At 72.7% G+C, this 57,671-nt stretch carries 50 protein-coding genes and 1 pseudogene (1 of these 51 running past the window's edge); 16 read left to right on the top strand and 35 right to left on the bottom strand.

Going from position 1 to position 57,671, the window contains the following annotated elements:
* The 10 genes from AB0M79_RS31760 to AB0M79_RS31805 all read right to left on the bottom strand — a co-directional run.
* Positions 1 to 749 (bottom strand): Clp protease N-terminal domain-containing protein (locus AB0M79_RS31760; protein ID WP_364220984.1); only part of this gene is annotated, 749 nt, incomplete at its 3' end.
* Between the two features lie 388 nt (positions 750 to 1,137).
* Positions 1,138 to 1,488 carry an Lsr2 family protein gene (locus AB0M79_RS31765; RefSeq protein WP_357535343.1) on the bottom strand — a complete coding sequence of 117 codons (351 nt, stop codon included), beginning with the start codon at positions 1,486 to 1,488 and terminating at the stop codon, positions 1,138 to 1,140.
* A 97-nt stretch (positions 1,489 to 1,585) separates the two neighbouring features.
* Positions 1,586 to 3,094 (bottom strand): lysine--tRNA ligase, encoded by a 1,509-nt coding sequence (gene lysS, locus AB0M79_RS31770; protein ID WP_357535342.1) that lies wholly within the window; start codon positions 3,092 to 3,094, stop codon positions 1,586 to 1,588.
* A gap of 95 nt (positions 3,095 to 3,189) precedes the next feature.
* The gene (locus tag AB0M79_RS31775) at positions 3,190 to 3,948 is read right to left on the bottom strand and encodes a type III pantothenate kinase (RefSeq protein WP_212825796.1); all 759 of its coding nucleotides are present in this window, start codon (positions 3,946 to 3,948) and stop codon (positions 3,190 to 3,192) included.
* Positions 3,949 to 3,950: 2 nt separating this feature from the next.
* Positions 3,951 to 4,835, bottom strand: a complete 885-nt coding sequence (gene nadC / locus AB0M79_RS31780; RefSeq protein ID WP_364221162.1) for a carboxylating nicotinate-nucleotide diphosphorylase — start codon at positions 4,833 to 4,835, stop codon at positions 3,951 to 3,953.
* Entirely contained in the window at positions 4,832 to 6,499 is a 1,668-nt protein-coding gene (locus tag AB0M79_RS31785) for an L-aspartate oxidase (RefSeq protein ID WP_364220989.1), read from the bottom strand. Before AB0M79_RS31785 ends, nadC begins: the two co-directional genes overlap by 4 nt.
* A 76-nt stretch (positions 6,500 to 6,575) precedes the next feature.
* Positions 6,576 to 7,475, bottom strand: a complete 900-nt coding sequence (locus tag AB0M79_RS31790) for a septum formation family protein (protein WP_364220992.1) — start codon at positions 7,473 to 7,475, stop codon at positions 6,576 to 6,578.
* A gap of 91 nt (positions 7,476 to 7,566) precedes the next feature.
* Complete coding sequence (panD, locus tag AB0M79_RS31795) at positions 7,567 to 7,995, bottom strand: aspartate 1-decarboxylase (protein ID WP_364220995.1); 429 nt, start codon at positions 7,993 to 7,995, stop codon at positions 7,567 to 7,569.
* A gap of 27 nt (positions 7,996 to 8,022) precedes the next feature.
* Positions 8,023 to 8,889, bottom strand: a complete 867-nt coding sequence (gene panC / locus AB0M79_RS31800) for a pantoate--beta-alanine ligase (protein ID WP_364220998.1) — start codon at positions 8,887 to 8,889, stop codon at positions 8,023 to 8,025.
* Positions 8,886 to 9,881, bottom strand: a complete 996-nt coding sequence (locus AB0M79_RS31805) for a DUF2520 domain-containing protein (RefSeq protein WP_364221001.1) — start codon at positions 9,879 to 9,881, stop codon at positions 8,886 to 8,888. The genes panC and AB0M79_RS31805 overlap by 4 nt, the downstream gene beginning before the upstream one ends.
* 257 nt (positions 9,882 to 10,138) lie before the next feature.
* On the opposite strand from AB0M79_RS31805, the gene AB0M79_RS31810 reads away from it, so the two are divergent.
* Complete coding sequence (locus AB0M79_RS31810) at positions 10,139 to 11,098, top strand: SAM-dependent methyltransferase (protein ID WP_364221165.1); 960 nt, start codon at positions 10,139 to 10,141, stop codon at positions 11,096 to 11,098.
* Between the two features lie 41 nt (positions 11,099 to 11,139).
* The gene (locus AB0M79_RS31815) at positions 11,140 to 12,297 is read left to right on the top strand and encodes an NADH-quinone oxidoreductase subunit D (protein ID WP_364221004.1); all 1,158 of its coding nucleotides are present in this window, start codon (positions 11,140 to 11,142) and stop codon (positions 12,295 to 12,297) included.
* 3 nt (positions 12,298 to 12,300) lie between these two features.
* On the opposite strand, the gene AB0M79_RS31820 is transcribed toward AB0M79_RS31815, so the two are convergent.
* The 4 genes from AB0M79_RS31820 to AB0M79_RS31835 all read right to left on the bottom strand — a co-directional run bounded on the left by AB0M79_RS31820 (position 12,301) and on the right by AB0M79_RS31835 (position 16,308).
* Entirely contained in the window at positions 12,301 to 13,518 is a 1,218-nt protein-coding gene (locus AB0M79_RS31820) for a hypothetical protein (RefSeq protein ID WP_364221007.1), read from the bottom strand.
* 151 nt (positions 13,519 to 13,669) lie between these two features.
* Complete coding sequence (locus tag AB0M79_RS31825) at positions 13,670 to 14,671, bottom strand: glycine betaine ABC transporter substrate-binding protein (protein WP_357535330.1); 1,002 nt, start codon at positions 14,669 to 14,671, stop codon at positions 13,670 to 13,672.
* A 195-nt stretch (positions 14,672 to 14,866) separates the two neighbouring features.
* On the bottom strand, positions 14,867 to 15,589 hold the full coding sequence (locus AB0M79_RS31830; RefSeq protein ID WP_357535328.1) for an ABC transporter permease: 723 nt from the start codon (positions 15,587 to 15,589) through the stop codon (positions 14,867 to 14,869).
* Positions 15,586 to 16,308, bottom strand: coding sequence for an ABC transporter permease subunit (locus tag AB0M79_RS31835; RefSeq protein WP_357535326.1), 723 nt, complete (start codon positions 16,306 to 16,308; stop codon positions 15,586 to 15,588). The genes AB0M79_RS31830 and AB0M79_RS31835 overlap by 4 nt, the downstream gene beginning before the upstream one ends.
* 2 nt (positions 16,309 to 16,310) lie before the next feature.
* Here AB0M79_RS31835 and AB0M79_RS31840 point away from each other — a divergent pair, with 2 nt between their 5' ends.
* The gene (locus AB0M79_RS31840) at positions 16,311 to 17,339 is read left to right on the top strand and encodes an ATP-binding cassette domain-containing protein (RefSeq protein WP_364221012.1); all 1,029 of its coding nucleotides are present in this window, start codon (positions 16,311 to 16,313) and stop codon (positions 17,337 to 17,339) included.
* Between the two features lie 281 nt (positions 17,340 to 17,620).
* On the opposite strand, the gene AB0M79_RS31845 is transcribed toward AB0M79_RS31840, so the two are convergent.
* From AB0M79_RS31845 to folP, 6 genes and pseudogenes are all read right to left on the bottom strand, one after another.
* Entirely contained in the window at positions 17,621 to 17,926 is a 306-nt protein-coding gene (locus AB0M79_RS31845; protein WP_364221015.1) for a hypothetical protein, read from the bottom strand.
* A gap of 100 nt (positions 17,927 to 18,026) precedes the next feature.
* Positions 18,027 to 19,436, bottom strand: coding sequence for an ABC transporter permease (locus AB0M79_RS31850; RefSeq protein ID WP_364221018.1), 1,410 nt, complete (start codon positions 19,434 to 19,436; stop codon positions 18,027 to 18,029).
* A 191-nt stretch (positions 19,437 to 19,627) separates the two neighbouring features.
* Positions 19,628 to 20,098, bottom strand: coding sequence for a DUF3180 domain-containing protein (locus AB0M79_RS31855; protein WP_364221168.1), 471 nt, complete (start codon positions 20,096 to 20,098; stop codon positions 19,628 to 19,630).
* 47 nt (positions 20,099 to 20,145) lie between these two features.
* On the bottom strand, positions 20,146 to 20,709 hold the full coding sequence (gene folK, locus AB0M79_RS31860; protein ID WP_364221021.1) for a 2-amino-4-hydroxy-6-hydroxymethyldihydropteridine diphosphokinase: 564 nt from the start codon (positions 20,707 to 20,709) through the stop codon (positions 20,146 to 20,148).
* A complete protein-coding gene (gene folB / locus AB0M79_RS31865) occupies positions 20,706 to 21,074 on the bottom strand; it encodes a dihydroneopterin aldolase (protein ID WP_357535317.1) in 369 nt (122 codons plus the stop codon). Before folB ends, folK begins: the two co-directional genes overlap by 4 nt.
* A gap of 164 nt (positions 21,075 to 21,238) precedes the next feature.
* Positions 21,239 to 22,078 (bottom strand): annotated as a pseudogene (gene folP, locus AB0M79_RS31870) (dihydropteroate synthase); the annotation flags it as partial.
* Positions 22,079 to 22,404: 326 nt separating this feature from the next.
* Here folP and AB0M79_RS31875 point away from each other — a divergent pair.
* The 7 genes from AB0M79_RS31875 to AB0M79_RS31905 are packed head-to-tail and all read left to right on the top strand — an operon-like array spanning position 22,405 to position 30,711.
* Entirely contained in the window at positions 22,405 to 22,719 is a 315-nt protein-coding gene (locus AB0M79_RS31875; RefSeq protein ID WP_357535314.1) for a hypothetical protein, read from the top strand.
* 15 nt (positions 22,720 to 22,734) lie between these two features.
* On the top strand, positions 22,735 to 23,097 hold the full coding sequence (locus AB0M79_RS31880; protein WP_212825763.1) for a hypothetical protein: 363 nt from the start codon (positions 22,735 to 22,737) through the stop codon (positions 23,095 to 23,097).
* A gap of 55 nt (positions 23,098 to 23,152) precedes the next feature.
* The gene (locus AB0M79_RS31885) at positions 23,153 to 26,491 is read left to right on the top strand and encodes an ATP-binding protein (protein ID WP_364221026.1); all 3,339 of its coding nucleotides are present in this window, start codon (positions 23,153 to 23,155) and stop codon (positions 26,489 to 26,491) included.
* A gap of 1 nt (position 26,492) precedes the next feature.
* Complete coding sequence (locus tag AB0M79_RS31890; RefSeq protein ID WP_364221029.1) at positions 26,493 to 28,412, top strand: MFS transporter; 1,920 nt, start codon at positions 26,493 to 26,495, stop codon at positions 28,410 to 28,412.
* Between the two features lie 4 nt (positions 28,413 to 28,416).
* A complete protein-coding gene (locus tag AB0M79_RS31895) occupies positions 28,417 to 28,968 on the top strand; it encodes a hypothetical protein (protein ID WP_364221032.1) in 552 nt (183 codons plus the stop codon).
* On the top strand, positions 28,965 to 30,092 hold the full coding sequence (locus tag AB0M79_RS31900; RefSeq protein ID WP_364221035.1) for a M23 family metallopeptidase: 1,128 nt from the start codon (positions 28,965 to 28,967) through the stop codon (positions 30,090 to 30,092). The genes AB0M79_RS31895 and AB0M79_RS31900 overlap by 4 nt, the downstream gene beginning before the upstream one ends.
* Positions 30,093 to 30,105: 13 nt before the next feature.
* Complete coding sequence (locus AB0M79_RS31905) at positions 30,106 to 30,711, top strand: hypothetical protein (protein ID WP_364221038.1); 606 nt, start codon at positions 30,106 to 30,108, stop codon at positions 30,709 to 30,711.
* 2 nt (positions 30,712 to 30,713) lie between these two features.
* Here the strand turns inward: AB0M79_RS31905 and AB0M79_RS31910 are convergent, their stop codons facing one another.
* The gene (locus AB0M79_RS31910) at positions 30,714 to 31,241 is read right to left on the bottom strand and encodes a hypothetical protein (RefSeq protein WP_364221041.1); all 528 of its coding nucleotides are present in this window, start codon (positions 31,239 to 31,241) and stop codon (positions 30,714 to 30,716) included.
* A 202-nt stretch (positions 31,242 to 31,443) separates the two neighbouring features.
* Here AB0M79_RS31910 and AB0M79_RS31915 point away from each other — a divergent pair, with 202 nt between their 5' ends.
* Entirely contained in the window at positions 31,444 to 34,023 is a 2,580-nt protein-coding gene (locus AB0M79_RS31915) for an FtsK/SpoIIIE domain-containing protein (protein WP_364221044.1), read from the top strand.
* Complete coding sequence (locus tag AB0M79_RS31920; protein ID WP_364221047.1) at positions 34,020 to 34,676, top strand: hypothetical protein; 657 nt, start codon at positions 34,020 to 34,022, stop codon at positions 34,674 to 34,676. The genes AB0M79_RS31915 and AB0M79_RS31920 overlap by 4 nt, the downstream gene beginning before the upstream one ends.
* A 12-nt stretch (positions 34,677 to 34,688) precedes the next feature.
* On the opposite strand, the gene folE is transcribed toward AB0M79_RS31920, so the two are convergent.
* The 4 genes from folE to AB0M79_RS31940 all read right to left on the bottom strand — a co-directional run bounded on the left by folE (position 34,689) and on the right by AB0M79_RS31940 (position 38,685).
* Positions 34,689 to 35,306, bottom strand: a complete 618-nt coding sequence (folE, locus tag AB0M79_RS31925) for a GTP cyclohydrolase I FolE (protein WP_357535659.1) — start codon at positions 35,304 to 35,306, stop codon at positions 34,689 to 34,691.
* 104 nt (positions 35,307 to 35,410) lie between these two features.
* Entirely contained in the window at positions 35,411 to 37,426 is a 2,016-nt protein-coding gene (ftsH, locus tag AB0M79_RS31930; protein WP_364221050.1) for an ATP-dependent zinc metalloprotease FtsH, read from the bottom strand.
* 445 nt (positions 37,427 to 37,871) lie between these two features.
* Entirely contained in the window at positions 37,872 to 38,447 is a 576-nt protein-coding gene (gene hpt / locus AB0M79_RS31935) for a hypoxanthine phosphoribosyltransferase (RefSeq protein ID WP_212825745.1), read from the bottom strand.
* 103 nt (positions 38,448 to 38,550) lie between these two features.
* Positions 38,551 to 38,685, bottom strand: a complete 135-nt coding sequence (locus AB0M79_RS31940) for a hypothetical protein (RefSeq protein ID WP_357535298.1) — start codon at positions 38,683 to 38,685, stop codon at positions 38,551 to 38,553.
* A 154-nt stretch (positions 38,686 to 38,839) separates the two neighbouring features.
* On the opposite strand from AB0M79_RS31940, the gene AB0M79_RS31945 reads away from it, so the two are divergent.
* Entirely contained in the window at positions 38,840 to 39,793 is a 954-nt protein-coding gene (locus tag AB0M79_RS31945) for a helix-turn-helix domain-containing protein (protein WP_364221055.1), read from the top strand.
* A gap of 90 nt (positions 39,794 to 39,883) precedes the next feature.
* Here the strand turns inward: AB0M79_RS31945 and AB0M79_RS31950 are convergent, their stop codons facing one another.
* The 4 genes from AB0M79_RS31950 to dacB form a co-directional block, all read right to left on the bottom strand.
* Complete coding sequence (locus tag AB0M79_RS31950; protein ID WP_364221058.1) at positions 39,884 to 41,512, bottom strand: gamma-glutamyltransferase family protein; 1,629 nt, start codon at positions 41,510 to 41,512, stop codon at positions 39,884 to 39,886.
* Positions 41,513 to 41,522: 10 nt separating this feature from the next.
* Positions 41,523 to 42,557: a tRNA lysidine(34) synthetase TilS gene (gene tilS / locus AB0M79_RS31955; RefSeq protein ID WP_364221061.1), complete on the bottom strand. Its 1,035-nt coding sequence runs from the start codon at positions 42,555 to 42,557 to the stop codon at positions 41,523 to 41,525.
* Positions 42,558 to 42,574: 17 nt separating this feature from the next.
* Positions 42,575 to 43,645 carry a zinc-dependent metalloprotease gene (locus AB0M79_RS31960; RefSeq protein WP_364221064.1) on the bottom strand — a complete coding sequence of 357 codons (1,071 nt, stop codon included), beginning with the start codon at positions 43,643 to 43,645 and terminating at the stop codon, positions 42,575 to 42,577.
* A 69-nt stretch (positions 43,646 to 43,714) separates the two neighbouring features.
* Positions 43,715 to 45,202, bottom strand: a complete 1,488-nt coding sequence (gene dacB, locus AB0M79_RS31965; protein ID WP_364221172.1) for a D-alanyl-D-alanine carboxypeptidase/D-alanyl-D-alanine-endopeptidase — start codon at positions 45,200 to 45,202, stop codon at positions 43,715 to 43,717.
* Positions 45,203 to 46,060: 858 nt separating this feature from the next.
* Here dacB and AB0M79_RS31970 point away from each other — a divergent pair.
* Positions 46,061 to 46,567: an inorganic diphosphatase gene (locus AB0M79_RS31970; protein WP_357535288.1), complete on the top strand. Its 507-nt coding sequence runs from the start codon at positions 46,061 to 46,063 to the stop codon at positions 46,565 to 46,567.
* A 134-nt stretch (positions 46,568 to 46,701) separates the two neighbouring features.
* On the opposite strand, the gene eccD is transcribed toward AB0M79_RS31970, so the two are convergent.
* A complete protein-coding gene (gene eccD / locus AB0M79_RS31975) occupies positions 46,702 to 48,162 on the bottom strand; it encodes a type VII secretion integral membrane protein EccD (RefSeq protein ID WP_364221067.1) in 1,461 nt (486 codons plus the stop codon).
* A gap of 222 nt (positions 48,163 to 48,384) precedes the next feature.
* Here eccD and eccCa point away from each other — a divergent pair, with 222 nt between their 5' ends.
* Positions 48,385 to 52,332, top strand: coding sequence for a type VII secretion protein EccCa (gene eccCa, locus AB0M79_RS31980; RefSeq protein ID WP_364221070.1), 3,948 nt, complete (start codon positions 48,385 to 48,387; stop codon positions 52,330 to 52,332).
* Between the two features lie 100 nt (positions 52,333 to 52,432).
* Positions 52,433 to 53,812: a type VII secretion-associated serine protease mycosin gene (mycP, locus tag AB0M79_RS31985; RefSeq protein WP_364221073.1), complete on the top strand. Its 1,380-nt coding sequence runs from the start codon at positions 52,433 to 52,435 to the stop codon at positions 53,810 to 53,812.
* Between the two features lie 23 nt (positions 53,813 to 53,835).
* Here the strand turns inward: mycP and AB0M79_RS31990 are convergent, their stop codons facing one another.
* The 5 genes from AB0M79_RS31990 to AB0M79_RS32010 all read right to left on the bottom strand — a co-directional run.
* The gene (locus AB0M79_RS31990; RefSeq protein ID WP_364221076.1) at positions 53,836 to 55,014 is read right to left on the bottom strand and encodes a MarP family serine protease; all 1,179 of its coding nucleotides are present in this window, start codon (positions 55,012 to 55,014) and stop codon (positions 53,836 to 53,838) included.
* A gap of 68 nt (positions 55,015 to 55,082) precedes the next feature.
* On the bottom strand, positions 55,083 to 55,778 hold the full coding sequence (locus AB0M79_RS31995; protein ID WP_364221079.1) for a CoA pyrophosphatase: 696 nt from the start codon (positions 55,776 to 55,778) through the stop codon (positions 55,083 to 55,085).
* Positions 55,775 to 56,440, bottom strand: coding sequence for a TlpA disulfide reductase family protein (locus AB0M79_RS32000; RefSeq protein WP_364221082.1), 666 nt, complete (start codon positions 56,438 to 56,440; stop codon positions 55,775 to 55,777). The genes AB0M79_RS31995 and AB0M79_RS32000 overlap by 4 nt, the downstream gene beginning before the upstream one ends.
* The gene (gene nth, locus AB0M79_RS32005) at positions 56,437 to 57,186 is read right to left on the bottom strand and encodes an endonuclease III (protein ID WP_364221175.1); all 750 of its coding nucleotides are present in this window, start codon (positions 57,184 to 57,186) and stop codon (positions 56,437 to 56,439) included. Before nth ends, AB0M79_RS32000 begins: the two co-directional genes overlap by 4 nt.
* Positions 57,187 to 57,312: 126 nt before the next feature.
* Positions 57,313 to 57,671: the 3' portion of a CapA family protein gene (locus tag AB0M79_RS32010; RefSeq protein ID WP_364221178.1), read on the bottom strand. 742 nt of this gene lie beyond the right edge of the window; 359 of the gene's 1,101 nt are visible here — the last part of the coding sequence; its start codon lies off the right edge, out of view — the gene reads right to left on this strand; the stop codon is at positions 57,313 to 57,315.

Consider the following 57,671-nt stretch of genomic DNA (forward strand, 5'->3'; position numbering starts at 1 on the left):
AGATCAAGCGTGTAAAGCTGCTTGTCCTTCAGCGTCTCCGGCACCTCACCCTTGATGATCTTCTGGGACAAACCCTCGACCACCGCGGTCTTGCCGACGCCGGGCTCACCGATCAGCACCGGGTTGTTCTTGGTGCGGCGGGATAGCACCTGCATGACCCGCTCGATTTCCTTCTCGCGCTCGATGACCGGGTCGAGCTTGCCCTCACGGGCCGCCTGGGTCAGGTTACGACCGAACTGGTCCAGCACGAGGCTCGTCGACGGGGCGGCCTCGCCGGTGGTGGCGCCGGCCGCGGCGGGCTCCTTGCCGCCCTGGTAGCCGGACAGGAGCTGGATCACCTGCTGGCGGACCCGGTTGAGGTCGGCGCCGAGCTTGACCAGCACCTGGGCGGCCACGCCCTCGCCCTCACGGATCAGCCCGAGCAGGATGTGCTCCGTACCGATGTAGTTGTGCCCGAGCTGCAGCGCCTCACGCAGCGACAGCTCCAGGACCTTCTTCGCCCGCGGCGTGAACGGGATGTGCCCGCTCGGCGCCTGCTGGCCTTGGCCGATGATCTCCTCGACCTGCTGGCGAACGCCCTCCAGGGAGATACCGAGACTCTCCAGGGCCTTCGCAGCCACGCCCTCACCCTCGTGGATGAGGCCGAGCAGGATGTGCTCCGTGCCGATGTAGTTGTGGTTGAGCATCCGGGCTTCTTCCTGAGCCAGGACGACAACCCGTCGCGCTCGGTCGGTGAACCGCTCGAACATGCCCTCGTGCTCCTCACGTGCCGTGCGCCAGTGGTCGTGGCGGGGCCAGCGCCCGGAACGTCCAGGCGGACGCCCGTGGCATTACTCTATCGTCGCGAGCCGACTCTGCTGTGGTCGTGCGTGCCGGACCGGGTCGGGTACGCGATGATTTATCCAACTCTGCACGCTCACCGGGTGTTCCCGGGGGCCGTGCTGTACGCGCAGAGCGAAATTGGCACCTCGCGGAGCGACGGGAAACCTCGGCCGACGTTCTCCACAGGATGTGGACAACGTCTTCCACCGACTGTGGAGAACTTCCGGCATACGTCTCAAGCAGGCACAAAACACGCCCGGGTCCGAGGTGTGACACCTCGGACCCGGGCGAAGGACCGGAGAACCCGCGGCCGGCTCAGCGCCCGGCCTTCTGGTGGTACTCGTCCACGATCTCCTGGGGAATCCGCCCCCGGTCGGAGATCTCCTTGCCTTCCTTCTTGGCCCAGGACCGGATCGCCTTGTTCTGCTCCCGGTCGGCGGCCGCCCCGCCCCGGCCACGGGCGGCCCGCCCGCCGACCACGACTCCGCCCCGTCCGATCTTCGAGCCGGCGGTGACGTACGGGGCGAAAAGATCCCGCAATTTACCGGCGTTCTTGTTGGAGAGGTCGATCTCGTACTGAACGCCGTCGAGCGAGAACTTGACGGTCTCGTCCGCGTCGCCGCCGTCCAGGTCATCGACCAGCTTGTGAATGATGTGCTTCGCCACGTGCCACAATCCTTTCGCGCAGGTTCACCCGCAAACAAGAGAACAATAGCCCGATAGGCGCACGGCACGTCAATAGGACACGGAAACTGTGTCGAATCTACTGGGCCCGGGTGAGCGGGAAGAGGATGGTTTCCCGAATTCCCAAGCCGGTCAGCGCCATCAGGAGCCGGTCGATTCCGAATCCCATGCCCCCGGACGGCGGCATTCCGTACTCGATCGCACGCAGGAAGTCCTCGTCGAGCGGCATGGCCTCGCTGTCGCCACGGGCCGCCAGCCGGGCCTGGGCGATCAGCCGTTCCCGCTGCACGACCGGGTCCACCAGCTCCGAGTAGGCCGTACCGAGCTCGAAGCCGAGCACGTAGGCGTCCCACTTCTCGGTCAGGCCCGGCTCGCTGCGGTGTGCCCGGGTCAGTGGGCTGGTCTCCTCCGGATAGTCGCGCACGAAAGTGGGCTCACGCAGCCCCGGCACGACCAACTCCTCGAACAGCTCCTCGGCGAGCTTGCCCGGCCCCCACTTCGGGTCGACCGCGAGATCGTGCTTCTCCGCGTAACGGACCAGGTGCGCCATGTCGGTGCGGACCGTGACCTCTTCGCCGAGCGCTTCGGAAAGCGATCCGTAGAGCGTGATCGACCGCCACTCACCGCCGAGGTCGAACTCCTGCCCATCGGCGTGGGTGACTACGTGCGAACCGCTGACGGCCATAGCCGCCTCTTGGACGAGTTCCCGCAGGAGGACGGCCATCGTGTCGTAGTCGCCGTAGGCCTCGTAAACCTCGAGCATCGCGAACTCCGGCGAGTGGGACGAGTCCACGCCCTCATTGCGGAAGTTGCGGTTGATCTCGAAGACCCGCTCGATCCCGCCCACCACGGAGCGCTTCAGAAACAACTCCGGAGCGATTCGGAGATACAGATCGGTGTCCAGCGCATTGCTGTGCGTCACGAATGGCCGAGCCGCGGCGCCGCCATGGACCAACTGAAGCATCGGGGTCTCGACTTCGATGAAGTCCCGCCGGTGCAACGAATCCCGCAGGCTGCGCACGACCGCGGACCGGGTGCGGACGGTCTGCCGCGCCTGGGGGCGGACGACGAGGTCGACGTAACGCTGCCGGACCCGGGCCTCCTCGCTCAGCGGCTTGTGCGCGACCGGGAGCGGGCGGAGCGCCTTCGCGGTGACCGCCCACGAGTCGGCGAGCACCGACAGTTCGCCGCGCCGGCTGGTGATGACCTCGCCGGTGACCCCGACGTGGTCGCCGAGGTCGATCAGCCGCTTCCAGTCCTCCAACCGGTCGGCACCGACCCGGTCGAGGGAGAACATCGCCTGCAACTCCGTGCCGTCACCCTCACGCAACGTGGCGAACGCCAGCTTCCCGGTGTTGCGGATGAAGATGACCCGCCCGGCCACGGACACCTTGTCGCCGGTGGCCGTGTCGGTCGGCAGATCGGCGTAACGTGCCCGGATCTCCGCCAGTGTCGCGGTCCGCGCGAACCCCACCGGGTACGGCTCGATCCCCTCGGCCAGCATCCGGTCCCGCTTGGCCCGGCGGACCCGCATCTGCTCCGGAAGGTCGTCGTCGGGCTCGACGGGGGCGGGGTTCTGCTCGGTCACGAAAGGCGTCCTCGGGTAGTCCTGGGCATGGTTTCGGCCCCGAGCGTACTCAAGGCGTCCGGCGGCGGTTACCGGGTTATGGCCGGCAGAGCGGGTCACACGTTGCGTTCGAAGACCATCCGCAGCCCGATGAGAGTGATCATGGGTTCGTGGTGGGTGATCGTGCGGCATTCGTCGATCACCACCGGGGCGAGCCCACCGGTCGCGATCACCGCGCGCAACTCCCCCAACTCCTCGGCCATCCGCTCGACGATCCGGTCGACCTGGCCGGCGAACCCGAAGTACATCCCGGCCTGGAGGCACTCGACGGTGTTCTTACCGATCACGGAACGGGGACTGGTCGGCTCGACCTTGCGCAACTGGGCGGCCCGGGCCGCGAGGGCGTCCAGCGAGATCTCGATGCCCGGTGCGAACGCCCCGCCGAGGAACTCCCCCCGCGCGCTGATCACGTCGAAGTTGGTGGTCGTGCCGAAGTCGACCACGATCGACGGTCCGCCGAAGAGGGCGTGTGCCGCGAGGGTGTTGACCACCCGGTCCGCGCCCACCTCCTTGGGGTTGTCGATCGCCAACTGCACGCCGGTGCGGATCCCCGGCTCGACCACCACACTCGGGATTCCGCCGTAGTAGCGGGCCAGCATCGTCCGCAGCGAGCGCAGCGCGGCCGGCACCGTCGAGCAGGCCGCGACGCCGGTGATCTCGACCGCGTCGCCGGCCAGCAGGCCCCGGAACATCAGGCCCAGCTCGTCGGCGGTCGACCTGGCATCGGTCTTGATCCGCCAGGAGTGCACGAGCTTGTCACCGTCGAAGGTGGCCAGGACGGTGTTGGTGTTACCGATGTCGATGCAGAGCAGCATGGTCAGCTCCGGAGCCGCAGATCGAGGGCGATGTCCAAGATAGGTGACGAGTGGGTGAGCGCCCCCACCGACAGGTAGTCGACGCCGGTGGCGGCGTACTCCGGTGCCACGTCGAGGGTCAGCCCGCCGGTGGCCTCCAGCTCGGCCCGGTCGCCGACCGCTGCCACCACCTCGCGCAGCAGCATCGGGGTCATGTTGTCGCAGAGCAGGAAGTCCGCCCCGGCGTCGACCGCCTCGACCGCCTCGTCGACCGTGGTCACCTCCACCTGCACCGGCACCCGCGGGAACATCTCCCGGACCCGCCGGTAGGCCGCGGTGATCCCGCCGGCGGCGAGCTTGTGGTTGTCCTTGATCATCGCGACGTCGTACAGGCCCATGCGCTTGTTGGTGCCGCCACCGGCGCGCACGGCGTACTTCTCCAGCACCCGCAGGCCCGGGGTGGTCTTGCGGGTGTCGAGCACCATCGCCTTGCTGCCGTCGAGGGCGTCGGCCCAGGCCCGGGTGTGGGTCGCCACCCCGGACATCCGGCTGAGCAGGTTGAGCGCGGTCCGCTCGGCGGTCAGCAGCGAACGGGTCGGCCCGGACACCGTCGCCAGTACGTCCCCACGCGCCACCCGGGTCCCGTCGGACACCTGGGGTGACACCTGCACCGTGCTGCTGGTCGCCAGGTCGAACACCGCCGTCGCCACGGCCAGCCCGGCGACCACCCCGCCGGCCCGGGCCACCACGTCGGCGGTGTCGAACTGGTCGTCCGGGATCGTCGCGACACTGGTGACGTCGAGTCCCTCCGGGCCCAGGTCCTCTTCGAGGGCGGTCCGGACGATCCGCTCGACGAGCACCGGGTCGAGCCCGTCGGCCCGCAACGCCTCGACGGTGGACGGTTTCAGCACGATGCCTCCCAGGTGTGTCCGACGGCGCCGTCGGGTCCGATCGACGCGACCAGGTGGCCCAGCCACTCGTCGCTGGCGGCGACATGGTCGTCGCGCCAGTGGCAGCCCCGGGTCTCGCGACGCCGGTAGGCCGCACCGACCAGCACGGACGCGATGGTGAGCAGGTTGGTCGCCTCCCAGCTCGCCGTACGCGGCGTGCTCCGGCCGGCGCCGAGCCGGACCAGGTCGGCCGCGGTGCCGGCGAGGGTGTCGGCGGACCGCAGCACGCCCGCGCCACGGGTCATGGCCCGCTGCAACGGAAGCCGGATCTGCGGGTCGACCACCCAGCCGGCTTCCCGCTCGGCCGGATCGGCCGGCACCGGATCGGCCTGCGCCGGCAGGTCGCGCCGGATGTCCTCGGCGATCCGCCGGGAGAAGACCAGCCCTTCCAGCAGCGAGTTGCTGGCCAGCCGGTTGGCGCCGTGTACGCCGGTGCAGGCGACCTCGCCGCAGGCGTACAGCCCCGGGATCGAGGTACGGCCGTACAGGTCGGTCCGGACCCCGCCGGAGGCGTAGTGCGCGGCCGGTGCGACCGGGATCAGGTCGGTGACCGGGTCCACCCCGGCGGCCCGGCACGAGGCGACGATCGTCGGGAACCGGTGCTCCAGGAACTCGCGGCCGAGGTGCCGGGCGTCGAGGAAGACATGGTCGGTGCCGTCGGCCAGCATGACCCGGTGGATGCCCTTGGCCACCACGTCGCGCGGTGCCAGCTCGGCCAGTTCGTGCCGGCCGACCATGAACCGCCGGCCGGCCGCGTCGACCAGGTGGGCGCCCTCGCCCCGCAGCGCCTCGGAAACCAGCGGCTGCTGTGCCCGGGGCGCCCCGCCGGCATCGGTGATCACCAGCGAGGTCGGGTGGAACTGGACGAACTCCACATCGGTCACTGCCGCGCCGGCCCGCAGGGCGAGCGCGACACCGTCACCGGTCGACACCACGGGATTGGTGGTGGCCGCGAAGACCTGGCCCAGTCCCCCGGTCGCCAGCACCACCGCCCGGGCGAGAATCGCGCCGACGCCGTCCTCGCTACCCTCGCCGAGGACGTGCAGGGTGATGCCGCAGGCCCGCCCGTCCGCCGCCCGCAGCAGGTCGAGGACGAGGGCGTGCTCGACCAGCCGGATCCACGGGTCACGACCGACCGCGGCGTGCAGCGCCCGCTGGACCTCCGCCCCGGTCGCGTCACCCCCGGCGTGCACGATCCGGTTGGCGCGGTGACCGCCCTCGCGGGTCAGCATCAGCGAGCCGTCGGGATGCCGGTCGAACTCCGCGCCCATCCGGATCAGCTCGCGGACCCGGCTCGGTCCCTCCTCGACCAGCACCCGCACCGCGGCCGGGTCACACAGGCCGACGCCGGCGATCTCGGTGTCGGAGGCGTGCGCGGCCGGCGAGTCCAACGGGTCGAGTACGGCGGCGATGCCGCCCTGCGCCCACCGCGTAGAGCCGTCGTCGATGTTGACCTTGGTTACGACCGTGACGTGCAGCCCCGCCTCGCGCAGGTGCAGCGCTGCGGTCAGGCCGGCGATCCCCGACCCGACGACCACCACGTCGGTGTTCTCCACCCAGCCCGGGGCCGGTGCCGCCAGAGCACGGGGCAGTGCGGGCAGACCAGGTGTCGGCACGTCCATCCGGACAGTCAACCGCGCCCCGCTCGGCGGGCGGCGGGCGGGGGCCACCGGAGTGGCCCCCGCCGCCCCGGACGGGTCACTGGTACTGGATCGGCAGCCCGTTGTTGCCGGTGCCCTTCAGCGACCGGGTGAACTTCTTGTCGGCCATCCACAGGTAGCAGCGCACGCCACGGTTGCCCGCCTGCCACTCGGACTGGCCGTTGGGCAGCGCGATCACGCCGGTGCGGTAGCGCAGGTTGTTGTCCAGCGGTACGCCGACGTACCGCCCGACCAGCGTGCGGCACTCCGAGTAGAACTTGTTCCAGTCGGTGTCCTTGCTGGGGTAGTTGCCGTCCGGTGCGGTCCAGACCCCGACGAACTCGCTGTTGTGCTCCTTGGTGCACTCGACCGGGTCCATCGTGTCGACCCGCTCGCTGCTGTTCAGCTTGACCGCATAGCAGCCGAGGTTCAGCGGCGAGGTGCTCTTCAGCGCGTCACGCAGGCTCGCCGTGCGGCTCACCGTCTCACTGTCGCCGTCGTTCTCGACCGTCGACTCCTCGGTCAGGTCGCACCGGAACCAGCGCGCCCCGCCGCTCCACGCCTGCGGCGACGGCACCGCCACGCCGAGCCAGAGCCGGCCGGTCCGCCAGTCGGCGCCGACGAACTCCTTCGCCTTGGCGTCGCACTCGGTGTAGGCCGGCTTGATGTCCGTCGAGGAGACGGTTGGCGGGTTCTTCGCGTCGGCGGCCGCGCCGGTCAGGGTCCCGACGAAGATCGTCTCGACCCGGTGCGAGGCCGAGCAGTCGACCGGGTTGTACGACGACAGGTAGGCGGTCTCGGCGAAGTCGGCGCTGTGGCAGACGTCGGCCGCGGGCGTGAACGTCTTCGGCTCCGGGAACGCCGCCCAACCGTTGACCAGGTCGCCGTCGACCCCGGCCGGATTGCCGCACCCCGTCAGCAGCAGCGTGGCTGTGCCGGCGACAGCGACAGCGGTCAACCAACGGCGCATCGCGACCCTCCCCAAGGCGTACGCGGCTCGGATCGCCGAGCATACGTCAGTCCTCTGAACGGGACATCCCGGCAACCGCTCAGACGGCCGCCGCGACCTGGTCCCCCCGGACCGGGTCGCCGACCATCCCGGGCGCGGTGCCCGCCGGGTCGGCACCCAACTCGATGATCCGGTTGGCGGCGTCCACGTGCACGATCCGCGGCCGGTAGGAGCGGGCCGTCGCGTCGTCGAGTTGGGCGTACGAGATCAGGATCACCAGGTCACCGGGCTGCACCAGCCGCGCCGCGGCGCCGTTGATGCCGATCACCCCGGTGCCGCGCGGCCCCGGGATCGTGTACGTCTCCAGCCGGGCCCCATTGGTGATGTCGACGATCGTGACCTGCTCGCCGGGGAGCAGGTCGGCGGCGTCCAGCAGATCCTCGTCGACGGTCACCGAGCCGACGTAGTGCAGGTCGGCCTGGGTGACGGTGGCTCGGTGGATCTTGGACTTGAGCATGGTGCGGTACATCGGGACGACTCCTCGACTCGACAGGGTTCAGTGGGTGGCCGGCGGGGCCAGCTCGATCGCCGCGTTGTCGATCAGCCGGGTCTGGCCGACCCAGGCCGCCACCAGCAGCCGGGCCGGGCCGGTGACCGGGGCGGGCCCCAGGTCCGGATCGGTCAGCACGAGATAGTCCAGCTTCGGGGCGTCGTCACCGACGGCCGTACCCGGCTCGAAGGCGGTCCGGGCGGCGGACAGCGCGGCGGCACCACCCAGCCCGTCCGCCGCGGCGGCCGCCCCGGCGCGCAGCGCCGCCGACAGCCGCACCGCCGCCCGACGCTGCGGACCGGACAGGTAGCGGTTACGGCTCGACAGCGCCAGCCCGTCCGGCTCCCGCACGGTCGGCACGCCGACGATCTCCACCCCGAGGTCGAGGTCGCGCGCCATCCGGCGGACCAGGGTGAGCTGCTGATAGTCCTTCTCGCCGAAGAACGCGAAGTCGGGCCGGGTCAACTGGATCAGCTTGAGCACGACGGTGAGCACGCCGTTGAAGAACCCCGGCCGGCTCTGCCCCTCCAACTGCCCGCCGAGCGCGCCCGGGTCGACGCGGACCATCGGCTCGCCGCCCGGATAGATCTCGTCGCGGGTCGGGGCGAACACCACGGCCACCCCCGCCGCCCGGCAGATCTCCAGATCCACCTCCAGGGTGCGGGGATAGCGGTCGAAGTCCTCGTTCGGCCCGAACTGCAGCGGGTTGACGAAGATGGTCACCAGCACGTGGTCGGCCCGCTCGGCGGCGGCCCGCAGCAGGGTCTCGTGCCCGGCGTGCAGCGCGCCCATCGTCATCACCACGGCCACGCTGCCCGGCAGCGCCGCCCGGGCCGCGGCCAGCGCCTGCCGGTCCGATACGACGACGGTCACGCGTCCACCTCCTGACGCTGGTCGGCGAGTACGCCGAGCAGCGGTTCCGCGTCGACCGGCCGCAGCCGTCCGGCCGCGATCGCCCGGTCCGCCGTACGGCGGGCGAGCGCGAGGTAACCCGGCACCGAGTCGGGTGCCGAGACGGCCAGCGTGGCCAGGTGCCGGGCGACCGTGCCGGCGTCGCCCCTCGACACCGGACCGGTCAGGGCCGCGTCGCCGAGCCGCAGCGTGTTGTCGAGCGACGCCCGCAGCAGTGGTCCGAGCACCTTCTCCGGCCGGGCCACCCCGGCGTCCCGCAGCCGGTCCAGCGCCTCGTTGACGAGCGTGACCAGGTGGTTCGCCCCGTGCACGAGCGCCGCGTGGTAGAGGGCGCGGTCGGCCTCGGCCACCCACTCCGGCGTACCACCGAGGTCGGCGACCAGCCGGGCGGCGAACGGTCGCAGGGCGTCGGGCGTGGTCACGCCGTACGAGATCCCGGGCAGGTTCGCCAGGTCGGCGGCGGTGCCGGTGAAGGTCATGGCCGGGTGCAGCGCGAGTGGGTAGGCACCGGCGGCGGTGGCCGGCGCCAGGACGTCGAGCCCGTGTGCCCCGGACGTGTGGGCGACGACCTGACCGGAACGCAGTACGCCGGTGTCGGCGAGCCCGGCGACGACGGCCCCGATGCGGTCGTCCGGTACGGCGACGATCAGCAGGTCGGTGGCGGCGCGGGCGACCCCGTCGGCGGGCAGGTTGGCGGTGTCCGGCAGGAGTTGGCCGATGCGTGCCCGGGTGGCGGCGGAGACCCCGGACGCGGCGACGATCCGGTGGCCCGCGCGGGCGAGGGCGGCTCCGAGCACCGCGCCGACACGGCCGGCACCGACGATGCCGATGGTCAGTGGGCGGGTGGTCACGGTGGTTGGCCGGCCCGTACGGCCCGACCCGGCCCCGGCGGGTCCGCCGGTGTCGGCACGGCGGGTGGAAGCGGTCGGCCGCGGGCGCGATGGTGCGCTCATAGCGATGATCCAGTCCTCGAAAATGTGGTACCGGTCGATCGCAAGTATGCGTCGTTGTTACAGACCGGGGACAAGCATGTGTGAAAACCTTCACCGCCCTGGCGGGTGCCCCGACGCGGCAACGCCGGTCGATCGACCGGTGCACCTTTTGTCCGATTACCTGGGCGCCGGGCGGGTACCGACCGTCGCCCACCGCTAGGGTGGCCCGGTCATCGACGGAAGGTGTGGAAGTGCCCTCGATCCGCTGGCGGGAGGCCATGTCCGCGGCCCTGTACGGCCCGGACGGATTCTTCGTGACCGGACCGGGACCGGCCGGCCACTTCCGCACCAGCGTCCACGCGTCGCCCGCCTTCACCGGCGCCGTACTGCGCCTGCTCGACCGGACCGACCGGGTCCTGGGCCGGCCGGACCCGTTGCACGTGGTCGACGTCGGGGCCGGTCGGGGTGAACTCCTCACCGCCCTCGCCGGCCTCGCCCCCGCCGGGCTTCGCGAGCGGCTCCGGCTGACCGCGGTCGAACTCGCCCCCCGCCCGGCCGACCTGCCCGCCATGATCGGGTGGCGGGACCGGCTCCCGGACCGGGTGACCGGCCTGCTGCTGGCGACCGAGTGGCTCGACAACGTACCGCTCGACGTCGCCGACCGCGGGACCGCCTCGCCGCCCCGTTACGTCCTGGTCGACCCCGAAACCGGCGTGGAATCGACCGGTACGCCGCTCGACCCCGCCGACGCCGGGTGGCTGACCTCCTGGTGGCCCGGCGCCGGGCCGGCGGAGATCGGATTGTCCCGGGATCTGGCCTGGGCGGAAGCGGTCGGCACGCTCGACCGCGGGCTGGCCCTCGCCGTCGACTACGGGCACGTACGGGCCGACCGGCCGGCGACCGGCACCCTCACCGGTTTCCGCCACGGCCGCCAGGTGCTCCCCGTACCCGACGGCTCGTGCGACGTCACCGCGCACGTCGCCGTCGACTCCGTCGCCGCGGCCGGCGCGGCGGTGGCCGGTCTGCCGTACCAGCTGCTCGCCCAGCGGACCGCGCTGCGCGCGCTCGGGGTCGACGGCGGCCGGCCGCCGCTGCCCCTGGCCTCGACCGACCCGACGGGGTACGTCCGTGCCCTCGCCGCCGCCTCCGCCGCCGCCGAACTGCTGGCGCCGACCGGACTCGGGGGACACTGGTGGCTGCTCCAGCCGGTCGGCATCGACCCGATCGTCCTCGATTGACCGGCCCGGGCGGTCCCGTCCCACCGCGTCGCCATGGCACGATGACGGGCATGACCACCGGTGCGCTACGCGAGGTGACCGTCGGCACCGGCGCCGGCCTGGACACCGCCGACATGGTGCTCAACATCGGCCCGCAGCATCCGTCGACGCACGGGGTGCTGCGGCTCAAACTCGTCGTCGACGGCGAGCGGGTGGTCTCCTGCGAGCCGGTCGTCGGCTACATGCACCGGGGCGCCGAGAAGCTGTTCGAGGTACGCGACTACCGCCAGATCATGGTCCTCGCCAACCGGCACGACTGGCTGTCGGCGTTCTCCAGCGAACTCGGCGTGGCGCTCGCCGTCGAGCGGCTGATGGGGATCGAGGTGCCGGAGCGGGCCGTGTGGCTGCGCACCGCGCTCGCCGAACTCAACCGGGTGCTCAACCACCTGATGTTCCTCGGCTCCTACCCACTGGAGATCGGCGCGCTCACCCCGATGTTCTACGCCTTCCGGGAGCGGGAGACCCTCCAGGCGGTGCTGGAAGAGGTCTCCGGCGGCCGGATGCACTACATGTTCAACCGGGTCGGCGGCCTGAAGGAAGAGGTCCCGGCCGGCTGGACCCAGCGTGCCCGCGCGGCGATCGGGCAGGTCCGCGGCCGGCTGCCCGACCTCGACAACCTGATCCGACGCAACGAGATCTTCCTCGCCCGCACCGTCGGGGTCGGCGTGCTCACCGCCGCGCAGGCGGCCGCCTACGGCGCGTCCGGGCCGGTCGCCCGGGCCAGCGGGCTCGACTTCGACCTGCGTCGCGACGATCCCTACCTGGCGTACGGGTCGCTGACCGTCCCGGTCGTCACCCGCGACACCGGCGACTGTCACGCCCGGTTCGAGGTCCTGCTCGACCAGGTGTACGTCTCCCTCGACCTCGCGGAACGCTGCCTCGATGAGGTCGACCGGATCACCGGCCCGGTCAACGTCCGGCTGCCCAAGGTGGTGAAGGCCCCGGAGGGACACACGTACGCCTGGACCGAGAACCCGCTCGGCGTCAACGGCTACTACCTGGTGTCGCGGGGCGAGAAGACGCCGTGGCGGCTGAAGTTGCGCACCGCGTCGTACGCCAACGTGCAGGCCCTGTCCGCGCTGCTGCCCGGCTGCCTGATTCCCGACCTGGTGGCGATCCTCGGGTCGATGTTCTTCGTCGTCGGCGACGTCGACAAGTAGCCGTCAGCGCCAGCGGTCGTCGGTATGCCGGCTGACGTCGTACCCGGACGACAGTTCCTCATCGTCGTCCCGGCGGCGGCGCCCGCGCCGCGACGGCTGCTCGCCACGGCGCCCGGCTCCGGCTTCCCTGTCCGGCTCCCGGTCCCGCCAGCCCGGCCCGTCGGGTTCGCGGTCCCGCCAGCCCGGCTCCTGCTCGGCCCGCCCCCGGTCGGCCCGGCCCGGATCACGGCCCGGCGCGGCCCGGGACCCGACCGGCCACTCGTCGTCCGGTTCGGCCCGGCGGCGCCCCCCGGTTCGCGGCTCCTCCCGCCGTACGGTCGCCCACCGGTCCTCGACGTGCAGTTGCGCGCCGGACCCGTCGGCGTGGGCGGCCGCCCGCCGTTCACCGACCCGTAGTTCGCTGCCGTGCTCGTCGCTGCGCAGGCTGGCCCACCGGTTCGCGGAGCGGTGGGCGTACCCGGTCGGGGCCGCCTCCACGGCGCGCGGCTCCGAATCCCAGCGGTCCGGGGCGGGCGGTCCGGGATCCGGCGGTTCGGGAACCTCGGGCCGGTAGGGACGGCCGTGCAGGCCACCGGACCGCTCCTGGCCGTAGTCCGGACCGTCCTCGTCGACGATCGTGTGTCGGGTCGTGACATGGACGGTTTCGGTGTGCCGGACCACCCCCCGCGACATCGGGGCGCTGCCGGGAACCGACGCCCGCCCACCGGCCGGGGGCGGGGCCGCGCCGACGGCCGGCGGCGCACCGACGGCCGCGGTGCCGGCGTACGGCGACGCGGCGACGCCCTGGTGCGCGCCGCTGCGGCCGGGGGCGGCCGGCGCGGGTTCGGCCCACCCCGGACCGGACCGCATCGCCTCGAGCTGTCCGCGCAGGGACTGCACCTCGTCGTGGAGGCGCTGGAGCTGCTCACCGGAGACGCGGTGCGCGCCGCGCGCGGCGGTCGAGATGTCGGTGCGCAACTCCTCACGCAGGACGTCGATCTCGTCGAGCAGCCGGTCCTCCAGACCGGCGCGACCGACGCCGACGTCCCGGCCGAGGGTCACCGAGAGCCCGATCAGCACCGTGCCGAGGACGGCGAGCACGGCCGCGATCCGCAACACACCCTCGCCCCGGGCCAGCAGGATCAGCAGCGCCGCGAGCGGCGCGAGCCCGACCCCGACCCAGAACAGAGTGGGCAGCAGGGGCCGTACGGCCAACTTCAGGGGTGCCTCCTCGGCGGGCATGGCTGTGCAGCCTACCGACCGAACCTTCGACGTGGAACCGGAGCGGCCACGGCACCGGCGCCGACCGCCCGGACCGGTGGCCCCCGGTCGGGGCCGGGCACGGAACGGGCCGGCGTCCGCCCGGACGCCGGCCCGTTCACCACGGTACGGGTCAGCCGGCGAGCGCGCCGTCCGACGAGAAGACCAGCCCGACACTCACGGTGCCGCTGGTCAACGCCGACTTCGTCTGCGGTCCGCCGGCGTCGAGCGAGCTGAACGAACCGGCCCGGAAGTCGTAGACCTCGATCAGACCGGCCTGGCACTTCGGCCGCTGCGGGCACTCCGGCGGGCCGGCCAGCACCGTCGCCGAACCCGAGCACTTGCTGGCCAGGTCGGACAGCGTGGTGACGCCGTACTGGTCGGCGAACTCCTTGGTCACGGCGAAGGCGTTCTGGTTCTGCGCCTGCGACGGCTTGCCGAACGTGATGCCGACCGGCTCGCCGACGGTCTTCAGCCCGGTCACGGTCTGGTCGAGGTCGGGCGACGAGACGGCCGGCGCGTTCGCGCCGTTGACCTTGCCGTTGAGGAAGTCGGCCATGGTGGCGGCGTATTCCGGGACGACCTGGATCTCGCCCTTCTCCAGCGCCGGCTCGTAGAGTTCCCGGTTGCCGATCTGCTGCACGGTGACGTCGTAGCCGGCCGCCGTGAGCACGATGCGGTACAGCTCACCGAGGGTCTGGTTCTCACTGAAGTTGGCGGCACCGACGGTGATGGCGCCGCCCGGGCCGGCGGTGACACCGGTCGTGAGGTTGTTGGCGGTCGCGAACTCCTCGGCCGCCACCTTGGGCGTCTTGCGGTCGACGTCGACCGCCTTGTTGAGCGCGATGAGCTTGGTGGTGTCGAGCGCGTCGGAGACCTTGTCGAGCGCCGCGATCAGCTCGGGGGTCGCCGCCTCGGCGTTGACCGCCGGGATGATGTTGTCGGTGTTCTGCAGCTTCTTGTCGTCTTCGAGGACGACGAGTTGGGTGCCGGCGACCGGGGCGCACCCGGCCCCCGAGGCACCGGTGTCGGGGGCCTCGGTGCCGGAGGAACCGGCATCGCCGCAACCGGCGAGGAAGCCCGCGGCGGCGAGCATTCCCACCGCACCCAACGCCAACCGTGAACCTGCGCGCATCAGCCCGCCTTCCGTGTCCCGGCGCGACCACGATGGCCGGCCGCGTGTCCGACGGGCGGATTCGTCGATGTCGCCGCCCGTTACTTTTCACCCAACCCAATGAGCGTCGGGTGCGACAACTCGAGGGCGATGTTGTCATCAGATCGTCACGTGGCGTTGAGGAGTTACGTGTGGTGACCGGTTCTGCCTGTCCGGTCAGGCCTTGCCGACCGGTGCCGCCTGCCGCCGCGCCGCCCGTCCCCGGGTACGCCGCAACGGCCGCGGCGTCACCGCCCGCTCGACGACGGCGAGCACCCCCTCGACCAGTACGGCGAGCACCGCGACGAGCAGACCGCCGGCGAGGATCTGCCCACCGCCGACCGACATGCCCAGCCCGAACCCGGCACTGATGATCTGCCCGAGCCCGCCCCCGTTGACGAACGAGGCGAGCGCGGCCGTGGCGATCACCTGCACCGCGGCGGTACGGAACCCGGCGGCCAGGTAGGGCACCGCGAGCGGCAGCTCGACCCGGCGCAGCACCTGCCCACCGGACAGTCCCATCCCGCGTGCCGCCTCCCGGGTCTCCGGGTCGACCTGGCGCACGCCGGTGTAGGCGTTGGCGAGCAGCGGCGGGATCGCGAAGACCGCCAGCGCGATGATCACGGGCGGCTTGCCGAAGCCCAGGAAGGTCAGCGGCAGGATGGTCAGCAGGGCGATCGTCGGGATCGACAGGGTCAGGTTGGAGATGAGCACCACGGCGCCGCCGCCCCGGCCGGTGTGCCCCAGCCAGAGCCCGACCGGCCAGGCGATCAGGCAGCCGAGCGCGACCGCCGCCGCCGAGATGTAGAGGTGCTCGCCGAGCCGGTCCAGGACCCCGCCGGGATTGGTCCAGTTGAGCGGGTCGTTGAGCCAGACGATCGCCTGCTCGATCGGGTTCATCGCACGCTCCCGCGGGCCCACGGGGTGAGCAGCCGGCCGATCCCGGCCAGCAGCAGGTCGAGCACGAGGGCGAGGCCCACGCACAGGATGGTGCCGGTCAGGATCTCCGCCTTGTAGAAGTTGTTGCGGAACCCGCCCAGGATCAGGTCGCCGAGGCCGCCGAACCCGATCAGGGAACCGACGGTGACCAGCGCCACGGTCGAGACGGTCGCGAGCCGTACGCCGGTGATGATGCCCGGCAGCGCGAGCGGCAGGTCGATCCGCAGCAGTCGCCCGAGCCTGCCGTAGCCCATTCCGAGCGCGGCGTCCCGGGCCTCCTCCGGCACCTGGTTGAGTCCGGCCAGGGTGTTGCGCACCATCAACAGCAGGGCGTACAGCACGAGGGCGATCAGCACCGAGGCCGGATTGGTCGTGCCGACGTACGGGGCGACGAAGGCGAGCAGCGCCAGCGAGGGAATCGTGTAGAGGACGCCGGACAGTGCGAGAATCGGCCCGGTGAGGGGCCGGAACCAGTACGCGACCACCGCCAGCGGCAGTGCCACCACCGCCGCGATGACGACCGCCTGCGCGGTCAGGGTCGCGTGCTCGCGCAGTGCGGCGAGGATGGTCTCCGAGTTGTCCCGAACGTACCGCCAGGAGAACCAGGGATTGCCCGGGCCCTCGTAGGCGAATCGCTCGCCGGCCAGCACGGTGAGGCTGGACAATCCGCGGAAGGACATACGTGGACGTTACCCCGGAGGCGGGCTCCGCCGCGCCCGCAGCGACCGTGCCGTCCGGCGCCGCGCCGATCGCGCTCGACCGGATCCGCAAGCAGTATCCCGATGGGACGGTGGCGGTCTCGGAGCTGAGCCTGGAGGTCGAGGCGGGCGAACTGATGGTCCTCATCGGCCCGTCCGGCTGCGGCAAGTCGACCGTCCTGCGAATGATCAACCGGCTGATCGAGCCGTCCGGCGGCCGGATCCTGCTCGGTGGTGAGGACGTGACCAGCGCCGACCCGGTGACCCTGCGCCGCCGGATCGGATACGTCATCCAGAACGTCGGGCTCTTCCCGCACCAGACGATCCGCACCAACGTCGGTACCGTGCCGCGGCTGCTCGGCTGGCCGAAGGACCGGATCCGCAAGCGGGCCGACGAACTCCTCGAACTGGTCGGCCTCGACCCGGGCAAGTTCGCCCGGCGCTACCCGCACGAACTCTCCGGCGGGCAGCGACAGCGGGTTGGCGTGGCGCGTGCCCTGGCCGCCGACCCGGTCGTGCTGCTGATGGACGAACCGTTCTCGGCCGTGGACCCGATCGTGCGTACCCGGTTGCAGGAGGAGTTCCTGCGCCTCCAGGCCGAGGTACGCAAGACGATCGTCCTGGTCACCCACGACCTCGACGAGGCGGTCCGGCTCGGCGACCGGATCGCGGTGCTGTCCCAGGGCGGCCGGCTGGAGCAGTACGCCTCACCGGCGAAGCTGCTCGGCGAACCGGCCTCGGCCTTCGTACGCGAGTTCGTCGGCACCGACCGGGGTATCCGCCGGCTGGCCGTCACCCCGGTGTCCCGGGACCTGCTCGATCCGCTATCCACTGTGGATGACATCGACGAACTGCCCACGGTGGAACTCGGTTCGTCGCTCTACGACGCGCTCGCCAGGATGCTGACCACGAACGCCGACCACTGCCGGGTCGTCGAGGGGGCGGAGCCGGTCGGCCTGCTGAGCCGGCATCGCATCCTCAGCATCGACTACCCGGCCGACCCCGCACGGTAGCGCCGGGGAGTGCGCGGCCGGACCCGGGGGGACAAGCCCGGCCGCGCACCGGGGGGTGGTGCCGAATCAGGTCTGCGGTAGCCGCCGAGACCCGCGACGCCGACGGCCCGTTGGTGTACGACCGCTGGCGGGGCTCGCACCGGCGTCGGACCGCCCAGGCGCCCTGGAGCGGTCCGATAACGACCCCTGCAAGCCATGTGCCCGGTATTTCCCACAGGTCCATCGGCGAAACCGACTGTCCGGAAACCGGCGGCCTTGTCCGACCCACCAGCCGGTTCGGGTCAGTGCTTGAGCAGGTAGTCGATGAAGGCGGCGCGCAGCAACGGCTCCGACTCGGCGTAGCCGTGCCCGGTGAACTCACGCCACAGCGCGACCGCGTCGTCGATCGTCGGCCCCACCGAGTTCGGCGAACCGTCCAGCTCCGCGGCGTCGTCGGCGTGCGGAAGGTGCCGCAGGACCGACCAGAAGAAGGCCACGTCCCGGTTGTCCCGCGCCACGGCGAAGGCCCGCTCGCGCAGTTCCTCGGTGGGCAGGGCGTCCAGCTCGGCGAACTCGGGGCCGGACCCGCCGCCGGACGACTCGGTCATGCCCCACACCCGCTTCGCTCGCTCATGGGCCGAGCGTAACCGTTGATCGTCCCGCCGGCACGGCCGGTGCCCGGGAGTCGGCGCCCCCGAACACGCCGGATCAGCGGTCCTCCGAACCCCAGCGGCCGCTGCCCCACGAGTCCAGCCGCCGGTCGGCGGGCTGCGGCGGCAACCCGCTCGACCACGAGTCCGGATCCTGCGACCGCAGCTCCGACCAGCCCGAGGTACGGGTGATCGCCGGCTCGTTCAGCCAGTCCTCGTCACGTACGGTGGCCGACCTCGGCCGCCCGAACGTCTCGACCAGCCGGCTGACCACCAACCCGGCCACGATCGTCGCGGCGGCCACCGCGTACAGCGAGATGTCCCAACCACGTTCCGCCGCGTACGTGATGAACAGCGTGACGAGCACGACGGTCAGCAGGCTGCCGAAGATCCCGCCGCGCCGGCCGAACACGCTGGTCCCGCCCAGCAGGGTGGCGCCCAGCGCCAGCCCGGTCCACTCCAGTCCCGGGGTCGGCACGACCGGGCCGGTCGTGCCGCCGGCGAGGAGGACCCCGGCCACCACGGCGAACAGCATCGACGAGACGAGCACCGCCGCGGCGAGCGCACCCGCCAGTGCTCCCCGGCGGCGCGCCGGGTCGGCGACCGGCCGGAACCGCCCGACCGTCCGGCGGATCGCCCTGATGCTGCCGAGCAGGCCACCGAGCAGGGCGAGGGCGGCGAACCCGCCGAAGAAGTACAGTGCCTGCCCGGTCGGGTCGTACGTGCTCTGCACCGTCACGGGCGCCGACCGCTGCCCGATGAAGACCATGACCGCGAGCGCGGCACCGAGCGTGGCGGCCCACGCGGGTACGTGGAACCCGACGACCACGACGGCGATCACCGCGCCGAGGGCGGCGGCGGCGAGCGCGGCGACCGCGACCGTGTCAAGGACCCCCCGGTCGCTCTGCTCCGCGAAGTGCAGCGCCGCGGCGATCGCGACCGGTCCCAGGGCGAGGTTCGGCGTGCCGGCGCGCAGGGTCAGGCCGGTGGCGAGGGTGAGCAGGCCGAGCGCGGCCGCGAAGACCAGCAGCGAGTCGAGCGCGTCGACGCGTACGGCGTCGGGGTTCTCCCGGTACAGCATGAACGCCACGGCCAGCACGCCGAGCAGCAGAACGATCTCCCACGCCACGTGGATCGCCATCCGGTCGCGGCCGGGCTCGCCGTGCGCCGGGTCGTCGAAGACGTCCTCGAGAACGGCCGGCGGCACGGTGCGCTGCGTCGCGGTCGTGCCCGGATCGGCCGTACGGCGCTCGCCGGCCCCGTCCGGGCCGGTGCTGGAGCCGGTGGCCGCGGTCGTGGCGACGCCGGCGGGGCTGGTCGCGGCCGGGCCGCCAGGGGCGCGGCGCCCCGGAAGCGGATCGGGGTCGGAGTCGCGTCCGGGGTCGAGGGCCGAGTCGTTCCGCGAGCCGAACAGCGGATCGGTGCCCGCCGGGTCACGTCGGGGCAACCTCGACTCGTCGTACGACATCTCACGGGCCTCCTGTGGTCATTCAGCCGACCACTACCTGGCCCTTCGTCGCCGTCGGGACGCCGAGTCGGTCGGATGACCGGCCCGATCCGACGACGTCGGCGGGGTCGAACCAGTCGGACGCACCGTACCCGCGTGGCCGCCTGGGCGTCACCCCCCGTATCTGTTGTCGCTGCCCGGGGTTTTCCCGATCATTCCCGCGACTCGTCCGCCTGCTGCTCCTCGTCGGGCCGCTTCGGCACCCGGCAGGACCGCTCCAGCCACAGCGCGGCACCGACCAGCGCGAGCGACGCGACCAGTCCGCCGACGGCGGCGGGAAGGTCGTCGGACGCCGCCTTCGTCGGCTCGATCAGCAGCCAGGCGGCGATCCCACCGTAGAAACCGGCGAATATCGAGGCGGCCAGCGAGGACGCCTTGGCGAGCACGACGAAGCGCGCCACCGTCAGCGGTTCCACCGGTTCCCGCCCCGGCCGGCGGTCGATCCGGGCCCGGGTGTTCACGGCCGCGTAGCCCTCCAGCACGGCCAAACCGAGGATCGTCACCGTCGGTAGCCAGGGCAGGTCCGGGAACGCCCGGTAGTAGACATTGCTGATGACGAGCCAGGCCAGCGCCGCCGCGGCCAGCCCGGCGACGACCAGCGTGGCCGGTCGGGTCGGGCCCAGACGTGGCTGCTCGGGCGCCGGCCGACGCCGGGAAGAGTCCGGTTCGCTCACGAAACCGACTCTAGTGGCAGATCCGGTCGCGGGCTGAGGTCCGTGACCTCGCTCGCCAGCGGCTCCGCGTTGAGCAGGTCGGTCAGCCATCCGTGGCCGGGCAGCCGCCCGTACGGGTCGATGTCGATCCACGGCCGGAGCACGAAGGCCCGCAGGTGCGCCCGGGGGTGCGGCAGGGTCAGTTCCGGGTCGTCGCTGAGCACCGGCTCGCCGTCGGCGTCCCAGACCACGATCACGTCGACGTCGAGGGTGCGCGGCCCGAAGCGGCGGGCCGGGTCCCGCTCCCGGCCGGCCGCCACCTCGGCGGCCCGGGCCCGTTCCAGCCACTCCCGCGGCGTGGCCTCCGCGTCCTCGACCAGGATCGCCGCGTTCAGGTACGCCGGCTGGTCGGCGTCGCCCCACGGCGGCGTCTCGTACACCCCGGACGCGACCAGCAGCACGTCGTCGAACGACGCCACCGCCGCCCGTAGCCGGCCGATCCGGTCACCGAGGTTGCTGCCCAGCGACAGCACCGCCCGGGTCCCGGGTTTCCCGGTGCCCGCGCTCCGCTGCCCGGTCATGTCCCCGGCCTGGTCCGGGTCAGGGTGACCGCGACGTCGGCGAAGTCGTGCGGGATCGGCGCCTGCGGCTTGTGCACCGTGACCGTCGCCGAGTTGACCCGTACGTCGGACAGGCACACCGCCACCAGCCGGTCGGCCAGCGTCTCGATCAGGTTGACCGGCTCGCCGGTGACCACCGCGACCAGACGTTCGGCGAGTTCGCCGTAGTGGACGGTGTCGCCGACGTCGTCGGAGCCGGCCGCCGGCCGCAGGTCGACGTCGAGCACGACATCGACGACGAAGTCCTGGCCCTGCTCGCGTTCGAAGTCGAAGACCCCGTGCCGGCCGTGGGCGCGCAGCCCGGTCAGCGAGATCCGGTCGGTCATCGCGACGGTCCTCCTTCGACGTCGGTGCTCCGGGCGCCTTGCCCGGGGCCGGTCCCGGGGTCCACGGTTGGTGCTGGGTCCACGGTCGGTGCTGGGTCCACGGTTGGTGCCGGGGCCACGGTCTGGGCTGGGTTTACGGTCTGGGCTGGGTCCGCGGTCGGGGCGGTGGCCAGCCGGGGGCGCCCGCTGGCCCGCCACACCGCGAGCGCGTCGACGGTCTCGCGTACGTCGTGCACCCGTACCCCCCATGCTCCCGCCGCGACCGCGAGCACGCTGGTGGCGACGGTGGCGGCCGTACGGCCACCGGTCGGCCGTGGCGTCCCGTCCGGCCCGGCGAGCAATTGTCCCAGGTACGACTTGCGGCTGGCGGCGAACAGCAACGGATACCCCAACGACAGCAGGTCCGGCAGGCCCATGGTGAGCCGCCAGTTGTCCTGCGGGCCCTTGGCGAAGCCGAGTCCGGGGTCGATGACGATGCGGTCGGCGGCGACCCCGGCGGCGAGCGCCGCCTCGATCCGTCGGGCGAGTTCGGTCCGTACGTCGCGGACGACGTCGGAGTAGCTGGCGAGATCACGCATCCGCTTCGAGTGGCCGCGCCAGTGCATCAGCACCCAGGGGCAGCCGGCGGCGGCCACCACCCCGGCCATCGCGGGGTCGGCCAGCCCGCCGGACACGTCGTTGACGACCGTCGCGCCGGCATCGAGGGCGGCGGCCGCCACGCTGGCCCGGGTGGTGTCGACGCTCATCGGTACGCCGAGGTCGGCGAGCGCGCGGACAACCGGCAGGATGCGGGCGATCTCCGTCCTGGCGTCGACCCGGTCGGCACCCGGACGGGTCGACTCGCCGCCGACGTCGACCAGGTCGGCACCCTGCTCGCGCATCTCGACCCCGTGTCGTACGGCGGCGTCCAGATCGGTGTACCGCCCGCCGTCGGAGAACGAGTCCGGCGTGACGTTGAGTACCCCCATCACCACCGGATGGTCGGCGCGCAGCAGATCAGGCACGGCTAGACGGTACCCAGGGCCGGAGAACCCCTTGCCACCACCTCTTAGAACAGGTGTACGATTCCTCGCGCCACGCCAGCACCACCAGCCACACTCTTCGTAGCTTGTTCCTAAGCAGGGCGCACCGTACGCTTTGGAATTGCGCATCATTCAGACGTCCAAGCGCGAGGGGATGGGCCAAAGTTGCACAAAACGCCCAGAAATCACCACCATTCGCGGTGGCGGTGAGACGCAGAGTCAGCATGACCATGCTCGACTCGGCACTTCGCAAGGCTTGACAACTGCAGTGCCTCGGCTCCGCCGGCCGGGCACCGGGGAGGTTTCCGATGATCGCCACAGAGCTGGTCGACGCGGCGTGGACGAGCGCCACGCAGGTGGTCGACGCGCTCGCCCCCATACTCGCCGCCGAACCGGCCCCCTCCGACTTCAACACCGAGGGCGTCGTCACCTTCCTGGCCAGCAAGGTGGCCCCGATCCTGCTCGCCGTACTCGGCGTGATCTTCATCGGCCGGGCCAGCAAGGGCGAGATCTCGAAGGTGCTCACCAGCTCGGCGATCGCGATCGTCGGCCTCGCCTTCATCGCCGGCGCCGCCACACTGTTCTTCGTCGGGGATTACCTGATCAATCTGATGTTCGAATAGGGCGCGGGGCACGAGATGCGGCTGCGCACCGACGACGACATCTACCGGGCCCGACTGGTCTACCTCGGTCCGCCGGGCTACACGCTGCCGGTACACCTCCCGTACGCCCAGTACGGCCTGTTCATGCTGCTCGTCCCGCTGTACATGTTCATCCACTGGATGTTCACGCTCAACGTCGAACTGTTCCCCGCCTGGGAAATCGCGCTGGCGATCGTGACGACGTCGTTCATCTTCCGCTACGTCGACCCCGACCGGCCCGCACGCATGGTCATCCGGACGGCACTGACCGACTGGCGGCGCACCCGCGAACCGGCCGTCGAACGGCGCGACCCCCGGTTGATCGCCACCCGCATCCGGGTTCGGGAGGAACTGGTATGAGCGAACACATCCGGCGGAACCCGCCACCCGCCGGCGACCTGGGTGGGGCGAGAGCATGACCCGTTCCACTCCGCCGGGCCCATCCCGCTCGGCCGGCCGCCCGACCGGCAACCGCCGTGACGGTACGCGTTCACGCGACTACCACGAGCCTGATCTTGCCGAGGAGGCGGGCACCGACGGCGAGCTGGTGGCGAGCCCCGGACACGGGGCGGTCGCCGTCTTCCAGGCGCCGCAACCGCCCCGGGGTCGTCCGGCCGCACCGCCGGCGGCGGGGCGCCGCCCGACGTCGGCCGCCGAGCACGCCGACATCGACTCCCCGTTCCTCGACCTCTTCGCCGGATCGCCGCCACGGGTCGATCCACCCGCCGCCGTGGCCAACCGACCGGTCGCCTCGCCAGAGACGCCGGCCCGCCGGCCCCGACCGGAGCTGCCCGGCGGCCGCGAGCGGCCGCCGGCCTGGGAGCCGGATCCGGGCCCCACCGCCCACCGCCGGCCCGAACCGGTACGGCACGAGCTGGCGCCGTCGCCGGCGCCGGCGATGCCATCCGCTCCGGTCGTCGTGCCGCCGGACGCCGAACCGCACCACGTCACAGCACCGGTCGCCCCACCGGCCGCGGTTGCTCCGGACGAGCCGGTCACGTCCATCGACCAGTTGCTCACGAGCCCCGCCCAGCAACCGGTTCCGGTGGAGCCGTCCGCCCTGCCGGACACCATCCCACCCGACGAGGACGTGGTCCCGAGCCGACGCCGCGCCGACAAACCGGCGACCGACAAGCGCGGCCGGCCCCGGAAGCAGCCAGCAGCGAAACCGGTCCGGGTCAAACCCCCCAAGGTCAAGTTCAGCGACCGCGACCCGTCGATCGAGCTGGCCATCTCCGAGATCGCCGGCCACCTGACGTTCGCCCCCAACACCGTCACCGCGTGGTACTGGCTGCCCGAGGTGCGGTGGGCCTTCCGGCCGGACGCCGAACGGGAGGCCCTCCTTTCGGCGATCTCCGAGCAGTACGCCGGGCTCGCCGGGTTCCGGCTGCATCTGCGCCGGACCACCCGGCCGTTCCCCGCCGACGAGTGGGCCCGGACGATCGACACCTACACGGCCAACCCGCTGCCCGACGTACCCGGGGCCGCGTCGTGGTCCGACCACCTCGTCGCCGCCCAGCGGCACCTGCTGTCGGTCAACCACGCCGAGGGGCAGACCTACCTCGGGGTGACCTTCGCCCGCCGTACGATCGGCAACTCGCTCGCCGAACGGGTACTGCGGGCCTTCGGCCGCGGCGTCGGCGAGGGCGAACGCCGCAAGCTCGGCCGTACGGTCGAACAGTTCGACGAGGTGCTCGCCGCGTTCGGCATGCGCGGCCGCCGGGTGACGTCGCAGGAGCTCGAGTGGCTGCTCTACCGCTCGGTGGCGCTGTGCATGGCGCCGCCCGGCGTGCTGTCACCGGTCACCAACGGCCGGTGGGAACGCGGCGACCTGCTCGCCCTGACCGAGCAGATCGAGCGCTACCGCACCCCGTACGGCTCCACCGTGAAGCTGGTCAACCGGATGACCGGCGAGGAGCGGCACGTCGCCGTACTCGCCGTCGGCCGGATGGAGCCGCTGGAGATCCCCGAACGCCACGAGCCGTGGTTGCACTTCCACGAACGGCTGCCGTGGCCGATGGAGCTGTCGTCCCGATTCGACATCCTGGGCTCCAACGACTCGTTCCGGAACCTCGAACACCGGCTCCGGATGATCCGCTCCCAGCAACTCGACTACGCCGAGCACGGCATCGACGCGCCCCCGGAACTGGAACGGCTCGCCAAACGGGCACTGGTGATCGGCGACGAGATGACCACCGGGCTGCCGGTGGAATCGGCCCGCGCGCACGGCTGGCACCGGATCGCGGTCGGCGGAAAGACCCGCGAGGAGTGCCTCGAACGGGCCCGTCGACTGATCCAGCTCTACTCCCGCGAACTGCGGATCGCGCTCCAGCATCCGAAGAGCCAGGACTGGTTGGCCCGGGAGTTCATCCCCGGCGAGCCGATCGCCAACACCGGCTACGTCCGCCGGATGCCGGTGAAACTGCTCGCCGCCGCGCTGCCACAGGCCGCGTCCACCGTCGGCGACCGGCGCGGTGACCTGATCGGCCGGACCGCCGGCACCTGCCGCCGGCCGGTCTTCCTCGACCTGCACTTCCCGATGGAGGTCCGCGAACGCTCCGGGCTGGCCGTCTTCGTCGCCGAACCCGGCGGCGGCAAGTCCACCCTGCTCGGCGCACTGGGCTACCTCGCCGCCCGGCGGGGCGTGCAGGTGACGCTGCTCGACCCGTCCGGACCGCTCGCCCGGCTGTGCGCGATGCCCGAACTGCGGCCGTACTCGCGGGTGCTCAACCTGACCGGCTCCGAGCAGGGCACCCTCGCCCCGTACGCGTTGATCCCGACCCCGCTGCGGTCGGAGTTCCCGACCGGTGCGGCGGGCGACCGTGAGTTCGAGATCGCCGTCTCCAACGCCCGCGCCGAACGCCGCATGTTGGTCCAGGACATCTGCATGATGCTGGTGCCACCGCAGGTCGCCCGGGAAGCGTCCACGGCGACCCTGCTGCGACATGCCGTACGGCAGGTGCCGGCGGAGGAGACCTCGACGCTCGACGACGTGGTCGCCTGCCTGGCCGGCCTCGACGACCACGAGGGGCGCGAACTCGCCAACCTGCTCCTCGACACCGCCGAGATGCCGCTGGCCCTGCTCTTCTTCGGCCGTCCGCCGGAGGGGCTACTGGGCGCCGACGCCACCCTGACCGTCATCACCATGGCCGGTCTGCGGTTGCCCGACCTCAAGATCGAACGCGAGTACTGGTCGGCCGAGGAAGCCCTCGCCCTGCCGATGCTGCACACCGCGCACCGGCTCGCCGTACGGCGCTGCTACGGCGGCTCCATGTCCTCCCGCAAACTGGTCGGCCTCGACGAGGCGCACTTCATGGAGGGGTGGCGCTCCGGACGCTCGTTCCTGGTCCGGCTGGCCCGCGACTCCCGCAAGTGGAACCTGTCCGCCCTGGTCGCGTCGCAGAACCCGCGCGACATCCTCGGGCTCGACGTACAGAACCTCGTCTCCACCGTCTTCGTCGGCCGCATCGCCGAGGACGAAGAGATCGCCTCGGAGGCCCTGCGGCTGCTCCGGGTGCCGGTCAACGACGGCTACGAGGCCACCCTGGCTTCCCTGTCCAACGTGGATGCGTCATCGGCTTCTCGGCTCGGCTTCCGGGAGTTCGTCATGCGTGATGTGGACGGTCGCGTGCAGAAGGTACGCGTGGACGTGTCGTACGTCGAGGGTCTGCTCGACCACCTCGACACCACACCGGCCGCGATGACACCGACACCCACAGCCCTCACCTCCGAACTGCCGGATCTGGAGTCCTGACATGGCCAGGCGGGCCATGGCCATGCTCCTCGCCGTACTCGTCGGTGCGGTGGCGACCGTGTCGTGGCCGGCGCTGGGGGCAAGCCCGGCGCAAGCCGCCCCGCTGCCGGCCCGGGCCCCGGCCGAACTCTGCACCACCGAGCAGTGGCAGGCCGATTTCCGGGCCTGCGTCGACCGCCTCCAGGACGTCACCGAGGCCCGCGCCCAGTGCCTGACCGCCCCGACTCCGGGCACTCCCGACTCCGGACTGGCCGGCTGGTTCGCCGGGCGGCCTGATTCGTCGAAGCTCCCCGGCCCGCAGGGGCTCTACAGCGACTACGGCTACGCCGGGTACAGCTACACCACGTACGACATCGAGGGCGGCTGCGCCTCGACGCTGCTACACCCGGAATACCGGGTCACCACGACGATCGCCAACGGCGAGTTCATGATCGCCACCGCGATCATCGGTGCCTCGAACGCGCTGCGGGAACGGGCCTGGAGCCCTCAGTCGATGTGGGGCTGGGCCGATCCCCTGGTCGAGCAGGCCACGAAGGCGATCTACCAAAAGGTGTTCAGCGTCTTCGGCATCGTCACGCTGTGTGTGGTGGGGCTCTACCTCATCTGGCGCTCCCGGCAGTCCGACATGAGCAACGCCATGACGACCGCCGGATGGGCGGTATTCGTGATGGTGGCGGTGACCGCCGTGGCGGCGTGGCCGGTGGCATCGGCCAACATCGCGGACCGGGCCCTGGTGAGCGGCCTGGGCGTCGTACACGACGCGGTCGGTCCGGCGGCCAGAGACGTGCCACCGGACAAATGCGCCGTCCCCAATCCCGACGCTTGCGTCGACAAACGACCACCCGCGGTACGGGCCAGCGACACATCCACCGAGACGATGCTCTACCGGAACTGGCTGCGCGGCGTGCTCGGCTCCGCGGACACCGAGACGGCCCGGAAGTACGGGCGCGCGCTCTACGATGCCAAGTCGCTGTCGTGGGACGAGGCGCAGAAGTTGCGGGACAACCCCGCGACTCGGCAGGCGACCATCGACGCCAAGGGCCGGCAGTGGATGAAGGTCGCCGAGCAGATCCGGGCCGAGGATCCGGAGGCCTACGAGTACCTCCAGGGCACCCGGGACATGGACCGGGTGGGGGCGGGCTTCATCGCCGTGCTCGCCGCGCTCCTGTTCGCAATGTTCGATCTCACCGCGTCGCTGCTGGTCCTGCTCGGGTTCCTGATCTTCCGGTGGGCGGTCGTCGCCGCACCGATCCTCGGCACGGTCGGGCTGATGCGCCCGGCCAGCGCCGGCATCCGGCGGCTCGGGAACGCCGTCGTGGCCGCCATCTTCAACATCGCGATCTTCGGTACCGGTGCGGCCGTCTACCTCCTGGCGGTCGATCTGGTGATGAGTACCCCGACCCTGCCGGGCTGGCTGCAGGTGGTGCTGGTCTGGCTCTGCGGCGTGGTCGGGTGGCTGTTGCTCCGGCCGTACCGGCGGATCACCCAGCTCGGGGGCAAGGACGCCACCGCCGCGGTCACCTCGGCCGGCTCGTGGCACCGCCAGTTCTTCAAGGACATGCGCGAGGCCGCGAAGCTCAACAGCGCCGAACCGGGTAGCTCCGCGGAACCGCAGTCCGGCAAACGTCGGCAGGTTGTCGTCGAACAGTCCAACCTGCGCCCGGAGGCGCGGCTGGAGGATCCGGCGCATTCCTCCGAGGGCCGGGAACGCTCCGGGGAGAAGGCACCGTCGTCGGCGGCGGAGCCGGCGGCCACCCCTTCCCGCGAACCGTCACGGCCACCGGTCCGGCCACGGCGCCCCGCGCAGTGGACCGAACCGGACGTCCCCGAGAGTGCTCCCTCCTTCGCCATCTACCGTCCAGGCTCCAGCGACCGCACGACGCCCGAGCCAGCACCGCGGGTGCGTACCGAGGCGAGGTGACCGGTTGAGACGCGCACTGGAACGCCTCGTCGTCGGCGTCTTCCGGTCCCGGGTGTGGGTCGCCGTCGCGCTCGGCATGGCGATCTTCGGCATCGTGGCACTGGCCCGGCTGGTGTCCGGACCGGACGGGACCGGTGACGAGGTGCCCCGGGGGGCACCGGTGCGTCCCCTGGTCACCATCGACCCGGGTACCGGTGACGACGGGGTGGTGTCGCCACCACCGCAACCGTCGATCAAGGCCCGGCCGGGCACACCCGCGCCGGAAACCGTCGCCCGCGCCTTCGCCGCGGCCTGGGTGGACCATCAGGACGTCTCGGCCGAGGACTGGCACGCCGCGCTGCTCCCGCACTCGACGGCCGCGCTCGCCGACAAACTGAGCGGGGTGGACCCGGCGGTCGTGCCCGCCAGCCGGGTGACCGGCGATCCCGCCCTGACCCCGTACGCCGAAGGGCTCGCCGACGCGACGGTCCCGGTCGACTCCGGTCGGCTACGGCTGCGGATGGTCACCTCGTCGGACCGCTGGCTGGTCGACGGTGTCGACTGGGAGCGGGCATGACCACGGGCGGCGGCCGACGCCGGCGATGGCGCGGGGTGCTGGCCCTCGGAATCGCCACCGTGCTGGTGGCGCTCTGCTGCGCCGGCGGGGTGACCGCGCTCTTCCTCACCGACCCGGCGACGGAGGACGGCTCCCTTCTGCTGTCCAGCTTCGGCTGCGGCGAGAGTGGGCCGGTCGACGCCAACGGCGACCTGCCCCGGATCGACCCGTACGGTGAGGCGCAGATCCGCAACGCGGCCGTCATCATCAACGTGGGTGCGGAGATGTCCGTGCCGCCCAAGGGCTGGGTCGTGGCCGTGGCGACCGCGATGCAGGAGTCGGCGCTGTCGAACCTGCCCCACCTGGGTGCCGACAACGACCACGACTCGGTGGGGCTATTCCAGCAGCGGCCCAGCCAGGGCTGGGGCACGCCGGCCCAGCTCCAGGATCCGGTCTACGCGTCCCGAAAGTTCTACCAGAAACTGCTCACCGTCAAAGGCTGGCAGCAGATGCCGCTCACCGAGGCGGCCCAGAAGGTACAGGTCAGCGCCTTCCCCGACGCGTACGCGAAGCACGAACCGCTCGCCACGCAGATCGTCAACATCCTGGCCGACGGTGCGGCGCGGGCGGCCGGTGCGGTCTCCGATCTGCGCTGCGCGACGGACGGTGAGGTCGCCGCGTCCGGCTGGACCGCGCCGGTCGGCGAGGGCATCGTCTCCGGATTCCGGACGGCGTCGCGGCCGAGCCACCACGGGGTCGACCTCGGTTCCGGCCGCGGTACGCCGATCCGGGCCGCCGCCGCCGGGCGGGTGCTGGTCTCCCGATGCGACGCCGACAGCGCACCACCCTGGTCCTGCGACTCGGACGGCTCCCCGTCCACCGCAGGGTGCGGCTGGTACGTCGACATGCTCCATGCCGGCAACATCGTCACCCGGTACTGCCACATGGTCAGCCGGCCGCACGTCGCCGTCGGCGAGAAGGTCGCGGCCGGTCAGGTCATCGGACTGGTCGGCACCAGCGGCCGCTCCTCCGGTCCGCACCTGCACTTCGAGGTGCACATCAACGGCGACCGGAGCAGCCGCGGCGCGGTCGACCCGGTGCGATTCATGCGGGACGTGGGCGCCCCCCTGGGGGCCGGTACATGATCCGGGGACGCTGATGGGTGGAGAGCCGATCCCGGACCCGTTCGCGGACCAGCCCGACTGGGCGCCGCGGCCACCGCGGCCGATCGTTCCCACCCCGGCCGCTGGCCGGAACGACCTACGCGGACGGCGGGTCGTCGTCGGGCTGCCCGGCCTCGGCTGGCGCACGGACCTCCGCGCCGACGAGACGGTCGTGCAGGGCAGTCGCAGCTACGTGCCGGTCATCGTCGAACAGGACTGGTACCGCGCCGAGACGGAGCAGATCGAGGTGTTCGCGCCGTTGGTACCCGCCGAGCGGGTATGGCTGGAGATGGTCGGACCGGCGAGTTCCGACCGCCCGTCGCGCACCGACGTGCTCTCGCGGCTGGTCTCGCTCGACGCGCCGGCCCGCCGCGATCCGGTACCGGTGGTGGATGCCGACGCGCTGGTCGGTCGGCGGGTCGTCGAGGTCTCCGACGGGGTGGAGCGACGCGATCTGCGCGCGGTCACCGACATGCACACGAGCAGCGACGGGGACATCTGCGTACGGGTCGCCACCGAGATGGACTGGTACCGCTGGGCCTGGACCGGCCAGCCACCCAAGACGCTGGAAGTACCGGTCCATCTACTCTGGATCGAGTGACACTAGGCGTTTTCTGCCGCGGCACACACCCGCCAACTATCGGACTCTGCCAGCTCAAAACGCCAGCCCTGAAGGTCGCTCTGCTCGAAACCATCTACCGAGGCAGAAATCCTCAACTCCAGCGTGACCTCGGCAAACTCATCGCGCGTTATCATTCCCAGGCTCCCCCACGAGACGTTGAACTGAGTGCCGAACTCCTGCTCACGGCTCAACAGGTCCGCACGAAGCAGCAAAAGCGGAGCCAGCCGGGCGGACTCTGGGCAGGTGAAGATGGCCGCTTTGACGTCGTCACGTTCGACGAACACCGCGCGCAGATAGTTGTCGACAACAACGTCCGGGGCGCTGCGGTCGGGCTGGGTCACGGTGTCGTACGCGACGTACACCACTCCCGCCCCACCGACGCAGAGCAACGCGATCATCCCGCCCAACACCGACAGCACCAGCCGGAGCCGCCGTACCCGGGGCATCGAACCGCCGGGCCCGTACGCGGACCGCTGACCGGGTTGCACCGGAGGCATCGCTGATTCCACGTACCGAGGTTATCGGCCCTGGCGCCCCGACCCAACGGGCACGAACCTCCATCTCCGTAACCACAACGGCTCGATCGTTAACTATGCGTAGTCACCCCGTCGACCCTGGCCGCACTGCCTGCGCGTCCGTGAAAGGCGGTGCGGTTCTTGGGATACGGTCGTCTTTCGACGGACGTGCCGGCCACGACGAAAGGCGGACGGGGTGGCCAGCTTGAAGGGGCGGGCGAGCCGGGCTGCCGTGTTGCACCGGCAGGCCGCGGCGGTGGTGGCGGCGGCCGGTGGTGCCCTCGACGCCACCCGACCGGCTCCGGCCGACCGGCGGGAGCAGCATGATCTGGCCGAGCGGCTGCGGGCCGCGGCGGCCTTGCTGGCGCCGGGTTGGCTCGGCGGGCCGTTGGAGGCGCAGTCGGCGGAGACGCCGCTCGGTGGGCCGGGGCTGCCGGAGTTCGTCCGGATCGGTACGGCGCAGCCGTTGGACGATGCCCGATTCCCGGCGATCGTCCCGCTCCTCGGCACCGGTCATCTGACTATCGACGCCGATGCCCGGGACGCGCGGGTCTCGGGTCTGATCCGGGCCGTGTTGCTGCGGCTGCTCGCGGCCGCGCCGGCCGGTTCGCTGCTGGTCCGCGCGGTCGACGCGGCCGGGATGGGTACGGTTTTCGCGCCGTTCGCCCCGCTTGCCGATGCCGGGCTGATGCCGCCGCCGGTCTCCGACCGCACCGGGCTGCGGGCGGTGTTGGCCGAGGCCGAGCAGTGGGTACGGCCCGCCCGGCCCGCCGCGGCCCGGCACAACCGCCGGGATCGTACGTTGCTGGTGGTGATCGCGTCGCTGCCGGAACTGACCGAGGGTGGTGATCTGGCCCGGATCGCCGCCCTGGCGCAGCACGGTCCGGCGGCCGGTCTGCACCTGATCGTGGCCGGCTGGCCGCCACCGCCGTTGACCGCGGAGACCACTCAGGCGCCGTTGCCGCGGACCACGATGGTCACGTTGCGGAATCCGTACGCGCTGATCAGTGATCCGCCGGGTGGGTCGTTCGGCAGCCCGGCACCGCATCTGCCGTCGACCGGGCTGAATTCTCCGGTCTTCCTCGACGAGGACCCGCCGGCCCACCTGTTCGACCGGGTGTGTCAGGAGTTGGCCGACCGGTTCGACGCCCGGTCGCGGCTGTCGCTGCGTGACCTGCTGCCCGACGAGGTCGACGGGTCGTGGACCGAGGAGTCGTCGGCGGGGCTGGCGACGACGGTGGGCCAGGACGGCGATCGTCCGGTGTTGCTCCAGTTCAACGACCTGACGCCGCACTGGATGGTCGGCGGGCGGTCGGGCTCCGGCAAGACGGCGTTCCTCGTCAACGTCCTCTATGGACTCTGCGCCCGGTACGGTCCGGCGGAGTTGACGCTCTACCTGCTCGATTTCAAGGAAGGCGTCTCCTTCGTCGAGTTCGTGCCGACCGAACGGGATCAGACGTGGTTGCCGCAGGCACGGGCGGTCGGTGTCGAGTCCGACCGGGAGTACGGGCTCGCGGTGCTACGCGAACTCGACGCGGAGATGACCCGGCGTTCGGTGGCGTACAAGCGGGCCGGGGTGACCCGCTTCGCCGAGTTGCGCGAGCGCCAGCGGCTGCCGCGGGTGGTGTGCGTGGTGGACGAGTTCCAGGTGCTGTTGGCCGGCGGCGACCGGCTGGCCGGCGAGGCGGTGGACCTGCTGGAGTCGCTGGCCCGCAAGGGCCGGTCGTACGGCATCCACCTGGTGCTCGCGAGCCAGACGGTGCTGGGGGTCGAGGCGCTGTACGCCAAGCGTGACGCGATCTTCGGACAGTTCCCGGTACGGGTCGCCCTGCCCGGCGGCGGTGAGGTGCTGGAGCCCGCCAACGACGCGGCCGCCGGCCTGCCGCTGGGTACGGCGGTCGTCAACACCGCGGGTGGGTTGGGTGGGCCGCGGGGCGCGACCCGGGGGCACGAACGCATCGTCCGGTTTCCGGATCCGCACGCCGACCGGGCGGCGCTGTCGGCGCTGCGGCACCGGTTGTGGGAGGCCCGGCCGCCGGAGGCGACACCGCCGCCGGTGTTCGCCGGGTATGCGGAGCAGCGTCTCGACGACGATCCGACCTACCGGGCGGCGCTGGCGGGCCGGTCGGCGCGGCCGGCGGCGCTGGTGGGCCGGACGGTCGACGTCCAGTTGTCGACCGCGTCCTTTCCGCTCGACGCCTCGCCGGGCCGGCATCTGGCGGTGCTCGGCCCGGACCCGGCCGGCGCGGACGTGCTGGCGGCGGCGGCCCGCAGCCTGGCTGTGCAGCACGCGCCGGGTACGGTGCGGTTCGTCGTGGCCTCGTTGGTCAGTGACGGCGATCCGGCCGCGAACGCATTGGTGGCGGAGTTGGCCGGGCGGCAGGAGGTCGAGAGTGTCGACGTGGCGGGCCTGACCGGGGCACTGGGCCTGGATCGTCCCGGCTATCTGGTGGTCTTCGGCATGGACACGGTGGGTACGGACTCGCTGCCGGCGGAGCGGCTTCGGGAGCTGCTGCGGCACGGCCCCGGCCGCGGGGTCCATCTGCTGTCGTGGTGGCGTGGGACGCGCCGGTTCGCCGAGGAGTTGGGCGGCGCCGCGGCCCGCGACGACGTGGCCGGCCTGGTCTTCCTCAACGTGCCCGGCACCGAGGTGTCGGCGCTGGTCGGTCGCCCGGTCGACTGGCAGCCTCGGCCCAACCGGGCGTTGCTCCACGACCGGCACACCGACCGTACGGCGGTGATCGTGCCGTTCACGGGTCCGGAGCGGGACGCATGACCGGGCCGGAGCCGACCGCGGACGCGTGGCGTGACTATCTGGCGGCCGCGCAGCGGCTGGACGCGGTACGCCGGGCCGCTGCCCAGGCCGCGAGCGAGCAGGCGCAGGCGGTCCAGGCCGCCCGCGACGAGCTGACCGGGGTACGGGCCCGACTCGTGCCGCAACAGTCGCGTCTGCGTGAGCTGGGGGTCCGGGACCGTGATCTGGTGCCGGAGCCGGCCGAGGTGGCGGCGGAGGCCGCGAGGATGGGTGGCGGCCCCGGGGCGGTGGTGACGGCACTGCGGCGAAGCCGGTCGATCGTGGATGCGGCGGACGCCGCGGCGGCGGGTACGCTGCCCGACCCGCCGCGTGGCGCGGGCGCCCCGTGGCTGCGCAACCTGCTCGTGTACGGCCCGTTCGCTCTCGTGGTCCTGGTCATCGAGGTGGCCCTCTACCTGGTGTCCGGGGAGCGGTCGCCGGATCTCGCCGTGCTGCTGTGCGGGGCCGGACTGCCGGTGGCGGCGTTCGCCCTCGGCTGGCTGGTCGTCGGTTTCGTCTTCCGGCCGGCACCCGGCGCCCGGGTCGAGCGCACTGCTCTGGTCGGGGCTCTGGTGTGTGGTGCCCCGATGCTGGTGCTGTGCCTGTGGTCGGTTGCCGACCGGATCAACGGATAGGGCCGCCGCCCGCTACGAGTTGATGATGAGCGACATCGCCTCGGCGCGGGATTTGGCGCTGCGCTGGTGCAGGCCGCGTACGGCCGAGGTGATGGTCTTGGCCCCGGCCTTCTGGATGCCACGCATGGCCATGCACATGTGCTCGCACTCCAGCACGACGATCACGCCGCGCGGGTCGAGCTTGGCCATCAGCAGATCCGCGATCTGCGAGGTGAGCCGTTCCTGCACCTGGGGGCGGCGGGCGTAGACCTCCACCAGCCGGGCGAGCTTGGACAGACCGGTGATCCGGCCGTGGGTGCCGGGCACGTAGCCGATGTGCGCCACGCCGTGGAACGGCAGCAGGTGGTGCTCGCACAGGCTCATCACGTCGATGTCGCGGACCAGCACGAGTTCCTCGTGGTTGGCCTCGAAGGTGGTGGTGAGCACCTGGGCGGGGTCGACGCGCAGGCCGGCGAACAGCTCGGCGTACGCCCGGGCGACCCGGGCCGGGGTGTTCCGCAGCCCGTCGCGGTCGGGGTCCTCCCCGACCGCGACGAGGATCTCGCGTACGGCGCGCTGGATCCGGTCGAGGTCGACGGCCTGCTCGACGGGTACACCGGTGAGCTTGCCGTTGACCAGCCGGGCGGCCAGGTAGTCGAGGGCGTCGTCGCCGTCGGGTTCGGTCGAGGAGACCGACTGGCCGTTGGGCGACGGGAACGCCTCGACCGGGTCGGGGCGGGAGCCCGTGCCGGCGCTCAGTGTGTGCCGTCCGAGTTCGCGGCGGGCCCGCCGACGGCGGCGGCCTGTGCCCCATCCGCCTCGGCCTGCTTCTTCAGCGTGTTCTTCTCGCCGGGCGTGAGGACCGGCGGCTCGGTCGACGGCTGGCGCTTGCCGAAGTTGTTGTACGGCGCCATCGGCGGCCGCTTGACCACCCGGGCGCAGATGCGGGCCATGTCGGTCTGGGAGATGGTCTCCTTCTCCATCAGCTCCAGCACGATGTTGTCGAGCACGTCCCGGTATTCGACCAGGATCTCCCATGCCTCGTCGTGGGCCAGTTCGATCAGCGCCCGCATCTCGCCGTCGATCTCGGCGGCGACCGCGTCGGAGTAGTCCCGCTCGTGGCCCATGTTGCGACCGAGGAAGGGCTCGTCGCCGCTGGTGCCGTACTTGATGGCACCGAGCTTGGAGCTCATGCCGTACTGGGTGATCATGGCGCGGGCGAGCGCGGTGGCCTTCTCGATGTCGTTGCCGGCACCGGTGGTGGGCTCGTGGAAGACCAGTTCCTCGGCGGCCCGGCCGCCGAGCGCGTACGCCAGGGTGTCGATCATCTCGGCCCTGGTCTGGGTGTACTTGTCCTCGGTGGGCAGCACCAGCGTGTGTCCGAGCGACCGGCCCCGGGACAGGATCGTCACCTTGTGTACGGGCGCGGCGTGCGGCAGCGCCCAGGCGACCAGTGCGTGGCCGCCCTCGTGGTAGGCGGTGATCTTCTTCTCGTTGTCGCCCATGACCCGGGTGCGCCGCTGCGGGCCGGCGACCACCCGGTCGATCGACTCCTCCAGCGACTCGTTGGAGATCGCCCGCTTGTCCTGGCGGGCGGTCAGCAGGGCCGCCTCGTTGATCACGTTGGCCAGGTCGGCGCCGCTGAAGCCGGGGGTACGCCGGGCGACCGCGTCGAGGTCGACGTCGGGCGTGAACGGCTTGCCCTTGGCGTGCACCCTCAGGATGGCCTTGCGGCCCTCCATGTCGGGGGTGTCGACCGGGATCTGCCGGTCGAAGCGGCCCGGCCGCAGCAGGGCGGGGTCGAGGATGTCGGGGCGGTTGGTGGCGGCGATCAGGATGACGCCGCCCTTCGTGTCGAAGCCGTCCATCTCGACGAGGAGCTGGTTGAGGGTCTGCTCGCGCTCGTCGTGGCCACCGCCCATACCGGCACCCCGGTGCCGGCCGACGGCGTCGATCTCGTCGACGAACACGATGGCCGGGGCGTTGGCCTTCGCCTGCTCGAAGAGGTCGCGGACCCGGCTGGCGCCGACACCGACGAACATCTCGACGAAGTCGGAACCGGAGATCGAGTAGAAGGGCACGCCGGCCTCGCCGGCGACCGCGCGGGCGAGCAGGGTCTTACCCGTACCGGGCGGGCCGAAGAGCAGGACGCCCTTCGGGATCTTGGCGCCGAGCGCCTGGTACTTCGCCGGGTTCTGGAGGAAGTCCTTGATCTCGTGGAGTTCCTCCACGGCCTCCTCGGAGCCGGCGACGTCGGCGAACGTCGTCTTCGGCGTGTCCTTGGTGATCATCTTCGCCTTGGACTTGCCGAAGTTGAGCACCCGGGAGCCGCCGCCCTGCATCTGCGACATGAACAGCAGGAGCAGGATGACCAGCACCGCGATCGGCAGCAGGTTGACCAGCAGGGTGAGGAAGACGTTGTCCTGCGACACCTCGGTGTCGGCGGGGCCGGTGATCCGGTTGGCCGCCTTCGCCTCGAGCACACTGTTCCAGACCTCGTCGCCCACCTGATACGGGAACTGGGCCTCGATCTTGTCGGTGTCGGTGTCGCCGAACCGCGCCTGGTCGGCGAGGTCGAGCCGGAGCGTCTGCTCCTTGTCCTGTAGGACGGCCTTGTCGATGCCACCCTTGTTGAGCTGCTCGAGCATCACCGAAGTGTCGACCTTGTGGTAGCTCGGACCGCTGGTGAAGAAAGAACTGAGTGCGATCGCACCGATGATCACCAGGATGATCCAGACCACCGGGCGGCGGAAGAAACGCGTACGTTCCATGCTGTTTCGAGCGCCGAAACGCCCGGACCCTCCTGATCGACGTCTTGGCCGTCTGGTTAGCCAGGAGCCGCCGGTGGCGACCTCTCGACCGGCTCGGGAGCCGGTTTCGACCCGACCTGGGTGGCCGGCCCTGATCCGACCGGACCGGCTGGTCGGCCGGGATCCGTCCGTCCGGGATCCGTCCGACCGGCCAGGATGGCCGGATTGCCCGCGGCACTGATCTGCTGCGCCACGGTCATTCGAAGGTACACCGTGAGCGCGAGGCGCGAGTGTTTCGGGGCGGTCTACGCACGGCGACACCGTCCCGGGTGTGCGTGTGGGCTCGCGGCCCCCGCGACAGCCGCCCCGGACCGCCCCGGGCTGGGTTCGGAACCGGGCCGGCCTGCTCCCGGCGCCGTCCACGGTAACGACGGTTCCTGAGAGTGGCCTGTACGCGCCGACGTGGTCAGGCCCGGGCGTAGACCTCGGGCTTGAGGACCCCGACGTACGGCAGTTCGCGGTAGCGCTCGCCGAAGTCGAGGCCGTACCCGACGACGAACTCGGTCGGGATGTCGAAGCCGACGTACTTCACCGGCACCGACACCTTGACCGCGTCGGGCTTGCGGAAGAGCGCGACCACCTCGACGCTGGCCGCCGACCGGGACTCCAGGTATTTCAGCAGCCACGACAGGGTGAGGCCGGAGTCGACGATGTCCTCGACGACCACGACGTGCCGGCCGGCGATGTCACGGTCGAGGTCCTTGAGGATGCGTACGACCCCGGACGAGGTGGTGCCCTGGCCGTAGGAGGAGACGGCCATGAACTCCATCTCGGTGGAGGGACCGTGGCGGCCGAGCGCCCGGGCGAAGTCGGCCATGAACATGACCGCGCCCTTGAGTACGCAGACGAGCAGCAGGCCGTCCTCGACCGAGGCGTAGTCGACGGAGACCTGCTTGGCCAGTTCCGCCGTCTTCTCGCGGATCTGGGCTTCCGAGATGATCACGTGGTCGATGTCGGCGTCGTACCAGGAGCCGTCAGACATGACCTAAGCCTGCCGTACGCGGGTTGCGGCCTGTCAGCGGGGCAGGCGCTTTTCGGCTGGCTGCCCCACGTACGGCGGGCGGCGGATCACGCACCGTCGCGGGTCAGGCGCTGGCCTGCCAGCGCCGGCCCTCGTCGGTGGGTTTCCAGTCGGCGGAATCGCGGGTGTCACTGGTCACACCGATGACCGAGGCGAGCGCGAGCAGCCCGACAAAAGCGAGAAGAACGAAGAATTCCATGGCGGCGTCAGCCTTTCGAGTCGGCTTGGAGAGCTTCGCCGCCGGTGCGCACCGGACGTCACGTAGAAGTCTCCGCCGCCGCCGACGGCCCGCCCAGTGGCAGAGATGCCATTGAACCTCGATTTCCTGCCACCTTCGGCGTAGGCTCGGCGGCATGCTCCGTACGGTCGCCGTGATCGCCCTCGACCAGGTCGCCGCCTTCGAACTGGGCGTGCTCTGCGAGGTCTTCGGCACCGACCGCACCGCCGACGGGTTCCCCGGCTACCGGTTCGACGTCTGCACCGCCGACGGCCAGCCGGTTCGCACCCGGTCCGGGTTCGGCATCACGCCGGCCGCCGACCTGACCCCGGTCGCGGACGCCGACCTGGTCGCCGTACCCGCCCACGCCGAGGGCGGCCACATCCCGCCCGCGGTGCTGGACGCGCTGCGCCGGGCCGCCGACCGGGGGGCGTACGTCCTCAGCGTCTGCTCCGGTGCCTTCGTGCTCGGCGAGGCCGGGCTGCTGGACGGGCGGGAGTGCACCACCCACTGGCGCTACGCCGACCTGCTCGCCGACCGCTACCCGCTGGCCCGGGTCCGCTGCAACTCCCTCTACGTCCAGGACGGCAACCTGCTGACCAGCGCCGGCACGGCCGCCGGGATCGACGCCTGCCTGCACCTGGTCCGGCAGGAACACGGCTCGGCGCTGGCCACCAAGCTCGCCCGGCGGATGGTCGTACCGCCGCACCGCGACGGGGGGCAGGCGCAGTTCATCGAGGCGCCGATCCCGCGTACGCCGGACGCGCCCACCCTCGAACCGGTGCTCGGCTGGCTGATGGGCAACCTCGACAAGACCACCACCGTCGAGGAGTTGGCCGGACGCGCCCACATGGCACCCCGGACGTTCGCCCGCCGGTTCCGGGCCGAGACCGGCACCACGCCGCACGACTGGCTGACCAACCAGCGGGTGCTGCTCGCCCGGCGCCTGCTGGAGGAGACCGCGCTGAGCGTCGAGGCAATCGCGGTCCGGGCCGGTTTCGGTGACGCGGCCGCGATGCGGCACCACTTCGGGCGCCGGGTCGGCGCCACCCCGCACGCCTACCGGGCCACCTTCCGCGAGCGGGTCTGAGCAGCCCGAAACACGAGCGGGTCTGAGCGACCCGGAACGTGAGCGGTCCAAGCCGCCCGGAACACGAGCGGGTCCGAGCCGGCCGCGGGATCAGTACCCCACGGCCAACCCGTCGGCGCGCGGTTCGGAACCGGCGACGTACCCGCCGTCCGGTAGCCGCCAGATCGCCTGGCCGTACCCGAAGGTCGACGGCTCGGGCTCGACGGTGATCTCGTGGCCCCGGCCGCGCAGGTCGGCGACCACGTCGCCGTCGAGTCCGGGCTCGACGAGCAGCGACCGGCCGGCGTGCCAGTACCAGCGCGGCGCGTCCAGGGCGGCCTGCGGGTCGAGCCCGCCGTCCAGCGTCGACGAGATGACCTGTACGTGTCCCTGTGGTTGCATGTGGCCGCCCATCACCCCGAACGGCCCCACCGGCTCGCCGCCGCGGGTCAGGAAGCCGGGGATGATCGTGTGGTACGGCCGCTTGCCGGGCGCGACGACGTTGGGATGCGCCGGGTCGAGGCTGAACCCGGCACCCCGGTTCTGCAGGCCGAAGCCGAGGCCGGGCACCACGACGTACGACCCGAAGCCGAGGTAGTTGGACTGGATGAGGCTCACCATCAGCCCGTCCCGGTCGGCGGCGCACAGGTAGACGGTGCCGCCCCGGGCCGGGTCGCCGGGTCCCGGCGTGCCGGCCCGCTCGCCGATCAACGCCCGCCGTGCGGCGACGTACGCGGGGTCGAGCAGTCCGGCCGTCGGGACGGAGACCCGCTCCGGGTCGGCGACGTACGCGTGGGCGTCGGCGAAGCCGAGCTTCGTCGCCTCGATCTGCCAGTGCAGCCGCCGCGCCGCCGGCATCCCGGCCAGGTCGACCCCGTCCAGGATGGCCAGCGCCATCAGCGCCGCCACCCCCTGCCCGTTCGGCGGCAGCTCCCACACCTCGTGCCCGCGGTAGGCCACCGACACCGGGTCGACCCAGGTGGACCGGTGCCCGGCCAGGTCGTCGGCGGTCAGCAGGCCACCGGTCGCGGCGGCGTACCGGGCCAGCGCGGTCGCGATCTCGCCCCGGTAGAAGTCGGCTGCACCGCTGGCCGCGATCCGGCGCAGTGTGCCGGCCGCCGCCGGGTTGCGCCACCGCTCGCCGGCCCGGGGTGCCCGCCCGCCGACCGTGAAGACCCGGCCCCACTCGGCGAACTCCGGCCCGGCCAGCTCCGCGTGGGTACGCACCGACCGGGCCCAGCCGGCGGCGACCCCCGGCGACACCGGGAAGCCGTGTTCGGCGTACCGGACGGCGTCGTCGAAGAGGTCGGCGAACGGCAGCGAGCCGAACCGGTCGTGCAGGTCCCGCCAGCCGGCCGGAGCCCCGGGTACGGTCACCGGCAGCCAGCCCCGGGCCGGCAGCCCGGGGGCGGCGGACTGGGCACCACCGTGCCCCGCGCTCGGCTCGGCCCCACGGCCGCCGGTCGCGGCGAGCACCGCCGCGCGGGTCAGCGCCGCCGGCGACCGGCCCGAGGCGTTGAGGCCGTGCAGCCGCCGTCCGTCCCACACGATGGCGAACAGGTCGCCGCCGATGTCGTTGGAGCCGGGCTGCACCACGGTCAGCGCGATCGCGGTGGCCAGTGCGGCGTCGACGGCGTTGCCGCCGCGGCGCAGGACCGCCGTACCGGCCGCCGCGGCCAGCGGCTGGCTGGTGGCGACGATGCCGTGCGGGGCGTACACGGGTTGTCTGGGGTGCGGCATCCGGCCAGTCTCACCCGGCGCCGAGGTGCCCGCCATGGCGGGCCACCCGGATGCCGCCGGGCAGGAAGGTCGGCCCCTGTCCGCGCCAGGCGGTGACGAGGGCGTCGAGCGCCTCGACGTGCCGGTGGGACAGGGCGGCCGGGGCGGCGCCCAACTCGCGGGCCCAGGCGTGCAGGACCCGGCCACGCAGCGCGGCCGGCAGTGCGGCGAGCACGGCGACCCGCAGCCCGCCGGCCGGGTCGCGGGCGGCCGCCAGGTGGTCGGCGGCGAGCGCGTCGAGCGCGGCGGTGTCGGCCGCGACCAGCGCCGCGGTGCGGGCCAGGTTGCCCACCACGCCGGGGCCGAGTGCCTCGACCAGCGCCGGCAGCAGGTCGGACCGGACCCGGGCCCGGGCGTACGACGGATCGGTGTTGTGCGGGTCGTCCCACGGGGTCAGGTCGAGCGCGGCGCACGCGGCGCGGGTCTGCGCCCGGGTGACGTCGAGCAGCGGCCGGCACAGCGCGATGCCGTCGAGGACGCGGACCGCCGGCATGCCGGCCAGCCCGCGCGGTCCGGCCCCGCGGGCAAGGGCGAGCAGCACGGTCTCGGCCTGGTCGTCGCGGGTGTGCCCGAGCAGTACGGTGCCGGCCCGGTGCCGGTGGGCGGCGGATACGAGTGCCTCGTAGCGGGCGTCCCGGGCGGCCGCCTCGGGTCCGCCCGGACGGCCGGCGACCTCGACCGTGGCGACCTCGACCGGCGCGAACCCGGCCCGATCGGCCCAGTCCGCTACGGCCCGGGCCCGCCGCGCCGAACCGGCCTGCAGGCCGTGGTCGACGGTCACCAGCCCCACGTCGACGCCCTGTCGCGGGCCGACGAACACCGCCGCCGCGGCCAGGGCCAGCGAGTCGGCCCCACCGGAGCAGGCGACCAGCACCCGGGCCCGCCGGGTGCCGGGCACCGGATCGGTCGCGGCCGGCGGGTCCGGAATCGGGGCGGACCCGACCTGGTCGAGTGCCCGTCGGACCGCGAGCCGGACCGCTGCGACCGGCGCGGCGAGGACGGCCACGGTCGGTTGGCGGCGGGTCAGCCGGCGGCGGAGACCGGCCCGACCGGGCCGTGTACGCGGGCCACCCACGCGCCCGGGTCGCCGAGTTCGTCCAGCCGGGGCAGGGTGAGCGGGGAGCTGAAGATCTTGTTGAAGCCGGCCATCCCGACCCGGTCGACCACCCCGTGCACGAACTTGCGGCCCTCGGCGTACTGACGCATCTTGACGTCGATGCCGAGGAGCTTGCGGATCGCCTTCTCGACCGGGTTGCTGGCCTCGCGGCGCCGGTTGAACTTCGCCCGGATCTCGCCGACGCTCGGGATGACCTCGGGGCCGACCCCGTCCATCACGAACTCCGCGTGCCCCTCGAGCAGCGTCATCAGCGCGGTGAGCCGGTCGAGCACGGCCCGCTGCCCCGGCGTCTGCACGATGTCGAGCACGCTGGCCCGGCTGTCCGGGTTGCGTACGGTGTCGGACAGGGTGGCCACGCCGCGGCGGATCCGGTCGAGGAGGTTGTCGCCGCCGGCCTGGGAGGCGTCGACGAACGCCTGCACCTCGCCGAAGAAGTAGCCGCGCATCCACGGCACGGCGGTGAACTGGGTGCGGTGGGTCACCTCGTGCAGGCAGACCCAGAGGCGGAAGTCGCGGGGCTCGGCCTGGAGCTTGCGCTCCACCTCGACGATGTTCGGCGCGACGAGCAGGAGCTGGCCCGGATCGGCGGAGAAGACCTCGTACTGCCCGAGCACCCGGCCGGACAGGTAGGCGAGCACCGTACCGGCCTGGACGCCGGTGAGCCGGGAACCGACCGCGTCGGTCAGCGCCCCGGGCTGCTTGTCGCCGGACAGCCGGTTGACCAGCGGTGTGATCACCTCGCTGAGGCCGGCGATGTTGACCGCCGCCCAGTCCCGCCGGTCGACGATCCGCACCGGCGGGTGGGCCACCAGCGACCGTAGCCCGGTGTACTCCGCCACGTGCCCGGCGGCCTCGTCGGTCAGCCGCCGCAGGTCGGCGACGACCTCGGTGGCCTCCTCGTAGGAGACTCTCGGTCCCGACTTGCCCAGTGCTCCCGCGGTGGCAGCGGCAAGATCCCAGTCCACGAACTGCGCCATGCAACCACCGTACCCGCGCCGGAACACCCCCGGCCCGGCTCGGAGCCGGGCCGGCGGCGCGGGCCGCTGTCAGCGGCAGCCGCAGGAGGCCAGGGCGCCGGCGATCCGGTCGAGGGCCGGTTGCGCCACGCTGGAGTCGGTGGGCACCTGGTCGGCCAGGATCGCGAACGCCAGCAGCCGGCCCTCGGCGGTCGTGACCACGCCGGAGATCGCGTTCACCCCGGAGAGGGTGCCGGTCTTGGCGCGTACGACGCCGGCTCCGGCGGCGCTGCCGGCGGCCGGGCTGCGGAACCGGTGGCTCAGGGTTCCGGACCAGCCGGCGACGGGCAGGCCGCCGAAGATGCCGACCAGTTCCGGGCGGGTGCCACCGGCGGCGAGCATGATCAGGTCGGTGAGGAGGGACGGGGTGAGACGGTTGGTCCGCGACAGGCCGCTGCCGTCGGCGAGTCCGCTCTCCGCCTCGGGCAGCCCGAGTTCGACGAGTACGGCGTCGACGGCGGCCGCACCTCCGGCGAACGAGGCGGGCTGCTGGCGGGCGAGCGCCACCTGCCGGGCCAACGCCTCGGCGATCAGGTTCTCGCTGTCGCTGAGCATGAACTCGACCAGGCGGTACATCGGCGGTGACTGGACCTGACCGAGTTCGGTGCCGGGCGCGATCATGGCGCCCTCCGGACCGGGTCCCGCGGCGGTCGCCGTCGGCGCGGTGCTGACCACCGAACCGCCGCTGGCGTCGGCCGACGGTGTGCCGGGGCCGGTCGGCGCGGTGCCCCGGGCGACGCCCTGGACGGCGGCGGCCGGCATCCCGAGCGCCTTGGCGAAGGCCTGCCCGGCGGCGATGTCCGGGTTGTTCAGCCGCCGGGTGCAGCCGGTGGCGTTCTTCGGGTTGGCGCGGGCGGCGTCGGTCATCAACGCCATGACCGGGCCGCCGCAGCCGCCGGTCGGGATGTCGGAATCCCAGCCGGGCTCGTAGATCGGGCCGGAGTAGAGCGAGGAGTCGACGGTGACCCGGGTCGGGACGGCCCCGCCGAGCGCCGCCTTGACCTGCTCGGCCAACTGGTCGAGGCGGGCCGCGCCCGGGTAGCTGCCGGCGGCGTTCATGGCCAGGGTGGGGTCGCCACCACCGATCAGCACGACCTCGCCGGGCTGGGCGCCGGCCACGGCCCGGGTCGGGATCCGGTAGCCCGGGCCACGCGCGGCGAGCACGGTCAGGCCGGTGACCAGTTTGGTGGTCGACGCCGGAACGGTCAGCGCGTCGGGTCCGCGCTCGTAGAGCACCTCGCCGGTGGCGATGTCGAGCACCGAGATGTTGACCCGGCCGCCCAGTCGCTGCGGGTCGACCAGCGGGTCGACGGCGGCCTGCACGCCGGCCCTGGTCGGCATCGGCGCGTTCGCGGTCACCCCGTCGAGCACCGGCGACGGCATCGGATCCGGTGGGTCGGCGGTCGGCGTCCGGCCGTCGGCGCCGCCGAGCCAGCCGGCGACCGGTCCGGGCCGTACGACGGCCAGTCCGGCCGCCGCGGCCACCAGGACCAGCACCGAGGCGAGTACGGCGACCAGCGGACCCCGACGCCGGCGGCGGGCGGGGACGGGCGGCTCGGCGGGCGGTGGCCCGGCGGCCGGGCGCGGCGCGGGTGGTGGCTGCTGCCCGGCGGCCGGCTCCGGCTGGCCGGGGCGACCCGGCGGTCGCTGGCCGGCGTTCGGCGGGCCGGGTACCTGGTCGAGCGGGATCGCCCAGTTGTCGGGTGCGCCGCCGGCCGGGCGGGCCGGGGCGGGGCGATGTGCGGGCGGCACCGGTGGGGTGGCCGGCGGCCGGGCCGGCGGTCGCGTCGCCTGGTCGAGCGGGATCGACCAGGTCGGCATGTTGACCCGGCCGGTCGGACGCGGTTGCTCCGGCCGGTCGGGCGGCGGCGGGGTCACCTGATCGAGTGGGATCGACCAGGTACGGGGTTCCGGGCGCGGACCATGATCGGCGGGTGGCGGCCCGGGCGGGGAGTGCGGCGCGGCGCCGGGCACCCCGTTTATCGGGATCGACCAGCCCTGCGTCGGGTGGACCGGCACGCTGGCCCGGCCGGTCGGCGGGGGCACCACGGCCCGCCCGCGTGACGTACCGGCGCCGTGCGGAGCCGGTGGCGGTCCGCCGGGGTATCGTCCGGGAGCCGGGTGGGCCGCAGGTCGGGGGCGTCCACCGGTGGTCTGCCCGTCGAAACCCTCGTTGGGGTTCGGCGGCCCGTCCACCGGGCCAGAGTGTGAATCTTGCCTCCCCACCGGCCCCTCCTCCAGATCCGTAACTTGACTACGCGACACTACTTGCGTCCGAACACCTGACGGTGCCCGGACCGAGACGGATGGGGCAACATCCGTCCGGTCGGCGCCGCCTGGTCCGTTAGCCAGCGTGGGCAACGAGGGAGCGTGAAGATGGATTTCGACGTGACGGTTGAGATCCCGAAGGGTCACCGCAACAAATACGAAGTTGACCACGCGACCGGCCGGATCCGGCTGGACCGCACACTCTTCACCTCGACGCAGTACCCCGCCGACTACGGGTTCATCGAGGGAACCCTGGGCGAGGACGGCGACCCGCTGGACGCCCTGGTGCTGGTGCCCGAGCCGACGTTTCCAGGGTGCCTCATCCGGTGCCGCACCATCGGCATGTTCCGGATGACGGACGAAAAAGGTGGCGACGACAAGGTCCTGTGCGTGCCGTTCGAGGACCCGCGGCAGGAGCACCTGCGCGACATCCACCACCTCGGCGAGTTCGACCGGCTGGAGATCCAGCACTTCTTCGAGGTCTACAAGGACCTGGAGCCCGGCAAGTCGGTGGAGGGCGCGACCTGGGTCGGCCGCATCGAGGCCGAGGCGGAGATCCGGGCGTCGTACCGCCGGCACGAGGAAGCCGTGGCCAAGGGCGAAGAGATCCACTGAGTTTTCGCGCTGGTCGAACGCGTGGTCCGGCCGGGCCACGCGTTCGTTTCTTTCCGGACTGTTTCTCGCCGGCCTGTTTCCCGCCGGACTGCTTCCCGCCGGGCGGGTTCTGTCCGGATCCCGTCAGTTGCCGCTCAGCCGAGCAGGTCCCTGGCCTGTGTGTAGAGGCCGAGCACCGCGCAGGCGACCGGCACCAGCGACAGCACCGTAGCCGTGTCGAGCAGGTCGGCCGCCCGGCCCAGGTAGGGCGACGGCGGGCGCCGGGCGTACGTGGCCCCGGCGACCACCGTCAGCAGCGCCAGTGGCAGCCCGCCGACGAGTACCGCGAACCCGACGGCCGGATCCCCGTCGGCCGCCAGTGCCGCCCCGAGCACCCCGAACCCGGCCAGCCCGGCGGCGACCAGGGCGGTCCGCTGCGCCCGGGTCGCGAAGAGCCGCGACCGCAGCAGCAGCGCCGCCGCGGCGACCGCCACCAGCGACCGCCCGGCCCAGCCGGCGGTGACCAGCACCGTCGCGGCCGCGACGGTGAGCAGCGCGTGCCCGACGAGCATTCCGGCGAGCAGTTCCTCGGTACGGGCGACGGCCGAGTGGACCAGCCGCCGGTCGGGCCGCTCGCGGGCAGCGTCCGTCCGGTCGGGCCCGGTGCCCGACCGGTCGGGGGCGGCGTCCGTGGCCGGGAAGCCGTCGACGCCGTCGGCGCTGTCGGTGCCGGACGGCAGCGTGACCGGTGGCATCGGCAGCCGGCCCAGCCGGATGGCCAGTAGTGGCAGCACCCCGATGCCGCACACCAGCAGCACGGTGAGGATCGCCGCCGCGCCGGCGGCGGGCAGGAAGAGGCCGGCGGTGGCGGTGGCCGTGCCCAGCGCTCCGACGAGTACGCCGGCGGCGAAGACCCGCTCGACGGCGGCCACCCCGGCCAGGCCGAGCACCGCGACCACCAGCAGCGCGACGGACGCGGCGAGCAACTCCGGGCCGCCGAGCCAGCGCAGCGGCCCGGGAAGGCCGACCGGGTCCCCGGAGGCGACCAGCAGCGCGCCGCCGGTGAAGCCGTATAGCATCGCGAACCCGCCCAGCGCCGCGCCGCCGACGGCGTCGCCGTACGCCCGTGACGCGACCGTGCCGGCGAGCGTGAGCAGTACGGCGGCGGCGAGCCCGGCGTACGCCCCGACCGGCCAGCCGGGGCCGGCCAGGACGAGGGTGAGCAGCCCGACCGCGAGCGGCACGCCGGCACCGGCGACGGTCGCCGTCCGGGTCGCCCGGGCCGACCAGCCGCCGCCACGCCGGGCCGCGTCGGCGATCACCTCCACGACGTCGTCGTATTCGAGTTCGGGCCACTGGGCGCGGGCGGGCACGAGGTGCAGCACCTCGCCGTCGCGTACCCCCTGGGGTTGCAGGCCCTGACCGGCGGTGAGCGGCGCACCGTCGGTGCGGCGCAGCACCCAACCGCCGTGCCGCTCCCCGGCGTCGGCGAGTCCCTCGCCGGCGTGGCGCAGCAGTTCGGGCAGGAGTTCGGCGAGCGGCAGCCGATCGGGGACGGCGACGTCGACCCGGCGTCGGGGGGTGCTCACGGTGACTCGGGCCAGCCCGGTGCTCATCGGCGGTCCTCCAGACGTCGGGCGTACGGAGTGCGGCGCGGCGGAGCGTGGCGCCGGGAACGCGCGGGCGGCGCCTGGCCCGGCCCGCGGGGTCAGCGCGGACGACGGCACTTTACCTACCATGGGCCGGTCCTGGTGTCCGTGTGACGGGGGGATCATGTCCACCTTGGATCGGTCTGGTGTGGACGGTGCCGGGAGCCGGGCCGACGGCCCGCGACCGGGATGAGCACCGTCGCGTTCCGCCGGCCGGCGCGGCGTCCGGCGCCGGAGATCCCGGCCGGCGAACTGCCCGTGGAGCCGCCGCCGGAGATCCCGCCGGCGACCGGCGGCCGGTGGCAGCAGTTGCTGATGGTGCTGCCGATGCTCGGCGGGGCGGTCGCCATGGCGATGATGTTCGGCCGGGGCGGCGGGGCCTACTCCTACCTGGTCGGTGCCATGTTCGGGGTGTCGTCGCTGGCCATGCTCGCCACCACGTGGGGCAGTGCGACGGGCTCGCCGAAGAAGTCGGAGATGATGACCGCCCGGCGCGAATACCTGCGCCACCTGGCGAGCCTGCGTCGGCGGGTCCGCTCGACCGCCGCCCGGCAGCGGGCCGGCCTGCTTTACCGGCACCCCGACCCGGCCCGGCTGTGGTCCACCATCGACAGTCACCGGCTGTGGGAGCGGCGGCCCACCGACCCGGACTTCGGCGTGGTCCGGATCGGGGTCGGGCCGCAGACGCTGGCCACCCCGCTCGTCCCGCCGGTCACCCGGCCGCTTCCGGACCTGGAGCCGATGACGGCGGGCGCGCTGCGCCGTTTCCTCGACGCGTACTCGGTGGTCCCCGACCTGCCGGTGGCCCTTTCGCTGCGCGGTTTCGCCCGGATCCACCTGCGCGGCCGGCCCCGGCCGGGTGGCGAGGCGCCGGCCGGCACCGAGGCTCGGGCGCTGGCCCGGGCGATGCTGGTCCAGCTCGCCGTCTTCCACGCCCCCGACGACCTGATCGTCGCGGTCTGTGCCGGACCGGAACGGCGTACGGCGTGGGAGTGGGTGAAGTGGCTGCCGCACGCGCTGCACCCGACCCGGACCGACGCGCTCGGCCCGGTCCGCCTGGTCACGAGTGCGGCGACGGAGTTGGAGGGGCTGCTCGACGAGGTGCTCGCCAGCCGGCCGCGGTTCAGTCCGCACGGTCCGGCGGGCGGCGGGCCGCACGTGGTCGTCGTACTCGACGGCGGCGACCTGACCGGTGCGGCGCACCTGGCCGGCGACGGCGTCCACGCGGTCACCGTCCTCGACCTGGACGGCCCGCCACCCCGCCTGCTCGACCGCAGCACTCTCGTGCTCCAGGTCCGGGCCGGCCGGCTCGACACCGACTCGATGGACGGCCCGGCGACGGTCGGCACCGCCGACCGGGTCGATCCGGTCGAGGCCGAGGCCGTCGCCCGCCGGCTCGCGCCGCTGCGCCTGGTCGCCTCGGCGGGAGGCACCCAGGCGGCGCTCGCCGCCGACCCCGGCTTCACCGACCTGGTCGGCATCGGCGACCCGCACCACTTCGCCGTACGGCAGGGCTGGGCACCACGGGCCGACCGGGACCGGTTGCGGGTGCCGATCGGGATCGGTGCCGACGGTGCGCCAATCGAACTCGACCTGAAGGAGTCCGCGCAGGACGGCATGGGGCCGCACGGGCTACTCATCGGCGCGACCGGTTCCGGCAAGTCGGAGGTGTTGCGGACGCTGGTGCTGGCCCTGGCCACCACCCACTCGTCCGAACTGCTCAACTTCGTCCTGGTCGACTTCAAGGGCGGCGCGACGTTCGCCTCGCTCGACCGGCTGCCGCACACCGCGGCGGTGATCACCAACCTCGCCGACGAGCTGCCGCTGGTCGACCGGATGGTCGACGCGATCAACGGCGAGCTGATCCGGCGGCAGGAGCTGCTGCGCCGGGCCGGCAACCACGCCAGCCTGCGCGACTACGAGAAGGCCCGGGCCGCCGGCGCCGCGCTCGCCCCGCTGCCGTCGCTGCTGATCGTCTGCGACGAGTTCTCCGAGCTGCTGTCCGCCAAGCCCGACTTCATCGACCTGTTCGTCCAGATCGGACGGGTCGGCCGCTCGCTCGGGGTGCACCTGCTGCTCGCCTCGCAACGGCTCGAGGAGGGCCGGCTGCGCGGCCTGGACACCCACCTGTCGTACCGGATCGGGCTGCGGACGTTCTCCGCGCTGGAGTCGCGGGCGGTGCTGGGCGTGCCGGACGCGTACGAGCTGCCGCGCTCCCCCGGCCACGGCTACCTGAAGTCCGGCAACACCGAGCCGCTGGTGCGGTTCCGGGCGGCGTACGTCTCCGGTGTGCACCGTACGCCCGGCCGGCCCGGTCCGGCCGGCGAAGGGTCCACCGGGGTACGGGTTCTCGGCTACTCGACGCATCTCGTGCCCGTCGCCGAACCGGTCGCCGCCCCACCGCCCGCGGCCGAGGAGGCCGGCGGAGCGACGCTGCTGGACATCCTGGTGTCCCGACTGGACGGCCAGGGCCCGCCGGCACACCGGGTCTGGCTGCCGCCGCTCGAGCTGTCGCCGGCCCTGGACGAGCTGCTCGGCCCGGTCGGCGTCGACCCGGAGCGCGGCCTGACGGTCGCCAACCCCGACCTGCACGGCGCGCTCCAGGTGCCGGTCGCCCTGATCGACAAGCCGTACGAGCAGCGCCGTGACGTGCTGTGGCTGGCCCTGGACGGGGCGGGCGGCCACGTGGCGGTCGTCGGTGGCCCACGCAGCGGCCGGTCGACGCTGCTGCGGACCCTGGTCAGCGGGCTGGCCCTCACCCACACCCCGGCGCAGGTACAGGTCTACTGCCTCGACTTCGGTGGCGGCACGCTGGCCGCGCTGCGCGACCTGCCGCACGTCGGCGGGGTGGCGGGCCGGCTGGACCCCACCGCGGTACGCCGGACCGTCGGTGACGTGGTGGGGCTGCTCGCGCAACGGGAACGGTTGCTGGCCGAGTTGGGCGTCGACATGGCCGGCTACCGCCGGGTGCGGGCCACGGGCGGTTCGACCGACCCGTACGGCGACGTCTTCCTGGTGGTCGACGGGTGGCTGACCATCCGCAACGAGTTCGAGGACCTGGACGAGGCGCTGACCGACATCGCCACCCGTGGCCTGTCGTACGGGGTGCACCTGGTCGCCGCCGCCGGCCGGTGGATCGACCTCCGGCCGTCCATCCGGGACCTCTTCGGTTCCCGGGTCGAGCTGCGGCTCGGCGAGCCCACCGACTCGTTCGTGTCCCGCCGGGCGGCCGCGAACGTGCCGAAGGAGTCGCCGGGGCGCGGGATCACCACGGACGGCCTGCACCTGCTGGCCGCCCGGCCGGAGCTGGCCGGGTCCGGCGGTGATCCCGGTGCGCTGCCCCGGGCGGTGGCCGGCGCGTGGCCGGGCGAGCCGGCTCCCCGGGTCCGGCTGCTTCCGCCGCGACTGCCGTACGCCGAACTGGACCTGGGCCGCACCGAAGGGCTGCGGCTGCCGATCGGGATCGCCGAGACGGATCTGCGGCCGGTGTCGCTCGACTTCGCCGGTGAGCCGCACCTGCTGGTCTTCGGCGACGCCGAGAGCGGTAAGTCGTCGTTCCTGCGCGCCCTGGCCGCGACCATCACCAGCCGGTTCACCCCCGAGCAGGCCCGGGTGATCCTGGTCGACTACCGGCGCAGCCTGCTCGGCGCGATCCGTACCGAGCACCAGATCGGGTACGGGACGGCGGCGGCGGTCACCGCCGAACTCATCGGCTCGGCGGCGGGCTACATGCGGCGCCGGATGCTCCGCCCGGACGTGACCGAAGAGGAGTTGCGCGACCGGTCATGGTGGACCGGACCGGAGCTGTTCGTCCTGGTGGACGACTACGACCTGGTGGCGACCGGACCGAGCAACCCGCTGGCCGCGCTGGATGAATACCTGCCGCAGGCCCGTGACATCGGCCTGCACCTGGTGCTGGCCCGGCGGACCGGAGGGGCGGCGCGGGCCGCGTACGAGCCGCTCATGCAGCGGTTGCGCGAGTTGTCGTCACCCGGACTCCTGCTGTCCGGGCAACCGGACGAGGGCTCCTTGATCGGAAATGTCCGGGCCACGCCGATGCCACCCGGCCGGGGGCGCCTGGTCACCCGCCGGGAAGGGGTACGCCTGATCCAGCTCGCCTATCTGGCAACCGACTGATTCCTTGGCCACACACGTCCCGTACCGGCCACGGACCGGGTAGCCTCCGTGCATCGATCCGCTGCCGGGGTGGTCGCACCCCGGGTGTGAAAGCCAGGGTGTGACCGGGTTGAGGCGCTGCCACCACAATGCCGTACGGCGCACCGCCGGGGCGGCGCTGCTCGGCCTCCTGAGCCTGCTCGCCGTACCGGTGGCCGCGCCGCCGGCCGGGGTGGGGGCGGGGCAGCCGGTCGCGCTGCCGGTCCGCATCGATCCGGTGCGCGAGCAGCAGTGGCAGCTCGACGCGCTGCGCGCCGACGAGGTGTGGCGGCTGTCGACCGGCGAGGGCGTCACGGTGGCGGTCGTCGACTCCGGAGTGGACGGGTCCCATCCGGACCTGGTGGGTCAGGTGCTGCCCGGCATCGACCTGGTCGCGCGGGACGGTGACGCCGACGCCGCCCCGGTCGCGGGCGCGGGGCAGCACGACCCGGTCGGGCACGGCACCACGGTGGCGGCCCTGATCGCCGGCCGCAACGACGACAACGACGGCGTCGCCGGCCTGGCCCCACGGGCCAGGATCCTGCCGGTACGCGTGCTCGACGAGGAGAACCGCTACGACGACGCGCTCATCGTGGCCCAGGGCGTACGGTGGGCTGTCGACAACGGCGCCCAGGTGATCAACCTGTCGCTGGGCGGTGGCAGTGCCAGCCCGGCCCTCGAAGCCGCGATCGACTACGCGTTCACCCACAACGTCGTGGTGGTCGCGTGCACCGGCAACGTCGCGCCGTCGACGGCCGGCGAGGTCTGGTATCCGGCCCGGGAGCCCGGGGTGATCGCGGTGACCGGTCTGGACCGGGCCACCGACCGGCTCTGGTCCGGCGCGATCACCGGCCCGGAGACGGTGCTCAGCGCGCCGGCGACCGGCCTGCTCGGCGCCCGGCCCGGCGGTTTCTGGCAGGTGCAGGGCACGAGTTTCGCGGCTCCGCTGGTCGCCGCGACAGCGGCGCTGGTCCGTGCCAAGTGGCCGGCGATGTCGGCGGGCGACATCGTGCACCGGCTGACCAGCACGGCCCGTGACCTCGGCGCGCCGGGCCGCGACGACCGGTTCGGGTTCGGTCTGGTCGACCCGCTCGCCGCACTCACCGAGACGGTGCCGGAAGTCGGCCGCAACCAGCTGGACAACAACGAGCGGCCGGGAACCGCCCGCTTCGGCCCGGCGCCCGGCTACGAGACCGGGCCGCCGACCGGCAGCGGCTACGGCGGGCCGGGCCGGTTCGGCGGGGGGCGGGCCACCGGACCCGGTGGCGGATGGGCGGCCACCCCGACCGGCGACACCGACGAACTCGACCGGACGGGAGTCGTCGGCGGCGCGGCCGCGGTGGTGGCGCTGCTGGGCGTCGCGACCCTGCTGGCCTGGCGCCTCGGGTGGCTCCCGGACCGGCGGTCACGACGCCGGGTTGCTCCGGTTTCCGGTGGCCCGGTGTCCGGTCCGCCGCTCTGACCGTCGCCGCCGGTCGACCTCGGTCAGGAGCAGGCTCCGGTGTCGACCGAGCGGGAGCGTTCGACGCCGGCCGCCGCGACCGGCCCGGACTCGGCCGCCGTGACGGCGAATCCGGTGTTGGGGTCGTCGGCGACCGCGGCGAAGATGACGCCCAGCACCTGGCCGTCCGGCCCGATCAGCGGACCGCCGGAGTTGCCGCTGCGGACCAGCGCCCGGATGGTGTAGACCTCGCGGGTCACGTTGCCGGAGTCGTAGATGTCCGGACCGGTGATGTCGCCGACGTCGCGCACCCGGGCCGACTGGGCGTCGTACGGGCCGCCGCGCGGAAAACCGAGCACGATCGCGTCCGCTTCGACCTGGGCCGGCCGGTCCGCGAACGGCATCACCGGAGCGGACAGGCCCGGCACGTAGATCACCGCCAGGTCGCGCTCCGGGTCGTAGACCACGACCCGGCCGTTGTAGCGGCGGTCGTTCAGCTCGACCGAGACGCTACGGGTGCCGGCGACGACGTGCGCGTTGGTCATCACCCGCTCCTCGGCGTAGACGAAGCCGGAGCCTTCGATCCGCCGGGAGCAGCTGGGGGCGCTGCCGAGCACCTTCACCACCGACCGCTGCGCGTTCGCGACCACCTGCGAACCGGCAAGTGCCGGGTCGGGCGGCGACACCTCGCGGGCCCGGGTCGGCGCCAGCCCGCCGAAGACGTCGGGGAAACCGTTGGTGTCGACGGTGTCGCGCAGTGCCTGCGACAGCGCCTGCGCCTGCGCCGGCAGCACCCGGTCGACGGCACCGAGCAGGGCGCTGTGCCGTACCGAGCTGGCCAGCCAGGGCAGCGACGACGAGCCGAGCGGCACCGCGACCAGCCAGGCGACGACGAGCACCGCGACCAGTGACACCAGTGCCCCGCCGACGTCGTCGATCCGCCGGCCGGCCCGGCTGGTGATCGCGTGCCGGATGTGGGAGCCGAGCCAGCCGGCCAGGGTCTGGAAGAGGATGGCCAGGCCGAAGATGGCGATGAGTGCGACCACGACCCGGATGGCGCCGTCCTCGAACCGCTGGGCGAGCAGTGGGCCGACCTGTAGTCCGACCAGGGCGCCGCCGAGGAACCCGGTGAACGACATCACGCCGATGACGAATCCCTGCCGGTAGCCGCTGATCGCGAACAACAGCATGAGCAGTATCAGGACAACATCAACGGCGGACACCTGTCCAGCGTACGGGTGTGTGGCGACCCGGGCCGCGACGTGCGACGGGGCACGCCGGGACCGGTGGCTCAGCCGATCGGGCCGGTCAGCTCGTCGTCGGGCTCGGCGGTCTTCGGCGGGGCCGGCCGCAGCACCGACCGGGGCAGCTCCGTGACGCGGTGCCGGGGCCAGGGTTGCTCCCAGCCACCCATCTCCAGCAGCGCCGCGAGCACTCCGGCGGTGAAACCCCAGACGAGCATCCCGCGGACCTGGAACGCCGGCCCCTGCCAGCCGCTCGGTACCCGTACGGTGAGCCGGTTGGCGGGGTCGACCAGTTCGGCCACCGGCAGCCGGGCGACGTGGGCGACCTCGGCCGGCTCCCGCGGGTGCACCCGATGGGGCCGGTGCCACCAGGCCAGGACCGGGGTGACCACGAAGTTGCTGACCGGGATCCACAGCCGGGGCAGTTCGGCCAGGACGGTGACGCTGGTCGGGTCGAGCCCGACCTCCTCCTCGGCCTCGCGTAGCGCGGTGCCGACCGGCCCGCCGTCGCCCGGGTCGGCGGCACCGCCGGGGAACGCCGGCTGCCCGGCGTGGTTGCGCATCGACGCCGCCCGCTGGAGCAGCAGGACGTCCGGCCCGTGGTCCGGCTCCTCGCCGAGCAGCACGAGCACCGCGCTGGGGCGGCCGGTCGCCGGGGTCGGCAACCGGGTGAAGTCCTCGGTGCGGGCGGTCCGCACCCGGTCGAGCAGCGGGGCGGTCCAACCCGGCGGTGTCCTGGTCACGGGCCTACCACCACGCCGAGGTGCTCTTCGACGAGGGCGGTGAGGGTGGCGTCGTCGAGCGCGCCGGAGATGTCGAGGTGCCGCACCGTGCCCGTGTCGTCGAGGAAGAGGGTCATCGGCACGAAGTTGCGGGCCAGGCCGCGCAGCAGCACCTCGTCCGGGTCGAACAGGTTGGGAAAGGTCAGGCCGTACGTCTCGGCGATGGACACCGCGGCTGCCCGCCGGTCGCGTACGTCGACGCCGACGACGTGCAGTTGTCCAGCCGAACGGTCGGCGAGGCGCTGGAAGGCCGGCAGTTCCTTACGGCACGGCGTGCACCAGGACGCCCACACGTTGATCACCGCAGGCCCCTGGATGCCGGTCATCGCGACCGGCTCGCCGCCGGTGAAGCAGGGCAGCTCGATCTCCGGTAGCTGCGGCACGTCGGCCGCCGGGACGTCCGGCGCGCGGGGTGGGTCGTCGGGGCCGGGCCGTCCGGTCGCCCCGGGGCCAGCGGCGGCCGGTGGTGCGGCGAGCCCGGCGCAGGCCGCGAACGGGGCGGGCGTCGGATCCGGGGAGACGTCGGGGTCGCCGGCTGTGCAGCCGGCCACGAGTAGGGCGACCGGTGCCAGCAGCCCGGCCAGCCATCGGCGACCCGGCGTCGCGCGTGCCGGCCGCCTCACGGTACGTCGGCGGCCGCCGCCTGCGCCGGCACCAGGTCAGGGTCGACCCCGGCCGCGGCCGCGAGGTCACGGGCGCGGGGCCCCTTGAGGAGCTTGGCGGCGGTCGGGTCGGTGGGGCCGGTGCCGTACGCCGGGCAGAGGCTGGCGAGCGTGCAGGCGCCACAGGCCGGCTTGCGGGCGTGGCAGACCCGGCGGCCGTGGAAGATCACCCGATGCGACAGCATGGTCCAGTCGCGCTTCTCGATCAGGGCGCCGACCGCGTGTTCGATCTTGACCGGGTCGGTCTCGTCGGTCCATTCCCAGCGCCGGACCAACCGCTGGAAGTGGGTGTCGACGGTGATGCCGGGGACGTCGAAGGCGTTGCCGAGGATGACGTTGGCGGTCTTGCGGCCGATGCCGGGCAGGGTGACCAGGTCGGTGAGGCGGCCCGGCACCTCGCCGTCGTACCGCTCGACCAGCGCCTGCCCCAGGTTGATCAGCGACGTCGTCTTGTTGCGGAAGAAGCCGGTCGGCTTGATCAGCTGCTCCAGCTCGGCGCGGTCCGCCGCGGCGTAGTCGGCGGCCGTCGGGTAGCGGGCGAACAGCTTCGGGGTGACCTCGTTGACCCGCTTGTCGGTGCACTGCGCGGAAAGGATCGTGGCCACCGCGAGCTGGAGCGCGTTGCCGTGGTCGAGTTCGCAGTGTGCGTCGGGGTGTGTCTCGGTGAGGACCCTTGCCATCCGCCGGGCCCGCCGCTTACGGGCCAGTTCGGTCTCGACTTTCCGGGTGCGGCGGGTCGGTTCGGCCTTCCGGGCGGCTTCGGCGCCACGGACCGGCCGGGCATTGGTCAGGCTCACGCTGGCCAGCGTACGTCGCCCGGCTGACACCCGAGGTCAACCACCGGCCGGCGGGGTGATCCGGCCCTCGCCGTCGAGGGTCGGCGCGGTGGTCGGGAAGTCGGACTCGCACAGGCCGCGCACCAGGTCGAGGCCACGCTTCCGGTCGTCCATGGTCGGCAATCCGGACCCGTTCATGATGGTCGAGATCAACTGCCCGTCGGACCAGGTGCCGTCGGCGGTCATCGACACCTTGAGCACCGCGCCGTAGCCGAGCCGCCCGCTGCCGTTGAGGGTGCCGCCACCCCCGGCGAAGTTGCCGAGGCTGTAGGCGATCAGCCGCCCCTTGTAGAACTCCAGCGCCCGCATCACGTGTGGCCCGTGGCCCACCACGAGGTCGGCGCCGGCGTCGATGA

The organism is Polymorphospora sp. NPDC051019, from assembly GCF_040683055.1.
In the GTDB taxonomy this organism is placed as follows: Bacteria; Actinomycetota; Actinomycetes; order Mycobacteriales; family Micromonosporaceae; genus Polymorphospora; species Polymorphospora lycopeni.

Bases quoted from the DNA above. Each gene is read 5' to 3' on its own strand.
- AB0M79_RS31830 (WP_357535328.1), bottom strand. From the start codon at position 15,589: ATGAACCCGATCGAGCAGGCGATCGTCTGGCTCAACGACCCGCTCAAC.
- eccCa (WP_364221070.1), top strand. From the start codon at position 48,385: ATGAGCACCGTCGCGTTCCGCCGGCCGGCGCGGCGTCCGGCGCCGGAG.
- eccD (WP_364221067.1), bottom strand. From the start codon at position 48,162: ATGAGCACCGGGCTGGCCCGAGTCACCGTGAGCACCCCCCGACGCCGG.
- AB0M79_RS31880 (WP_212825763.1), top strand. From the start codon at position 22,735: ATGCGGCTGCGCACCGACGACGACATCTACCGGGCCCGACTGGTCTAC.
- AB0M79_RS31815 (WP_364221004.1), top strand. From the start codon at position 11,140: ATGACGGGCATGACCACCGGTGCGCTACGCGAGGTGACCGTCGGCACC.
- folB (WP_357535317.1), bottom strand. From the start codon at position 21,074: ATGACCGACCGGATCTCGCTGACCGGGCTGCGCGCCCACGGCCGGCAC.
- AB0M79_RS31835 (WP_357535326.1), bottom strand. From the start codon at position 16,308: ATGTCCTTCCGCGGATTGTCCAGCCTCACCGTGCTGGCCGGCGAGCGA.
- panD (WP_364220995.1), bottom strand. From the start codon at position 7,995: ATGTACCGCACCATGCTCAAGTCCAAGATCCACCGAGCCACCGTCACC.
- AB0M79_RS31970 (WP_357535288.1), top strand. From the start codon at position 46,061: ATGGATTTCGACGTGACGGTTGAGATCCCGAAGGGTCACCGCAACAAA.
- AB0M79_RS31850 (WP_364221018.1), bottom strand. From the start codon at position 19,436: ATGTCGTACGACGAGTCGAGGTTGCCCCGACGTGACCCGGCGGGCACC.
- AB0M79_RS31890 (WP_364221029.1), top strand. From the start codon at position 26,493: ATGGCCAGGCGGGCCATGGCCATGCTCCTCGCCGTACTCGTCGGTGCG.
- hpt (WP_212825745.1), bottom strand. From the start codon at position 38,447: ATGTCTGACGGCTCCTGGTACGACGCCGACATCGACCACGTGATCATC.
- AB0M79_RS31905 (WP_364221038.1), top strand. From the start codon at position 30,106: ATGGGTGGAGAGCCGATCCCGGACCCGTTCGCGGACCAGCCCGACTGG.
- AB0M79_RS31875 (WP_357535314.1), top strand. From the start codon at position 22,405: ATGATCGCCACAGAGCTGGTCGACGCGGCGTGGACGAGCGCCACGCAG.
- AB0M79_RS31810 (WP_364221165.1), top strand. From the start codon at position 10,139: ATGTCCGCGGCCCTGTACGGCCCGGACGGATTCTTCGTGACCGGACCG.
- AB0M79_RS31775 (WP_212825796.1), bottom strand. From the start codon at position 3,948: ATGCTGCTCTGCATCGACATCGGTAACACCAACACCGTCCTGGCCACC.
- AB0M79_RS31945 (WP_364221055.1), top strand. From the start codon at position 38,840: ATGCTCCGTACGGTCGCCGTGATCGCCCTCGACCAGGTCGCCGCCTTC.
- AB0M79_RS31885 (WP_364221026.1), top strand. From the start codon at position 23,153: ATGACCCGTTCCACTCCGCCGGGCCCATCCCGCTCGGCCGGCCGCCCG.
- folK (WP_364221021.1), bottom strand. From the start codon at position 20,709: ATGACCGGGCAGCGGAGCGCGGGCACCGGGAAACCCGGGACCCGGGCG.
- AB0M79_RS31805 (WP_364221001.1), bottom strand. From the start codon at position 9,881: ATGAGCGCACCATCGCGCCCGCGGCCGACCGCTTCCACCCGCCGTGCC.
- AB0M79_RS31940 (WP_357535298.1), bottom strand. From the start codon at position 38,685: ATGGAATTCTTCGTTCTTCTCGCTTTTGTCGGGCTGCTCGCGCTCGCC.
- AB0M79_RS31845 (WP_364221015.1), bottom strand. From the start codon at position 17,926: ATGACCGAGTCGTCCGGCGGCGGGTCCGGCCCCGAGTTCGCCGAGCTG.
- AB0M79_RS31950 (WP_364221058.1), bottom strand. From the start codon at position 41,512: ATGCCGCACCCCAGACAACCCGTGTACGCCCCGCACGGCATCGTCGCC.
- AB0M79_RS31785 (WP_364220989.1), bottom strand. From the start codon at position 6,499: ATGGACGTGCCGACACCTGGTCTGCCCGCACTGCCCCGTGCTCTGGCG.
- AB0M79_RS31820 (WP_364221007.1), bottom strand. From the start codon at position 13,518: ATGCCCGCCGAGGAGGCACCCCTGAAGTTGGCCGTACGGCCCCTGCTG.
- ftsH (WP_364221050.1), bottom strand. From the start codon at position 37,426: ATGGAACGTACGCGTTTCTTCCGCCGCCCGGTGGTCTGGATCATCCTG.
- AB0M79_RS31825 (WP_357535330.1), bottom strand. From the start codon at position 14,671: ATGCGCGCAGGTTCACGGTTGGCGTTGGGTGCGGTGGGAATGCTCGCC.
- AB0M79_RS31900 (WP_364221035.1), top strand. From the start codon at position 28,965: ATGACCACGGGCGGCGGCCGACGCCGGCGATGGCGCGGGGTGCTGGCC.
- AB0M79_RS31920 (WP_364221047.1), top strand. From the start codon at position 34,020: ATGACCGGGCCGGAGCCGACCGCGGACGCGTGGCGTGACTATCTGGCG.
- AB0M79_RS31960 (WP_364221064.1), bottom strand. From the start codon at position 43,645: ATGGCGCAGTTCGTGGACTGGGATCTTGCCGCTGCCACCGCGGGAGCA.